The organism is Streptomyces sp. NPDC054783 (assembly GCF_053611725.1).
Window position 1 is genome coordinate 1 of the sequence record NZ_JBSHAY010000043.1, and the last position, 57,671, is coordinate 57,671.

Below are 57,671 nucleotides of genomic sequence, written 5' to 3' on the forward strand. Positions count from 1 at the left end.
CCGCTGGACCATGCGGTGGAAGACCGCGCTGAACGCCTTCGACATCACCTTCGACGGCCGACTCTCAGCGGCCCGTCAGTAACCCAACCACCCTGGTTACACCGTTCGTTTGGCCCTGTCGCATATCCGGTGGTGACGGATCGTGAGCATCGGCTGCCGCCAGTCGCAGAGAGTGCGGTTGGTGCTCTGGCCTCTATGTTTCGTGCGCGGTCGGTGCTGCAGTGGGGATACGGCCGCCGGCACACCGGGCTCACATCGGCGACCGCTGCGCAGGCCTGCCGATTCCATAGAGCGACCGCTCCAACGTACGGACCTGCGACTCCTTGACTGGTGGGTCTACCCCATCGCCATCATCACCGTCCGTCACCACCGTATATGCGACAGAGCCGTTCGTTTGACAGACCCCCACCTGGAGCGACAACAGCCACCAGGACAAGCTGCAATACCTCGACCACGCCGCGACCGACCAGGAGGGCACCCTGGTGGTCGTCGAGGAGAGCTCGTGCGGCCCGAATCTGAGCGGCGCGATCGAGTCGAGAAGCGCTGCGCCTACGCCGAGGCCGACCTCCTCGTGTACCTGCCCACGACTGGCGACACGTGCGGGGGCGTCGTCCACCCCGCCGGTCGGCGTCACGCTGGACACTGAGCCGCTCAAGGACTGGGTGCACTGACGCTCATGTGTCCTTTGTCCGCGCCGCGAGCGGCCGTCACGGCTCGATAGCATTGTGCCGTACAGCTTGTGGATGCGCGATGACAAGGCGTGACGGTGTCGCTCGCTTCAGCGCATACCCGCACCCCGGCTCGAAGGGCATACGATCATGGCGCGTATCCTCCAGGTCGTCGAAGTGGATGGGCCTGCCGAGCAGAGGAAGCCGGGAGCGGTTGCGCCGGCTGCCTCAGCCGCGCTCAGCGCATGCGAAGCCGTCTTCCTGCCCGGAGATCCGGCCAGGGAAGGCCGTGTGGCGTTCTGGCGGGCGGATGGCGGCAAGGTGCCCGACTGCGATGTGGAGCCGGGGGAGCTCACCGTCGTGCGGCCGCACGGGAACGGGATCCGGCGGCGGAGGGTGAGCGCGGTGCTGCTGCCGGTCGCGCAGGCGGTGCCCGTACTCACCCGCGCTCGTGTCATGGTGCCAAGCGGCAACGCCTCCGTTTCCGCCGCGTGGTGGGGAGCAGGGGCCCTGATCGCGCTTCAGCTTGCCGCGCGGGGGCGGCTGCTGCCGGGGCTGAGCCCCACCGGGTTCGACGCCTGGCGGCTCGGTCCGCTGGACGGCGACGACGTGCGCCGGATACGCGACCTCGCGGCGGCGATGCCGCCGCAGGCGCGCGCGGTCCCACTGCCGGGCTCGTCGCCCGTAGCACTGCCCGCCGCCGAGCCGCTGCTGCGGGCCTTTGTGGACGCGGTCGCGGACGGGCTGCCGCGCTCCCCGGCAGCGCGCCACCTGATGGCCGGTCCGGCCTTCGCCGTTCGGATGCCGGTGTCTATCCCCGAACAGCGTGAGTGGGCGGCCGAGGTGGCCGCCGGGATGGACGCGGGCGTGCGCGTCTCCCTGCGTCTGGAGGCGGACAGCGACGCATCGGACGGCGCAGACTTCGGCGACAGCGGCGGCGCCGGGCCAAAGTTCCGGGCCGTGGTGCAGCTGCACAGCCTCGCCGACCCCACCCTGGTGGCAGATGCAGCCGAGCTGTGGGCCGGATCTGCAGCCGCTCAGGAGCAGTTCGGCGCCCGTACCCGTATCGACGCGCTGCTGGCGCTGCGCCGCGGCGCGAAGGCATGGCCGCCGCTGTCACGCCTGCTCTTGGCCGCCACGCCCGATGTGCTGCAGCTCGCCGACGACGAGCTGCTGGAACTGCTCGGCGAGGCTGCGGAGCGGCTGGCCGCCGCCGGAATCCAGGTCCACCTGCCAAGGGGCCTGACGAAGGAGCTGACCGCGACCGGCCTGCTGGAGCCGCCCCGGCGCAAAAAGACGCCCTCGGACCTGGGGACCTTCCTCTCCTCCGGTCAGTTCCTTGAATTCCGCTGGCGGTTGGCGCTGGGCGGGGAGCCGCTGACCGAGGAGGAGATGGACCGCCTCATCGAGGCGCACCGCCCGGTGGTGCGGCTGCGCGACCAGTGGGTGGTGGTCGACCAGCAGCTGGTCCGCAAGGTCCGCAAGCAGCGCGGCGGGGAGCTCACCGCGATCGACGCCCTGGGCGCGGCGCTGACCGGCGAGGTAGAGATCGACGGCACGTCCGTACCGGTCACCGCGGGCGGCGCCCTGGAGCGGTTGCGTGCGCGGATCGCCGAGCCGGAGGCGGGCCAGGACGCCGCGTCGGCCACCACTGGCCAGCCCGCCATGCTCGCAGCCACCCTGCGCGACTACCAGCTGCGGGGACTTGCCTGGCTGGATCGGATGATCTGCCTCGGCTTGGGCTGCTGTCTTGCCGATGACATGGGCCTCGGCAAAACGATCACCCTGATCTCCCTCCACTTGCGCCATCACGAGCGATCGGCCCACGGCCCCACCCTGGTGGTCTGTCCGACGTCCCTGCTCGGCAACTGGGAGCGCGAGGTGCAGCGCTTCGCACCCGGCATCCCCGTACGCCGCTTCCACGGCCCGGGCCGCACCCTGGACGGCCTCACACCGAACGCCTTCGTCCTCACCACGTACGGCACCCTCCGCCGCGACGCGGCGCTCCTGGCCGACACCGCTGTGCCGTGGGGCCTGCTCGTCGCGGACGAGGCGCAGCATGTCAAGAACCCGTACTCCGACACCGCGCGGGCGCTGCGCACCGTCCCCGCCGGCGGGCGCATCGCGCTGACCGGCACCCCGGTTGAGAACAACCTCTCCGAGCTATGGGCCCTGCTCGACTGGACGACACCCGGCCTGCTCGGCACGCTCACCGCCTTCCGCGACCGCTACGCCCGCGCGGTCGAGGCCGACGGCGACCAGGAGAGTGCTCACCGCCTCGCCCGCCTGGTCCGTCCCTTCCTCCTGCGCCGCCGCAAGTCCGACCCTGGCATTGCCCCCGAGCTACCGCCCAAGACCGAGACCGACCAGCCTGTCTCGCTGACGACGGAGCAGGCGTCCCTGTACGAGGCGCTGGTGCGCGAGTCGCTGGCGGCGATCGGCGAGGCGGACGGAATGGCTCGGCGCGGCCTGGTGATGAAGCTGCTCACCGGCCTCAAGCAGGTCTGCAACCACCCGGCGCAGTACCTGAAGGAGAAGAACACCAAGCTCGCCGGCCGCTCCGGCAAACTGGAACTGCTGGACGAGTTGCTGGATGCGATCGTGGCCGAGGACGGCTCGGTGCTCGTCTTCACCCAGTACGTCGAGATGGGCCGGCTGCTTCAGCAGCATCTGGCTGCTCGTGGCATCGCGGCGCAGTTCCTGCACGGCGGGACGCCGGTGAAGCAGCGCGAGGAGATGGTCGACCGCTTCCAGCGCGGCGAGCGGCAGGTCTTCCTGCTCTCCCTCAAGGCCGCCGGCACCGGCCTCAACCTGACCCGCGCCGGCCACGTCATCCACTTCGACCGCTGGTGGAACCCGGCGGTCGAAGACCAGGCCACCGACCGCGCGAACCGCATCGGCCAGACCCAGCCGGTGCAGGTGCACCGCCTGATCGCGGAGGGGACGGTCGAGGACCGGATCGCGCAGATGCTCAAGCAGAAGAAGGGGCTCGCGGACGCAGTGCTGAGCCATGGCGAGGCGACACTCACCGAACTCTCCGACGCCGAACTGGCCGAACTGGTAACGATGCGCCACAACACCACGCCTTGGAGCACAGACCGTCCGAGCACCACGAAGGGCAGCCGCACGTGAGCCCGCGCCCGACGAATCCCAAGCAGCGGGGCAAGGATCAGCTCGCCCGCACTTTCCCTCCCTTCCCTCCGGCTCCCGGCCGCCGGGGCGGTTTCGCCTCAACCTGGTGGGGCCAGGCGTGGGTGTCGGCGCTGGAGGAGTGCTCACTCGATTCCGGCCGGCTCACCCGCGGTCGCACCTACGCGCGGCGCGGATCCGTGGGCGAGATGACCGTGCTCCCGGGCCGGATCAGCGCCCCGGTGCAGGGCAGCATGCCGCGGCCCTACCGGGTGTCCATGGCGATCCCCGTCCTCAGCGACGCAGCATGGGACCGGCTCCTGGACGCGGTGGCGGCGCGCGCAGGGCACATCGCCGCACTGCTGGACCGCGACATGCCCACCGAGCTGGTCAAGGACACGCTTGAGGCTGGCGTACGGCTGCTACCGGCCGCCAACGACCTTCAGCCGTCCTGCTCCTGTCCCGACTGGGGCTACCCGTGCAAGCACGGCGCCGCGCTGTGCTACCAGGTCGCACGCCTGCTGGACGAAGACCCCTTCGTACTGCTGTTGATGCGCGGCCGCGGCGAACAGCAGCTGCTGGACGAGCTCGCCCGCCGCAACGCCGCCCGCGCGGCATCGCAGACGGCAGCCTCGGCCTCGGCTTCAGCGTCGGTTCCGTCCCCACGAACTCCCGCCCCGCCCACAGGTACACCGGCCCGGGAAGCCTTCGCGGCGCGCGCCGACCTGCCACCGCTGCCCGGATTGCCGCCCCTGCCCGAACGCGCCGGGCACCCGCCCGTCTTCGAGGCGTCCCGGCCCGCCGAACCAGGCATCGACCCCGACGCGCTTCAAACCCTGGCCGCCGACGCAGCCGAGCGCGCCCGTCGCCAACTCGCCGCCGCGCTGGCAGGCGGCACACCACCGCATCCACCTGACCTGACGCAGTGGCAGGACGCTGTGCGCATCGCCGCCGAGCACCCACAGACAGAGATCTTCGCCCGGATCGCCAAGAGCACCGGCCGCCCGCCGATCGAGCTCGCCCAGGCAGTACGGGCCTGGAGTTACGGCGGCACGGCCGCACTCGCTGTCCTGGAGGACCCCTGGACCCCGGACCCATCCGTACTCACCCGCGCCCGAGCCTCGCTCGCCGAGGACTGGGCGGACGGACGGCCTCCCCAACTGCGCGCGTGGCGCAACCGCTTCACCGTCGTCGGCCGCGACCGCCAACTACGCTACGGCCGCGACGGCCGCTGGTATCCGTACCGCAAAGAGGACGGCGCCTGGTGGCCCATCGGCCGACCCGACCCTGACCCCGCCACGGCCCTGGCAACGCTGCTCGAACTCCAAGACCACCGCTCGTGACCACAACGCCACCCCAAGGGGCTCCGATCTTCGTCATACTCCCCGACGCCCAAGAAATCCGCGGACGGCTGCACGCCCGCCGACAGGTGAAGGACGACGGCTCTACCAGGTAGGAATCCTGGTATGGCAGAACGGCACAAACGGCCCCGCCGAACCCGCCGAGCAGCGAGTCTGGGTGCGTCCCGCACACGCACGGCCGGTACCCGGTGTCTCCTACGAACACGTCCCGACCTACCTTCTGTCCGCAACCGACACCCCCTCCCACAAACACCCGCCCGCATGGACACTCCAGTACCTCCCCCACCGCCCCGGACACCCGGGCACCACACTCCTCCACGTCATCGGCTGCACCCCCAGCGACCGGACACTCACCCGGGAAGAGGCCCTCGCCGCGCTCCGCCAACCCCGCTCAGCCGCCTGAGTGCGACGCCGCCCGATCCCTCCCCCCCCCAAAAAAACAGCAGCCAACCGACCACAACCACCAGACCCAACAACAGCGCGACGACGAACCCCGACAGGACACGAACCCCAGCGACACGCCATAACCACCCAGCCCGAAAGAGCGGCGCGACAAGACGCAGAGAACGGGGCTCTGGCGCTGATCTTGTGACGCTGTTGGGACCTGCGCCGCCACGCAGGTCCCAACAGGGCGGCCAGCAGCGCGGGTTCGGCCCCATTCGTGCGGCATCATGGCCGGTCAGCGATGGCGTACCGGCTTAGCAGGAAGATCGCTGGGTATAGTGCAGGCGTTTCGGGGAACCGGCGACCTGGAGTCGGTCGACCTCACGCGCCACCTCGTGTTCATCGACATCCGGGGCCCTGGCGGAGCCCCGATGACCCCATCGCTGAGGAGGCCGTCCCATGGAACCCGTCACGCTGATCACCGGTGGCTCGACCGGAATCGGCGCCGCCACCGCCCGCGCCCTGCTCAAGCAGGGCCACCGCGTGGCCGTCACCGGACGGGACCCGGACAAGCTGGCCGCCTTCGCTGCTTCGGCCGCAGCGAGCGAGCGGCTGCTGACGATCACCGGCGACACCAGCGACGCGCACGACGTCGCCTCCGCCGTGCGCCGCGTGGTGGAGGCGTGGGGCCGACTGGACAACGTCATCGCCAATGCCGGATTCTCACTGCCCGGCAACCTGGAGAGCCACGCCCCCGAGGACATGCGCACCATGGTCCTCACCAACGTCCTGGGCCCGGCCCTGCTGGTGCGGGAGACCCTGCCACACCTGCGGGAGTCCAAGGGCCGGATCGTGATCATCGGTTCGGTCGCCGGGGTGCGCAACACGCCTGGCAACCTGTACTCGGTCACCAAGTGGGCCGCGCACGCACTGGCCGAGAACACCCGGCTGCTGGTCGGCAAGGACGGGGTCGGCGTGACGGTCGTCGCCCCCGGGGTGGTGGACACCCCGTTCTGGGACGAGCGCGGCGGCACCCCCGAGGCGGCGCCGGTGATGACCGCCGAGCAGGTCGCGGACACGATCGTCTTCGCCGTCAATCAGCCCGCGGGCGTGGACATCAACCACATCACCATGCGGCCGACCGGACAGGCCGGCTGACGCCGCGCTCCCAACGACCGTACGACAAGGCGCCTTCGACCCCGCCGCGTACCACACGGTGCAGGCCGAAGGCGGGTGAGCACGCCCTTAAATGCCAGGGGCAGGGAGGTCACTTCGCACAGCCAGGCGAGGTCCTCCCGGGTGATCGAGGCGTCGAACTGCTTCTTGGATTGCCGGGCGATGGCCGGCTCCCCGTCCCGGCTGCCGTGCGAGGCGGCCATCACGTCGTGCGCCACGTTGACCGCCCGGATGCCCGGCGCACCGCGAACCCGTTGGCGGCGTCCTGCGGACGGAACGCCACCCTGGGCGCGTCGACGGTGAGGACCAGTGCGCGGAAACCGGCGGCCTCGGCCCGGCAGATCAGGTCACGGCGCTTGAGCCAATACAACTGCATCCACAGCGGGCCGGTGGCCGCGGCGGCGATGCCCACTGACACCTACCGCGTCACAAGATCAGCGCCAGAGCCGAGAACGGCACAGCACCGACGACAGTCGAACACCGCCAGCGCGGACCCGCGCCGACAGCCCACCGCTGGTCAGGCCGCCGGTCCAAACCCCAGGGCCCGGCGGGTCCCGCAGACGACTGAAGTGTGGACTTCTTCTGACGTTGGTGAAGGAAGCAGCAGGCTTCGTGGGCATCCGGGCGGACTGCGAACCGGCCACGGGCGGCAGTGGGTTGAGCTTGGTGTCGTAGCTCGCCCGTTCACTCAGAACAGCGCCAGGCCCTCACCGCTGGTGTCCGCGATGACTGGCCGGAACCGGGCGGGGAGGCCGTCCAGGCGGTCAGGTCCGGCCGCGGCGGCCACGTCAGGGGCGGTCTCGGCCAGCCAGGTGCTAAACCGCTTGGCGGCTTCGCGGTAGGCGATTTGCGCCAAGACACGGTGCTCGCCGGAAGGGCAGAAGTCGACGGCGACAGTGAGCAAGCAGGAACGGGGCGCGTTGTGACTGCCCGTCCAGGACACGCGCAGCACACCACAGGGTTTGCGCGTGCGAGAGCCGCGGGCATCGCGATGGGTCGGGCGCAGCGATCGGCACGCTACATGGGCCGTCCAAGCGGCGAGGTGCGGAAGCGGCAGCGTGGTGCGGGCGCGGCAGCCGGGGCAGCGGTGCCAGTGGCGGAGCCAGTCGGCGGCGTGGGTGTCGAAGAGGCGTGTGTAGTGGTTGGCCACGCGGATGTCGTTGCTGTACAGGTGGTCGGGGCGTTCTTGTGTGTTACAGGAGTTGCAGACGGGGGCGCGGACGTAGCCGTGTTCGTGGCAGTGGTCGAGCACGGCGGCGGGTGCGGTACGGCAGAGGGCGCACGCCCACCCAGCCACCTTGCGGGAGGTGCCGGGTTTCCGCGTGAGTGCCGAGTACAGGTGGCCTTGCAGTTCCCCGTTGTACGGGCGCAGCGGGGCGGTTGAGCAGTCGGAGCCTGTCGTCTGCCGGCCGTCGGCGGCTCGGGCCTGCCCGTGGGCGGCCGGCTCGGCGACGGCTGTGTTCTCCTGGCAGGTTCCCGCGGCTTGCAGCCACTGTTTTTCGGTGTTCTCGGCTGCATCCAGCAGCCTGACCACGGCGCGCGGCAGCCACCACGTCCGCGCCGACCGGTCGCGAGTTCGCTCCACGAGTATCCGCCGCCAGTCGATCCCCGCCAGATGGGACAGCCGACCGCCTTCTCGTCGTGCTGCCCGCTCGGGCTCGCCCAGCTCCTGCAGTTCCCGGGTGATGCGCTGGCGCCAGCGCAGCAGCGTCGTCTCGTTGCACTCCTTCTTCGGCGCGCCACCAAACGGACCGATGCGGACCAGGTCCTGGCAGTCCATCTCAACCGCGTTCAGTTCCGCTGCCGCCCGGCGCACCTCACTCTCCAAAACACTCCACTGGCCGCCGCTTGCCTTCACCGTCGCCACCACACGGCCGCCGAGCAGGACATACCCCACCCGGGCATCGGCAGAAGAACAGGTGAACGCCGCAGAAGCCGTCGGCACAGCGCTCTCTGTCGTCAAGCCGACCCACAGAACGTCCGCAGCACCCAAAGGGATCAGGCCGCCGCTGCCCCCCGGAATGACACGCTCAGGCATACCGACAGGCTAACGGCCCACCCCGACATGCTCACAGGGGCCGCCTTTGCGTGCACAACGTGCTGGTATCGGGCGGTCCAGGAAGACAAAGCGGACAAGCAACGTGCCGGTCTCAGGACCATCGGCGGTGCCCAACAGCCGCCTGCCGCGACCACGCACGAACAGCCGCCCCACCACCGCCCTGACGCGGCGCCATCAGACGTCAGAACCGCCCGGCGGCCGAGATCGGACAGATGAACGAGACCGACACCGACACGCCCCAGGACACCTGAACGTGAAGCGGACTCGCCCCAACCGCCGCTGCATCGCCGAACTCGCAGCCCGTGTCCCACCCAGGCGGCTTGTAGACGGCGCGCTACCGAACGAGGGTCCAGGCTTCCGCCGCAGGGTCATCGCCGTCGTACACCGCGTCGGCGATCCTGATCAGCTCTGCCGGGAAAAGTTTCGCCATCACCGGCAGTGGAGTCAGCCACGATCCCAGCACGAATGCTCTGCCCAGCAGACGCCCGGCGTGCGGGGTTCCGACGACTTCGGCCGCATTGACCAGCGCCTGTGCCTGCTTCTGTGGGTCGGTGATGGCTCGGGCGAGCCGTTCGGCCTGCAGGTACTCGCCACGGGTGGCCACTACCCAGGACACGTCAGTCAGCGCTCTCTCGCGTGAGTACTGATCGGTATTGGTGCGGGCGAGCTGTTCGGCGTGCTGGCGCTGACCAGCGACGGCCATGGCCCGGGCCACCGCCGCTAGCGCCCAGTGCTTGCGCACCTCGTCCTCGACGGTTTGGGCGACCCGCTCGGTGTCAGCGGCCAGCTGGCTGGCTCGCAACTGCTCGCCGAGAGCGGCCATCGCCCCGACCACCGAGCCCAGCGCCCACACCTGGACCAGCGGGTCCTTGCACTTTCGCGCGGCCCGCTCGGCCTCGTCGGCCAGCCGACGCGCCAGTTGCGCCTGGTCGGCGCCCACCGCTTCGGCGACATTCGCCAACGCGCGCACCCGCTGTTCACGGTCGTGGATGGTTCGCGCGACCCGTTCGGCCCGTTCGTGGTCTCCGGCAGTTGCCACTGTTGCGGCCAGCCCAGCCAGAGCATGAGCCCGGTTCACTGGGTTGGTGATGGTTCGCGCGACCCGTTCAGCCCGCCCATATTTGCCGGCAGTCGCCGCTGCACGGGCCACCTTCGCCAACGCCCGGGACTGCTCGTTCGCATCTGTCAGGGCTAGGGCAAGCTGTTCGGCTTCGGCGACCAGTTGACCCGCCAGCTGAAGCTCTCCGGCAGCGGCCGCCATGCCGGCCACACTGGCCAGAGCGTCCACCTGCTCACCCCGGTAGACGAGGCCTCGGGCGACCTCGATTGCCCGAGGGTAGTTGCCAGCTGCGGCTTCCGCCTCGACCACCTCGGCCAGCGCCCGCACGCGGTGGATCGAGTTCACCACGGTTCGGGCAATGTCCTCGGCGCCGTTGGCCAGCCGCCACGCCCGCTGCTGCTCTCCCGCCCGGGCCACCGCCTGCGCCACCTGCGCGAGCGCCCCCGCCTGCCAGCGCGGATCGGTGATGGTTCGCGCGGCCCGCTCCGCCTCGTCGGCCAGCCGACGCGCCCGCTGGTTCGTGCCGCAGGTCACCGCCGCGGCAGCCACCTCGGCGAGCGCCAGGACCTGCTGAGTCAAGTCGGTGATCGTTCGCGCGGTCCGCTCGGCCTTGATGGTCAGTCGGAGCGCCCGCTCGTGGTCGTCGGTGGTCTTTGCCGCGGCAGCCACGTCGGCCAGCGCGCAGACCTGTTCGACTGGGGCGGTGACGGCTCGGGCGATCTGCTCGGCCTCTGCAAGCAGGCTGCCCGCCTGCTGGTGGCCGCCGGCGGCGGCCACCGCCCCGGCCACCCTGCACAGAGCCCTCACCTGCCATCTCGACGGCGTGCCGATGCGGGCGACCTGCTCGGCCTCCACCGCCAGCCTGCTCGCCCGCTGATGCTCACCGGCAGCGGCCCGTACGCCCGCCGCCCTGGCCAGTGCCCAAGCGGCCCGGTGCGGGTACTCACTGACTTGCGCGATCCCTTCCACGATGGCAGCCAACTTGCCCGCCTGCTCATGGTCACCGGCAGCGGCCATCGCCTGAGCCACCTCGGTCAGCGCCCATGCCCGCTGGTCTGCTTGGGCGATCGTTCGGGCGATCTTTTCGGCCCTATCACGCTCCCCTGCGGCAGCCAGCGCCTGCACCACTACGGTCAGCGCCGATGAGCGCCAGCCCCTTTTGCTGATGTCCCGGGCAATCCGCTCGGCCTGCTCTGGTGTTCCCGCAGCGGCCATCGCCCGGGCCGCCTCCACCAGCGCCTCCTCCCTGTCGTGCGGGATGAGTATCGCCCGGGACAGCCGTTCGGCTTCCGCTGCCAGCACGCCGGCCCGGCCACGCTCGCCGGATTCGGCCGCCACCGCGGCCACGCCAGCCAGCGCCCGCACCTGCTGGAACGGATCGGTAATGGCCCGGGCCAGCGCTTCAGCGCGCTGGGGGTGGCCGAGACAGGCCCACACGGCAGGAAGGCCAGCGGGCACACCGACGTTCCGCGACTCGAGCAGGCCACGGTGATGCGACAGCCTCGCAAGCAGGTACAGGTCCGGCGTCGGACAGTCCAGGATCAGCTTCTGACTCGTGCCGATCTCGGCAAGGGCGGCGGTGTCTCCGACGAGCAAGTCGAGCATTCGGTCGTGGCGGACGGAGTCGAGGGCCAGCGCGGCCAGGCGTGCGGTGTCGCCGGCTCCGGCCAGCATGCGCGGGTAGCCAAGCAGCAGGTATTCGGGGGTCTGCCGCGGCCACGGCGGACGGCCGCGACGGGCGCGGGTGCGGTAGCTGTCGGCCCACGCGTGTATCCGCTTCCTGTACCGGGCCAGGCGGGCGTCACCGATGTAGTAGCTCGCGGCGTTGTGGAGCTCCTCGTGCCCGAGCAGGTACACCTGCGGGCGTCCGTCGCCCCGGGCAGGCCTGGTGGTGAAGGTACGCCCGGCCACCGTGTGCAGAACTTCCTCGACGGTCACCAGATCCGCGTGGGTGAGCTCACGTAGGTCGGGACCGGACAGACCACCCCGGGCAGCAGTCAGCAGGCCCAGCAGGTCCTGCTCGACGGGACGACCCCTAAGAAGGCGCTTGAGCTCGGACTGGCCCAGGCGCTGCAAACCCCTCGCATACGAAGAGTCACCAAGCAGGCGGACAATGCCCGGCGAACGCAGCGGATGCCAGTCCGGCACATCATCCGGGATCGGCGGGTTCGGCCGACTGGCGACAATGACCCGCATTCCAGCCGGAGGCCGGCCGGGCAACAGCCCGGCAATGCTGTGCGCCCACGCTCCCGTGGTCACGCCGCGGTCCTCGTCCAGGCCATCGACGACCAGCACCAGGCGCCCGCCCGCCGCACGGCACGCGGCCGCAGCCTGAGCGAGCAAGTCGAGAAGGGCCGCCTCCCCGGCAGCCTCATCCCCGCCGACGGGGAGGTCCGCGCCGAGCAGCGCGCACAACTGCTCCGTCAGCGAGGCCGTGAACGCGTCGCGTGTGTCCTGCGCGGCCAGCCGGGCGGTAATGAAGAACGACACCAGCCACACGCGACCGGCAGAGAGCAAGGCGGGCGCATGGAGCACGAAGGTGGACAGCAGCGCGGACTTGCCGGCCCACGGGCCGGCCCGCCACCACACGTACGGACCGCGGTGCTCGCTGAGGCAGAAGTCGGCCAGTTCGGCCATCTCGGCATCCCGGCCCAGCAACTCGGGTGGTGCGATCCGCTCCACCTGCCGCAGGTACGCCGACCGCCCCTGACGCCGTGCGTGCGACGCACGGTCGAGGAAGACCGACACCGTCACGTTTCCGGTGACGTGCCCGAAAGCGGCCCCGCCGCCCTGCCCGTCGACGTGCAAGGACACCGAGCCGGCTGATGCGGCCGACGGACTCGGTACCGCAGCCCCGTCCAGGCCGTCCGGCGCGCCCGGTGCGGTCAGCGGCGCGACCGGCCCGGCCCGAAAGGGTCCAAGCCACCGCCATCCGCACCACGGTCGACGTGCACGTCCCCACCGACCTGCCCGAAAGCGACCCCGCCCCCGCTGGCCTCGGCGTGAGCGTCCCCGGTGAACACCGCGGACCCGGCACCAGCCACCACCGAGCCGCCACGATCCCGCTCAGCCGCACGCACCCGGGCCACCAGCCCAGTGACCGTCCGCCCGAACTCGTCGTCCTTAAGAGCCGCGGCCGTGACCGCCAACTCCACCTGCTGCCGGGTCAGCTCACTGATCTCCCCGTCACCAGCACCCACCTCCTCAGCCAGATCGTCCAGCACAGGATGAGCGCCGAGCTTGGCCGCCACCACCGCGTGCAGCTGCTCCAAGCCCGCATTGAGCACCGAATCAACCTCGGCATCCACACCCCCGGCCACCCGCCGAGCCTTACGCAACACCCACGCGATCACATACCCGGCCGCCACACCGGCCTCGACCACCATCGCGACAACGCCCCCTCCCACGCACCACTCAGCCCGCTACAGGCAGACCCCGACCAATCCCGCGGCCCATCAAAACCCGCCTACCAGCCCCTCAGTGACAGGTAATCACAACAGTGAGAGTGCAGAGGACGGGATGGTGAGGCCGACGAAACCCATCTACGGTGGAGCCGATCGGCAAGAGCGCGGCCTGTGGACGGGATGCGACAACAGGGGGTGGACGCCGGCAACCCCGCTCACCCGGTATGCCCGCCCTGTACGTCGTGCAACGAGGGGGCGTAGGAGATCCCGACGATCAAGCCGTCCGCCGTGAGAAGTCTGGCCACCGTCTGGCCCCACGGCTCGGTGCGGGCCTCGTGTACCAGCTCAAAGCCCGCGCGCTGAAGCTCGGCACCGGCGGCTGTGACGGCTTCCGTGTTCGCCACCTCGAAGTCCAACCGGTCGTGTCGAGCAGCAGGCCCTCCAGCTACGGGCCGTGTCGGTCGGCCGGAAGCGATAACCGATCGAGCACGAGACTCCCCTACGGCAGTTCCGGGGAGCTCAGTCGAACGGCAGCAGTTCGCCCCTCGCCGTATGGGTCTTCTGCGGGCGCCGGAGCTGCGGCTTGAGCATCAGCAGGTCCATGAACCGCTTCGGTGGCGGGTAGCCGCCTGACTTACGACCTGGGGAGCGATATCAGCTCCCGGATCTGCCTGGCGGCCTGGGGCTCTGCGCGATCAGGACGTCGCTGAGGAGGAGTGACGGCGGTCAGGCGGATGGAGGTCGCCGCAGTCTTGACCGGCGCGTCTTGGTCAGGGAGTGGACCTCAGCGGCGGTGCCTGCCACGTCATCCCGGGCGGCTGGAGTAGGGGCGAGGGCTCGGGTCCGGGGTCATCGGTGTCGACGACTCCGGCGGCCGTGTGGTCGAAGTCGGCGGGCCAGCGGGTGTGCTCACTGGCCAGGGCGCCGGTCAGGCGTGCTTCGACAAGGTTGGCGGTGCTCAAGTCGGTGCCGCGCAAGTCGGCCATGCGGAGGTCGGCGCGGTGGAAGATCGCGCCGTGGGCGTCGGCCTTACGCAGGTTTGCCTCGCGCAGGTCGGTCTCGGTGAAGTCGGCGTCACGCAAGTCGGTTTCGACCAGCTTCGCGGCCCGTAGGTCGGCCAGAATGCAGCGAGTCCGGCGGAGAATCGCAGTCGTGAGGTCGGCGTGCCGCAGGTTGACCGAGACCAGGGACGCCTGGGTCAGATTTGCGTGGTACAGGCCCGCCGCCTCCATGCAAGCGCGGTCGAAGTTGACCTCGGGGAACCACAGTCCGTCGCAGTCGGCCCGGCGTAAGTCGGTGATGCTGAGATTGACCCAGGACTGCTCCCGGTGCTGGCACAGCACGCCGAGCGCGGTCAGCGCCACCTGGGCGTCGGCGGCGCGGGTCTCCAGGGGTGCGATGTCGTTGATGGGCACGTCTGCCGCCGGTGATTCCGGCCCGGCGGGTGGCCAGGGCAGGTGTGTACGCAGGTACGCGGCCTGGATGGAGATGATGGCCTCCCGGTCGCGGGCGGACTGCTCCGCGATCCGCCACAGCGCGTGCAACCCGCCGATGCGCACATCCAGCTTGTCGCTGCCGAGCTGGTCGACGGCCCGGCTGAATCGGTCGGTGACGTAGCCCTCCTGGGTGGCGCGCAATCCGTCCTGGCTCACCCGCAGTTGCCGCCAGGTGGCGTACGCGCCGAAGAGCACGACCAGGCCGCCGACCACCTGCAGAAGCGTCGTACGGACATCGTTCACCGCCTTCAGCCGATCCTGCGGGGCGATGCTCGCCCCGGCGAGATCGTGGTCGACCACCACCCCCGGCAGTACGACGAACACCGTGCCCAGAATGACCAGCCCCGCCCCGGCCAGCAGACCTGCGGCCACCCGGCGCCTGACCAGCCCGTCGTGCCGTGCCCGCCGCCCGCGGTCTGGGTCCCCCATCTCCATGGGCATGGGAGCCTAGGCGCCGCTCAGAAGACGATCAAGAGTGCTGTGCCACTGGCCCGTGACATGAGAACGGCCGTACGGGTGGGGTGAGTTGTGAGGCTTACCTGGGCCCGTGCGGCCTGTTCCCATCCTGCCCTGTCCGGCATCTCGCGCGCACACTTCGGCGAGTTGCTCGAAGAACTCGCGCCCCGGTGGCAGGCCGCGCGGGAGTCGGCGCTGCACGAGCGGCGTGGCGGAGACCGGAGGCGGGCGGCCGGCGCCGGGCCCAAGCAGTGCCTGGTCTTCGTTGACCGGCTCCTGGGTCACGCTGGTCCACTTGCGGTCGGGATCCCGCACGCCGCGCTGGCTGAACTGTACGGAGTGGACCGCTCCACCGTATCCGGAGCGATCCGCGAGGTCCGGCCGCTGCTGGCGACCCGCGGTTTCGCCGTCCCCGACCGGCCGGGGGTGCGGCTGCGGACACTGGAGGACCTGTTCTCCTACGCCAGCGCGCAGGGCGTTGACCTGCGCATCGACGGCACCGAAGTGCAGGTCCGCCGCCCCCGCGCCCACCGCCCCGGCCGCAAGGCGTTCGCCTCCGGCAAGAAGAAGCAGAACACCATCAAGACCACCACCTTCAGTGACCCGAAGGGCCGCGCCCTGTTCAGTGGCGCGGTCCGGCCGGGCCGCGCGTTGCCCCCCACCATGTCGGGGCCCGAGCGGCGGTTCGCCGCCGCGCAGGCCCGCTCCGGTCTGGGCGGCAAGAGGCCAGTGATCGTCTTCACGGCTGCTCGCCCGCCGGGGCCTGACTGTCCAACACCTCGTAGTGGCGGCACAGGGCGTTGAGAGAGCGGGCGAGCTTGCGCGCCACGGCCCCGCGCACGGCCGGCGTGCATCCGTCACCGACCCGCAGCTTCCTGTTCGCCTCCTCGACGCAGGCGAGCGCGCAATACCGGCGAACGCTGTCCCTGGGCAGCCTCCCGGCCTTCGCCTCGACCTCGGGGATGAGGAGCGCCAGGTGGCCGCGCAGCATCGCGGTGAGAGCGTCCAGCTCCGCAGCAGCGGGCGGCAGTGCGTCGAGGCCGTCGTCCGGACCGAGCAGCAGGGCCGCAGTCTCGCGCATCGTCTCGATGTCAACCAGGCTCGTGTCGTTGCCCTGCCTCACCGCGGTACTCACCGGCTCGCCGTCTGCCCGGCCCGGCAGCGCGGGCACGCACACGGCGGGAACGCGGTCTCGATCCCCACCGGCAGCGGCCGGTTGCCGAACGCCACAGTGACCGTACCGCGGTCCTGGGTGATCGAGCCGTAGCGGTTCACGGTGTACACGCGCATCGTCATCCCGTGCGCCCGTGCGCCCGTGCTTCGGGCTGGGGTCGAGCGGTACCGTTGGTCATGTCGACGCTCCCTCGTTGGTTTGAGCGTTGGCCACTCCCGGGGCCGGTCGGTCGCGCGGTCGCCGGGCCTTGCGTGGCACCTCCTGCGGGCTGAGCCTTCCGTGGCGCCCCGCGTCGGCAGCCGCAACTGCGGATCTGCCAGACGCCGGTAGCGCCGCGGACGACTACTTCGCCCGCCACGTGCAGGGGCTTGTTCACGGCTCCGCAGTCGAAGCACGCCTCACCGTCAAGGCAGACGGTGCTCACCTGGCGGTCGACGACCGTGGGAGTGAGCGAGCGTGCTTCGTGCATCCCCGTGCCCATCTGTGTGCCTGCGCGTGCACAAATGGTGAGGGTGAGGGAACGTCAGAAGTACCCCATCGAGGGGTACCTGGGGCTCGTCAGGTGGCGGAGCACCACTCCGCGAATGCGGTCAACGTCTCGGAGTCCGCTCGCCGCAGCCGCCGCAGGGTCGATGCGTCCTCACGAACCCACGGATGGTCTCGGGTGTGCTGAGGCGCGATCTTCCTGGCAACCTTCAGCGACTCGAACGCGCCGTCGGGCATGCCTGCCCACAGTTGCGCCCGTGCCAGCTCGATATAGAAACCGGACCGTCGTTCCGCTGGCAGGCTGGTGGGGGGCTTCCACTCATTGGTGACGTCAAGGGCGTCGCCCACGTGATCGCCACCCAGGCTGACCGCAACGGACACCCGGTGAATACGGACCGAGTCGGGGCCGAACGCCGTGCCGTAGTAAATGTCCTCCTGCACGTTGTCGGCGAGTTGCGCCGCCTCCCCGATGTGCGCGGTTGCCGCATCCGCGTCCTGGGCCCGTCCGGCGATGACGGCTGCCCTCATGTGAAGCGACCCGCGCGCGGCGCGTTCAGCGGCGGTCGACGGCGCGAGTGCCGCGTCGATGGCGAGCTGGAGAGCCCGCAGGCCTGCCGCATGAGCGCGCGGCGAAGAAGGTCTCGGTGCGGACATAGGCCACGGACGCGGACAGCAATGGGTCGCCAGCCTCTACCGTGGCCCATCGCATGAGTTCCACCAGCCGGGCCGACAGGTCGTGTGCGCTCAGCTTGTATGCGGCTGCGTCGGCCGAGCGGTAGGCGCTGACCAGGAGCCGGGCCAGATCCATTCGTTCAGCGCCTGCGGCTCCGTGGAAGGCGCGGGCCAACTCGGTGAGGAGGCTCGGAAGGTCACGGACGATGCGCGTGTACTGCGCCCCGAACCTCCAGCGTTCTGCAGTGTCCACTGCCGACCGCAGCTCGGCCACCGGACGGACCGGTCACCGGACGATGTCCACCAGATCCATGAGGCTGTCGATGCGCCAGTCAGCCGCTGCAACGATCTGCGGGTCGTCGGCCCACAGATGCCCCAGGGGCCGCGCCGCAGGTGTGCGGTCCGCAGCCCGGCAGCCTTGGCCGGGTGCACGTCGTTGGCAGGATGGTCGCCCACGTAGAGGATTCGGTCGGCTGGTGCCTCGGCAACCTCGATCACCCGCTGGAAGAACTCAGGCTGGGGCTTGGCTACACCCCACTCGCCCGATGTGACGATCAGGTCTGCGGGCAGATCGAGCGCGCGCAACAACTGCGCAGCACGAGCGGTCTGATTGCCCGCAACGACTACCCGGACGCCCGCCTCACGCAGGGCGCTCAGAGCCGGACGGACGTCGTCGTACAGGTCGTCCTCGCAGAGGTCCTCGCGGCGGCCGGCCTCTTCCCGGGCGCGGTATTCAGCCGCGACATCAATGCCGGGGCGCACGAGCCTCAGGGCCTCCGCGTTGTCGCGGCCTTGAGCGACGACGGCGCCTACCAATGCGGACAGGGTATGGCGAGGGACGCCTAGCCAATCGGCCCACAGCGCCCAGTAGCGGTCGTCTCGGGTGATCGTCTCGCCGACGTCGAACACGATGGTCTCAATCACCCCGCGAGCCTACGAGGCCCTCAGGATGCGAGAAAAATCGAACACATGATTAAATCCGGCCCTGAGCCCGATTCCCGACGACCTCACCCACGCACAACAGGAGTGGCGCGCTACCTACCGGCAGCTCGCCGTACGCCCGCACGCTGCACTGCGTCAGCGGCTGATCCGCCTGTCTGCCGAGGTTCTGTTCCATCCGTATTGGCAGGGCCGGCGGTCCGCGGGCTGGGCGGCGCTGCACGGTGCACGCCATGTCCGCCCTGCCCCCTGACCCGCCCCGGCTTCGGGCGATCCTGGCGCACCTCGACAAGCAGCTCGCCGAGAACGAGACCGTCGGCATCTACCTGCGCCTCCAGCGACAGGCCGTCCTCGCCGCACTCGAACACGCCGAACGGCCTCCCCGGCCTCATCGGCCGGCACGGAAGGTGAAGGGCGGTGGCCCACTGCCCAGCTTCGCTCCCCCGCCGGTGAAGACCGGCTACGTCGTCCAGCAGAAGCGCACCCCGCACGGCCACGAGCCCGCCGTCATCCACCTGGCTGACTGCACGATGATCGAGGGCACACCCCACGGGATCCGGCCAGACGAGGCGCGCGCGGCGCTCACCGACCCCACCATCGAACCGTGCCAGTTCTGCCGGCCGGACACCGAGCTCTCACGAGCAACAAACACCGGCTGCAGCACCCGGACCAGCTCTACATCTACGCCCGCAACCAGACGCTGGTCTTCCGGGAGCACAACCAGGGCGCCCGCTCCTGGGGGGCGCTACTCAAGGATCTCGACCAGGCTGATCCGGGGGTTCACGTGCTGGCGCACCTGGCCGACCGGCAGGCACCGTGGCGGGAGCCGTGGATGGACCGCCTGTCATGGATGGCCGTCGAGATAGTGCTGGCCGCATCCCTGCACGCACCGCAGCACCTGAGCGACTTCCTGTACGAACCCGACCCCGAATACGCGCAGATCGGCGAAGAGAGCTGCGGGCGGCTGCCCTTCCCGGCCTATCCGACCAATGGTTTCGAGGGCAGCCGCTGGCTCCTCGGTGCGGACGTGCTGCTGCGGGACGAGGAGGGCTGCGCGCCCGTGAGGGCTCGGACCGAGGAAGCCACTGGACGCAGTCCCGGCCCTGCTCCAGGGAGACTCGGGTCACGAATGAGTGACTCCTACACGGATTCTCCACACAGACATCACATCTACCGCTATTTTCTTACCCTCAACTCACCCTGGGGGGACGCATGAGCTATCCGTATATGCCACCACCGCCTCCACAGCCGCCCGTGCGCACGGCACCGAAGTGGGCGCGGAAGCGGTACGTGCTGCCCGCGATCGGCTTCGCCTTCTTCCTCGGTATCGGCGCCGGTGCCAGCGGCCAGAACAACGGGACGGATGCCAAGCCCGCGGCCGACAAGGTGAAGCCGGCGGTGACTGTCACCGCGACTGCCACGGCGACTAAGACCGCGCAGCCGAAGCCTGCGCCGACGGTGACGGCGACGAAGACGGTCAAGGTGAAGGTGACCGTGACCGCGCACGCGGCCGCCGCTGACTCGGGTAGCGGCGGGAGTTCGTCCGGCGGGTCGTCCGGGAGCGGTGGCGGCTCCAGCTCGTCGGGGGGCTCCGTCGGTTCCGGGAACGGTGCCACGGCGCTGTGCAACGACGGCACGTACTCGTACGCTGCGCATCATCAGGGCGCCTGCTCGCATCACGGCGGCGTGGCCGTCTTCTACAGGTAGGCGGGCCCATGTCTGACATCACCGAACCCCCTGCTACGCCACCGTTGTCTGAGAAGGCGCCTGCGTCTGGGAGACGTTGGGCTCATCCTGTCGTCACCGGCATAGCCGGCCTCGTCGTCGGGGCAGCCGGCGTCGGGCTGGTGTGGGGCCTGTCTGCTGGCGCAACGAGCGCTGTGAAGACGTCCACGTTGAAGGGCGCGCTCACGCTGACGGGCGATAACGTGCCCTCTGGGGACACCAGCGAGGACTGCACCGGCTACGAGGGCTACGACGACATCGGTGCCGGAGCCGCCGTCACGGTGTACGACAACGCGGGCAAGGTCATCGCCCAGGGGGCGCTTGGCGTGGGCAAGCCGCACGACGCGGCATGCGTGTTCCACGTGGCTGTGCCTGGTGTGCCGAACGGGCCGAAGTTCTACCAGGTGGAGGTCAGCCACCGAGGAAAACTCACCGTGTCCTCGGCAGAAGCGAAGGCCGGCGGGTTCGCTGCCTCCCTCGGCTGAAGCGGCTACGAGACGGGATCTCAGTCGTCGCCCCATCGAGTGGGTCTCTGCGGCGAACTGTCTGGACAACTCAAGCCAGCTGCCAGCCGGACAGAGGGCCGCCATCGCCCACGTCGGCCGTCAGCCGTGCGCCGGGCAAGTCGCTGAGGGGGGACGCCGACCGCCGCGGCGATCTCGGTGGCTGGGTAGCATCGGGCTCGGCGCGCTCCTCCGGCGTCGGCGGCGACGATCTCGGCCTGGTCGCCAAAGAGCAGCCGGACGCGGACGGTGACGCGCTCGATGGGCATGCCCGTGCTCACTTCCCCTGGTTTGCACAGAGTCGGGTTTCAGGAAGCAGTCAAGCGGCTTGTCATGAGCGGCCAGGACGCCAGCAATCTGTGGCGACCGATTCACCGCCGAGGTCACGACGGCGGGGAGGCCGCGGTAAGCGCTGCAAGTGCGCCGGACAGTGAAACGGCCGCGCTCTCGACATCGAGGGCGGACAGGGCGGTCAGGGGGGCGTGCACGGCGGTGAGGGGACGCGGCAGGCGGTGTCGGCTCCTCAGGGCAGCGCCGCGCGGTGGGTCAGGTCAAGGATCAGGACTCCTTGAGGGGCAGGTAGCGGGAGTAGGGGGCGAAGGCGCTCGGCTCGGTGGCGGTCAGGTAGATGATGTCGCTGTCGGCTTCGGCCGTCGCCCATCCCTTGCGCATCACGCTCTCCAGCGTAAGCAGCACGGAGTCGGCGGCCGTGCATGGCATTCCGGCGCTCATGGCTGATCTTCAAACCATCGGATCTCGTGCCGGTAGCAGCCGGCCAGGGGCGGGTGCCAGGCGAACCCGCCGTCGTCGAGGCAAAGCCCACGGAGATCCGCACGCCGAGCCGGCAGCACCGGTCAGCGCGCGAGCTCCTTCAGAATGGTTTCATTGGAGTTTCTGAAATTACCAGTTAATCGTCGGTCCCTCCTGGTTGGATCGTTGCTTCACCGATGGGCTGCGTGTTGGTGTTCGTCAGTTTGTCGCTTCCGGTGAGGAAGGCCTCGATCGCTGCGACGGAGTCCTTGGGAGTGCCGTGCGTGCTTTTGAGGTCGAGGACCTTGGTGCCGTCGGTGCCGACTTTCAGGGTGAGGCGGATGCGTCCTCGCCTCCTGTGGAGCCAGGCCACCAAGACACTGGTCAACGCGGGGAATGCTTCTGGTGCGATTTGGACTAGGAGACCGGTCAGTTCTCCGCCGAGAGCGCCTTCCTCAAGGGGCGGCAGGACCTCTTCGATGTGCTCCGCTGTGGAACCCTGGCTGAGTGCGTTGCGAAGATCTCGCAGTTCGTCGGTCTCGTCGTCGAGATGTTCGATCAGAATTTCCAAGGTGATTCTCCGTTGTCGTTTCTCATTGCGAGTCGCTGGTCACTTGTCTTTGCACGCGGCCCGTGCGGAGCCGTTGGTGAAATCTCTCCATTCAGCGGCAACGTGTGGTGTCAGAGGAGTTGAGCAGACCTGGTGCACCAGGGCGGCGGGAGAGACGGAGGAGAGGCGAGTCATGCCGTCTGCCGACGACACGAGGAGCAGGCCGCTGGGTCCGATGGCAATGCCGGTGATGGCCCCGGTCCGCACGGGGAAGGTGACGCTTGCGACGGGCACTGTGTGGGCTTCGAGTTGCACAAGGGTGAGGCTGCCTCGTTCGTCGCCAATGGCGAGGATGGTGGCGTTCGCGTCGAGCGCCAGCGCTGTGACGAGGGCACCTGGGTAGGGGGTAGTGGATGCCTTGACGGGGTGGTCCTCGGGACCGCTGGTGAGGGTGACGGTTCCGCCATCGCTGGTTGCGGTTGTGGCGCCGTGGGGATACGTGGCCGATGGCAAGCGGGGATCGGGCGGCGGGGTGGGGATGGGCGCTGGTGCAGGGGGACGTGTTGCCACGTCCCACGCCCTGGTGGTGGCATTGGTGTAGGTAACGGTAAGCCGCTCTGTGCCGGGGATGAATCCGAGGCTAGACACGCTTCCGCCCCGTAGGGGAGCCGCAATAGTCGCGCGGGGCTTTGGCGTGTGGGGCCGCCGTAGATCCCAGACGGACACGGCCCCGCTGTCGCCAGCGACCGCGGCGTAGGTGCCAGAGGTGTCGAGGGTGGCGAGCCCGGGACTGCCAACGCTGCCGGGGAGTTCCGCCAGTAGGCCCGGCTGTCTCAGGCTGGAGAGGTCCCAGAGGCGGGGCGGACTGCTGTAGTCGCCCATCAGGCGGCCGGCGGGACTGAACCGCCCACCGGTTGATGGCGTCTCCATGACCGTTGCAAGAGATGCCCGGTAGCGCGCGTCGAGACACCAGATCTGCGTCGTGGGACCGTAGATGGCGAGCATCCCGCCATCGTCCGCGAGAGCGCAGGAAGCGCCCTGGACGCCGAGGTCGTCCACCGACCGTGTGCTACGCCCGGTCAACGCCCACAGCCGAGTTCTGTCGCCGGTCTCTGCCAGGACGCTGCCGTGTCGGCCGAAGCAGACGGACGACGCCGGGGCCCCTCGTCGCACCGGCAGCGGTGTGTTCTCGTTAGGCAGCGAGCTGGAACTGTCCGGGGGTTGCAGCGTCCAGCGGCCTTGCCGGTCGCGGACGGCCAGCGTGCTGCCCTGCCCGGTGAATTCGGCAAACGATCCAGGAAGGGGCAAGAGGCGTGTTGGAGTTCCGGCGGTGGGAATGCGCCAGACCTCGCTTCCGTTGGGAGCGCCATTGTTGCCAACTGCGCTGTTGTCGGCGGCGATTGATAGGAGCGAGCCGTCCTGGCTGAAGGTGATGGTGTAGGACGTGTCCGAGTCCAGGGTGCCCAGGTCTGTCGGAACCAGGGGACGGGGGCGGGAGCCCGGCGTTGTCGTGTCCCAGATCCGGAGGACTCCTTGCTGGTTCACGCCGGCCAGCAGACGGGCACCGTGGGTGAACATCAAGGCCGCCGCGAAACCTTGGCTGTCCGGCAGGACGGCGATTTGCTTTCCGTTGGCAACGGCGTCCAGGGCAATTTGCCCCTTCGGTGTCACGGCGGCGATCTGCTGGTCGCCAACGCCGATGCGAGTGCCGGACAGACGGCTGTAGACCGCGCTGGAAGCCGACGTGGGCAAGACCTGAGCCGAACTGTTCAACAAGGCGGCCCATGCCTGCGGCGTGGGTGAGGACTGGTAGGCGGCGACAGCAAGCCTCGCGGCAAGGTCCGGGTAGCTCGCCCGAGCCGAGGCGGCCGCTGCGGCTAATGCAACTGAGTTGCGTTCGGCACTGTGCCGCTGAGCGACGTCACTTTCATGGACTCCGTACACAAGGGCAGCCACACACGCCAGTACGGCGACAACGGCTGTAACAGCAGTGGCGAAGTGCAGTAGCTTGATGCGACGACGGCGGCGGCTTTGTTGGTTCCACCAGTCCATTGCAGCATCGAGATATTCCCAGTCCTCTGTCGCCAGACCGCTTCGTCCCTTGCGTCTGGCGGCTTCGGCAAAATCGTCGGGCAGAAGCCTGTGCGACGAGAAGTCCCGCCGGCCTGCGTTAATGCCGTGCTTTTTCTGCGCTTCCGCCTGAATACGCTGCCGGACGATCTGCCACTCCTGGTCCTTGCGGAGCCAGCGTGTCAGACGCGGCCAGGAACCGATCAGGGCCAAGTGCACCAAGCAAACGCCGGAGGGCCGGTCTACAACGAGCCGATGCTGTCTTAGGGCGGTCAGGGTCTGCCGTGCCAGCTCTTGGTCCGGCGGGTTGACCGCTTGGGCCGCATTGCGGATCAGTATGTCCTCGGGGACAGTTCTGAGCCCATACGGCTGCTGCTCTTCATGGTCGACGAGGTCGAGCAGGAGTGTTCGGGTGATGTCTTGGGCAGGCCCGCTGAGCTGTTGGAAGCACTTCTCAGCAGTCGCTTCGATGGATCCGGTCAAGGAGCCGCTGTCCTCGTACGCCCGCAGGGTCAGACATGTGCCTCCCGTCTGGTGCCATGTCCTGTAGAGAGCCTGGGCCAAGTGGGGCAGCAGCGGCTGACGCTCGCCGGGGGCGTCGCCATACGGGGAGTGCGCTGCGGCGCGGAAGTCGGCGCAGATCTGGGCCACGAAGTCGTCGTCTGGGGTGAGTCCTTCCATGGCGGCCGGTTCGACGACAGCACGCCGTACGTCGGAATCATCGAGCGCCGGCAGGATGTGCTGGGTCATGGTCAAGGCGCGGCGGAGCCTGTCGTCGGATTCCATGAGGGCAGAGTCGAATTGTGATTCGATCGCCAGCAGGACACGTACCCGTATCGCGTCATTGTGGGAGTCGATGGTGGAGCGCCGTGGCGCCGGAATGTCCGTCTCTGCGAGAGCGCATAGTGCGTCGATTAAGGCGGCGCGCTCTTTCGGATCGATGTCGGCGGCGTACACTCTTTCGAACTGGTCGACCACGAGAAGGAATTCGGGCAGGGGTCGATCGGGCGAGCAGTGGGTGGCCATCACCTGTCGTGCGACGGATGCGGTGCCCGCTTGGCCATTGCGGAGCCGCTGAGCCACTTCTTCGGGTTCGGCGATGTCCGCCAGGGCAGCTATGTGCTGCGCGAGCTCCTTCAGCGGTGTGGGTGTCTCTGGCTCGAAGACGCTTGTGACACGCACGTCGGCCATGTTTTCGGTTGGCTGGCCGGCCAGCCGGGGCAGTAGCGCGGCTCGCAGGAACGATGTCTTGCCGGTCCCCGAGGGCCCGCGTAGAAGCAGGGGCAGGCGGGGGGCGTCGGTGGCCGTGAGGTGGAATACGATCTCGTCCGCGTAGTCCTCGCGTCCTCGAAACCAGGCCTGTTCGGCTTCTGTGAAAGCGGCGAGTCCCGGATAGGGGCACTTTCCGCTGGGCACGGCGCTGCTTCCCGTCGGCCGTGACTCGTGCTCCAGCGCATCGGGGTGCGGGTTGGGTGCCAGCACCAGGTGTCCGGCCGGTCCACTGGCCTTCGGAATCGGAACACCTGGCGGAGTCGTCTTGCGTAGCACGTCGGCGAAGTGATCCAGCCTCATCACCGGGCCAAACTCGGGGATGCCCTGTTCCAGAAGGTCAAGGACACGGCCGCCGAAGCTCGTCTGCTGCTGACCGGGGGGAGCTAGAGCCCGTTCGTCCTTCATCGCGGCGGCAAGAAGGAAGTATTCGGAGTCGAACTGGGCCATGTCCGAGGCTCCGCGGTCGGCGGCGCAGCAGTCCAAGATCGCCACGAATGCGTTCGGACGCTCCGCCTTGGCGCCGCTCATGACGGTCTTAACCACATCGCGAAAGCTCGCCTGGGAGTAGTGTGCCAAGGTATCCAAGGCATAGGGCGAATTGGAGTGCCTTGTCATCAGTCTCAGCCGACCGGCGCCGTCGGGCGCGGCGTGTCCTACGAAGTACAGCAACAGGGCGCCGCCGGCGGCTCGGCGGGCGGCCTCATCCACGGCGACCAGCAATTCCTGCGGGTCTCCGGGGTCGTGGAGTTCGGTGATGGACGCGTGCGGCATGTCGCAGTGTTCGTGCAGTGCGGTACGCAGGCGCCGCAGCATGGGTCTGGCTGCCTTGACCGTTGGCCAGTGCCCCTTGTCGTACTCTCCGCAGCCGATCAGCAGAGCCTGTGCCCGGCCGGAAGCAAAGACACTCACCGGTGCGGTCATCTATGGGTCCGTCCTGATGGTGTGTGCTCGGTGTCCCTCGCTCCCGCGGCGATCCCGACGCCTGCCCGCAGCTGCCGGCGCACACGCATGGGGCGGGGGGCCCGGATAACACGGCGGCAACGCTCGGCGATTTCGGCTTCCAGTTGCCAAGCCCGGTCGGCATCGGCATCGGTCAACCGCGGCCAATCGGGATGAGCACGCGCTTCCTCCGCATCCGGCTCACCGTAGCGGGCCTGCAAGGCGAGCACTCCCAGGGCTTCAAGCGGGGTCCTCAAAGCTTGCTGGGCCCGCGGCTGCAGAGCTGCTCGTACATCTTCGAATGTGCCCAGTGACGCGCGGCCCAGGAACCGGTACCTGGCCAGCCGGTGGACGGACACCTCCCAGGCACCGATGACACGTCCGGCGGCCGTGGTACGCCGCCTGGCTCTGCGCCGCCGTAGCCGTGGGCTGGCCAGCACCATCCAGGCTGCGGCTGCGAGGCACAGTGATCCGGCCGTCGTCAGTACAACCAGCCACGGCACCGACGCGTGTCCGCCACCGCCCCCGGAGCCGACTGCAACCGGGGGCGGCGGGCTCGGCAGCGCTGAGAGGGACGTTCTCGGGCGAGGGGTCGGGATGGCGCTGGGGGTTGCCGTGGTGCGGGGAGCACCTGCGGTGGGTAGGTCTACGGCTCTGTCAGTCCTCGAGGAGGGGTGAGGGAGTACGTCGAAACGGAGCCAGCCGACCCCGACGAACCGGATCTCCCCCCAGACTTTGACGTCCCGCCCGGTAACCGTCCGCGAACCGTCCCTGTTGCGGGTACCGGCCGAAAATCCCACAGCCACCCGCGCTGGCAGGCCCATTTCCCGGGCGGCCAGCGCGAATACCGTGACGAAGGAGGCCGCCGACCCCTGCCTTGTGGTGAGCAATCGTTCGGCTCCGCCGAGTGTCTCGTCCTCGGCGGCGGCCGGCAGATAGGCATAGTGGAGGGTCAGCCACCGGGCCAGCGCAGAGGCCCGCTGCAGGGACGTGGCGGAAGGAGGAAGTGCGGCGGTCACCCTGGTGATCAGGGGAGTCAAGGCGCTCGGTACGGAGTCGGGGACGGTGAGTGCTGCCTCGTCGGAACGGTCCGGAACCAGCGTGTCGTCCATGGAGGCATCGGCAGCGGACCGGGGAAAGGCAGTAGTCCGGTAGGAGGTGCCGGGACGGAGCGCATGCTGGGCCAGGACGGTGCTGTCGTGTCTGCTGACCGATACCGGCAGTCTGGCAACGGAGACGGCCTGCGCGGGGTGCGGCAGGAACGGACCGGTCAACGCTTCCGTGCGTACGGTCGCGACGGTCAATGCGGACGCAACAGGCCGCTCGCTGGACAAGTAGGCCACCGAAGCGGTGGACACAAAGAGGCCCGAGGGCTGCCACACCGTTCCGTCGTAGTCGTCCAAGTCGGCCAGCACCCAGGCGGACGGAGCTGCGCCTGTCGTACGGAACAACGTCTCATGCGGGTTCGACGCCCAGGCGTTTGCCTGTGCCAGCGGATCGAGGGCGCCTGGCCTGCTCACCGCGGCACCGCGATGGAAGTCGTAGGGCATCCGTTCATCCAGCCATGGCCAACCGATCGCGGCCAGCAATGCCAAGGTCGCACATCCGGCTGCCAGCGGCAGTACCACCCACCGCGGCCGCTGCCCGAACACGGTGCCGCTGTCTTGTGACGCTGCCAGGTCCGTCCCGACGGCCGCGGCGAAGACGGCGGCCGGAAGAGTGCCGCCGACTGTCTGTGGGGCGCACAGCAGCACGGCCACGACCAGTACGCCCGTTGGCGGCAGCAGTGCCATCGCGGCCGCCCCTGCCCGCACACGCAGTTCCACGGCGGAGGCGCTAGCCGCCCAAGTGAGTAGAAACGGCGCGGCCAAGGCATCCGGGCGGCCGGACGCCGGCACTGTCACGCCCAACCGGGACCATACCTGTGACGCCGCGGCGGCGGCTTCACACACTGCGGGCCACACCCCATGCGCCGACCAGGCATTACGGAAGAGCAAGGCGGTTGCCGCCGGCAGCGCCAGGGCCAGGACGACCGGCAGAACTGCGGCCGACCCCCAGGTAGGTCTCACACGCCGCAGGAGTGCTACTGCACAAGCGGGCAGGGTGGCAGCAACAAGCACTGGCGCCGCCAGCACTCGGTATCCGAAGGCAGGGGCGAAGACAAAGCCTGCCGATGCCGCGGCTGCGACAGGTCCCAGCAGCTCTCGCCGTACTGTGCGGCTCATAGCGCGGCCTGGGTCAGCATCGACCATCGGACTGCGGCTCCGCGTGCATCAGCGGAATCGATCACCGCGGTGCCGCGGGGCTGAGCCCACCGCATGACTACATCCGATGGGCGGCTCGGCCCTAGGCATACCAGGATGAGCCGCATGGGAAAGACCGAGTCCTCAAGAGCTTGCAGCAACTGCGCCGACGGCTCTCCCGTGACCACCGTGCACGTCGCAGACCTCATCAGCGCTCGCCGAACCGACGTCCGCAACGCCGCTGTCCCCACGGGGGCGGATGCACGCCTAGGCTCGGCGGGCTGGATGGAGGCGAAGACTCGTGCGATGTCGTCGGGAGTGCAGCGCTCACCGCCCGACCAGGACCAGACTCCTTCGCTGGTGGTGGTAGCGAGCCGCAGTGCGTGTCCCAGCCTCGTGACGGCCGTGACCACCGAGGCGGAGAAGTCCACGGCCTCCTCGAAGTCGTCGGGGGATGCATGGGCGGCAGGAGCCGTGTCGTGCAGGATGACGAACTCCCGCGTGGGTGAGGCGACTTGTCGACGAACCAGGATCTGCCCGGTGCGGGCGCTGTTGGGCCAGTGGATCAGCCGGTGGTCATCTCCCGGTTCGTACGCACGCAGGGCGTCGTAGTCCCCGCCGTCACCGGGTGTTCCCCGGCCGCCTGCGCTGGAGCGTATCCGGCTGGTCTTCAACAGCCTGCCAACGGCCACCATACGGGGGCGGACCAGCAGGCGCCGGCCGTCCCCGGACGTGGTAGTACGACGGCAAAGCCCGAACGGGTCGGTCTGTCCGAGCGTGGGCGGCCCCACGATCACTTCCCCATGGCGGTGTGTCCGTAGCGCGATGGCCAGGTGGGATCTGATGTCGTCGGTTGGCATTTGGATGGGTTCCGCTGTCAGGCCGGTGTCCGCCACGCCGAGGTCAATGTCCGTACGCAGCAGCGGCCGGGTGAGATTGCACTCCACGCTGACGGTCACGATGCCGTGTCGTTCTGCGCGTGGCGTGTCCAGGCGGATGGACGCTGATGGCCGGGGCGCGAGGGCCACGAGCAGCAGTGCGCCAGCGAAAGCAAGCACACCGCTGGCGGCGACGACCGCTAGAGCGGTGGAGGCGAGCAGCACGGCACAACAGGCGAGGACGGCGGATGTGGCAAGGACCCCGGCACCCCTGCGGGTCGGCCTCATCTTGCGGGCCTAGCGCTGAGCAGCGCCTTCTTGACGACGTCGGTGGGGGTCAGCTTGTGGAATTCCGCGCCGCTGTCCAGGACCAGGCGGTGGGCCAGCACAGGAGCGGCCAGGACGTTCACATCTTCCGGTGTGACGTAGTGACGTTCCTGACTTGCCGCCCGTACACGGGCGGCACGGACCAATGCGATACCGGCGCGCGGGCTCGCCCCCAACCGCACCCATTCATGCGTCCGCGTCGCGGTGAGGATGCGGACGACGAAGCTGTGGATGGCGTCGTCGACGCGGACACTCTGTGCCGTGGCGATCATCTCCTTGAGCTGGGCTTCCACGAGAACGTGTCCGGTGGTGTCGGCGAGTCTACCTTCGCTTCCCAGCTTCAGGATTTCACGCTCCGTCTCCGCGTCCGGATAGCCAATTTCCATGCAGATCATGAACCGATCCAGCTGGGACTCGGGGAGCGGAAAGGTACCGGCGAAGTCGATCGGGTTCTGTGTGGCCACCACCATGAACGGGTGGGGCACATACTCGGGACCACCGTCGACCGTGACCTGCCGCTCCTCCATCACCTCCAAGAGGGCCGACTGCGCTTTGGGTGAAGCCCTGTTGATTTCGTCGCACAGCACGACGTTCGCGAAGACCGGGCCCCGCCGGAACGTGAATTCGTTCCCGCTGCCGGTGAGGACCAGTGTTCCGGTGATGTCTGAGGGGAGGATGTCCGGGGTGAACTGAATCCGCCGGAACACTCCCTTCACCGCGCGTGCGATGGCCTGAGCCAGTGAGGTCTTGCCCAGTCCTGGGAAGTCGTCGATGAGTAGATGGCCCTCGGCCAACATCGCTGTGAGAGCGAGTTCCACCTGTTGGCGTTTGCCCAGAACAACCCGCTCGACATGATCGACGAGCGCAGTGAATCCGGTCGCGAACTGGGCGTAGCGGTCCGAGTAGCGACCGTTGGGATAGGTCATGGAACTCCCTTGGGCTCAGTTCGGCTTCCACAGCTGCACGGTGCTGCCGTCGGCTACGGCCAGTAGCCCGGATCGAGGGTCGAAAGACAGCTGTGTGATCTCGGATTCCCGTGTGGTCAGGGGTCCCAGCATCGTGGGGTTTTGGCCGGCCCCTACCTTCCACAGCTTGACGGTCCCATTCTCCTCGCCCGTGGCGAGCAGTGAACCATTCGCGCTGAAGGCGGCGGCGGTGACCTGGCTGCGGGTGGGCAGTGCCGCCGCCAACGTCGGGGCCGCCCGGTCGCGTACGTCCCACAATGCTGCTGACGTGTCGACTCCGGGAGCGAGGAGAAGTTGCCCACCTGGGTTGAAAACTAGGGGCGCGGAGATCGAACCGATGTCGTGCTGTGAGGTGATGGGTATGTGTTGCAGGTTGGAGGCGTCGAGGAAGTAGAGAATCTGCCGGTCGCTGTGAGTGGCGTCCTTTGTCAACGCCAACGTCCTGCCATCCGGGCTGAAGGCAACGTCTCCTGCGGCGTCACCCAAGTCGAACGGACTGCCGTCGGGGCTGGAGAGCGGTTCCGGCGCCGACGGGTTTGCGCTCGTCCAAATAGTTATATGGCTTGCCGCGTCACCGCCGTCGTCCACTGCGAATGCCCGGCCGTCGGATCTGATGGCGAGAATGTCGCGAAGGCCCCGGTTCTGAGTGGCTGGGATGGTCGTGCTGAAGAGCGGGCTCGGCGCCCCTGTTGAGGGCACGGCATAGATGGTGAAGTCCTGGTAGTGGGTGGTGGGCTGTCGTCCCGAGACGAAGAGCAGGGTGCCCTGGGCGGCGAAGGTCAGCCCCCTGGTGGCTCCTCCCTCGCTGTCCGTCACTGGATACTGGCGTCTTGGGCGGCGTGGGTCGGAGACGTCCCACATCTGACCGGTGCCGGCACCGTGCGCTGTCACCAAGCGTGCCGCCGCGGGGTCCCAGGCCACGGATGACCACTGGAGATCGGTGTCCGAAGCGAGGCTGATCGTCTTGAGCAGGGTGGGGCCGTGTTGCGACGGCGAGCCACTCGGCTCCGGGCCCGGCTTCGGCCCTGCGGACGGCGGCGGGCTGCCACCTGGTGAAGCGGAGGGAGAAGGCTGTAGTCGGGTTGGATCTACCGCTGGTGAGGACAGTCCCGGGCTCGGGGAGGGACTAGCTGTAGTAGAGGGGCTGGGGCGGACTGAGGGACCAGGACTCTCGGTCCGCTCGCCTGTCGATCTGCGGTACTTGGTGAACACGCGCGTCGTCTCGTGCCAGACCACCATCGCCTTGGAGCCCGTCTCGTTGTTGCCCCACACAAGCCCATGGCGCACGAACATCGTTATCTTCGCCCTGCTGCCGGGATCCGCCAGGCCAACCGACCGGCGCACACGGCCGGAAACAGCGTCGACAACCAGCACCGATCCCGACGTGTCGTCAGGTACATACACGAGCCCCGCGGCTGCCAACGGCTGTCCTAGAACGTCTCTTTGTGGGAGAGGCAATCGAACCGTCCGCAGCTCACCCGTGACGGTATCCGTGGTCACCAGGGTCTGACTCGGACTAAGCACCAGCGGCACCAGCGAGGAAGCCGCTGAGGGAACACCGAGTGCGACGCCCGAAGCGGCCTGCGGACGATCGCCGGTGGAAAACGTCCGTAGGGAACCGTGCGGTCCAAGCACGGTAAGTCGCAGGCTTTGGCCGTCTAGAGCGACCGCCTCGGCGTGGGCTGCCGACGTCAACCACAAAGCTCCCTGGGCGCCGGGGATCCGAGCGCGTGCGACTACCCGTTTACCCTCAATGCGCACGAGGGTGCCTGACGGTGCCGACGCCACCCAGAGGGAGCCGCCGCTTCCGGCGACCGCAGAAGTCACCGATCCTTGCAGATGCACAGACGTCCCGTCCCCCACTGTCACCGCCGAGACGCTCTGCGATACGACAGTGGAAGTGATCCGCCTGCCGTCAGCGCCGTTGCTCCGCGCATCCTGTCTTATGCCGTAGACCTGCGAGCCGGACACGACGACAGAGTCGACTTCAGAAAGCACAGACTGCCCGCCATAGGCTTCATCGGCATCGTCGACCCGCCACGCATCCCCCGATTCCAGGACCACGACGCCTCGGTCGCGCTGGTCCACCGACGTCCGGCTCGACCTGCCATCCTCGGGAAGCGCTAGTTGGGCCATCGGCTGGGCTGTCGCACCATTGACCTTGGTCAGCAGCCCCACCGACGTAGACAGCAGCCATGCGGTGCCAGTGTCGAACTGCGGCCTGGTGGGGGCATTTGAGTGGATACCGCCGAGCAGCACAGGCCCCGCAACGCACAGAAGCCCAAGGCTTCCAGCGACCGCGGTGTGGCATGCGCGCCCCCCGTGCGGCAGGCGCCATCGCATAAGCCACCCCCTCCCCTGAACACCCAACGAGGCCATGCCACTTGGCCGCGCCCGAAAGGGACTGCAACCGTGCTTCGCCCCAACTCCCCCTGGCTCAAACCATGCTAATCGGAATTTGTTGATCGTCGTGGCCGAAAGGAACAAGTCAGTCGAGTCTCCCCCGGACCGTGGCATGCGGTAAAACGGGCGGCTCCGAGCTCCGAAGGGGTCACCAGCCGGGCCGGCTGCGCATGACGCGGCATGCGTCCGTTGCGGACGAGATGGTGGGCACAGGTACCGGCGTCGGTGGAGTGGTGGGTCACTGCGAAGTGCAGCCGCGACAAAGGTCGGCCCAGAAGCGGGCCGACCGACCTGCAGGCCGAGCAGGTCGCACCTAGATGTATTGATCATGAGCGTTGTTACTGACAGTGAGAATGTGACTGGTGGTTCTACTGGTGAGCCTGACTCACTTACTGACTGACGTCATCGACTGTCCTGTTTAAGATTTGTCGGCTCATCGGCAGGGCCGCCGCGCACGCGGCCGGACGGGCGTTTGTGACTTTATAGGAGCTTGGTCCAGAAGCCCCGTCACTGTCTTGTCCACCCGCCCGACCGGCGCGTGCCGCCCTCGGAACGGACACGCCACAAGGACGGACATGACCAGCATGACGCACGATGGCCCGCAGATCACCGGCGGAGTCGACGCCCACGGCCTCACCCACCATGCCGCAGTGATCGACACAGTCGGTCGGCACCTGGCCGACCGGGAGTTTCCGGCCACCATCCGCGGCTACCGGGATCTGCTGGAGTGGATGCGCTCACACGGCGCGCTCGTCGCGGTGGGAGTGGAGGGCACCGGCGCCTACGGAGCCGAACTCGCCCGGGTGCTGACGGCAGCCGGCGTTGCCGTCGTCGACGTGGACCGCCCCGACCGCAAGACACGGCGGACGAAGGGCAAGTCCGACCCGATCGATGCCTATGCGGCCGCGACGGCCGTACTGTCCGGGCGCGCTACCGCATCCCCAAAAGCCGGGACGGCGTCGTCGAAGCGGTCCGCGTGTTGAGGGTCGCCCGCCGCAGCGCGGTCAAGGCCCGTACCCAGGCGATGAACCAGATCCGAGCCCTACTGGTCTCGGCGCCCGCGTTGCTGCGCGAGCAGGTCGCTGTACTGAACCGGGCCATGTTGATACGCACCCTCGCCCGGCTGCGGTCCGGCGACGATCTGTCCCGCCCGCTGGCGGCGACCAGGGCCTCGCTGCGGCGGCTCGCCCGACGCCACCAGACACTCGACGCGGAGATCGCCGAGCTGGACGCCGAGATCGGCCCGCTGGTCAGGCAGGCCGCTCCCGCGCTGCTTGAGCTGTTCGGCGTCGGCCCGGAGACCGCCGGTCAACTGCTGGCCTCGTCCGGGGACAACCCCGAACGCATGCGTTCCGAGGGGGCGTTCGCGCACCTGGCCGGGGTCGCCCCGATCCCGGCATCCTCCGGCCGCACCCACCGCCACCGCCTCAACCGCGGCGGCGACCGGGCCGCGAACAACGCACTGCACACCATCGTGCTCACCCGCATGCGCTTCGACGCACGCACCCGCGACTACGTCGACCGCCGAACCAAGGAAGGGCTGAACAAGAAGGACATCATGCGCTGCCTCAAGCGATTCGTCGCCCGCGAGGTCTACCGCGCTCTGACCAGGACACCGACTGGGTGAATCCCCCAAACCAACCTGGCCACAGTGGCTTGACAGTCATAGGAGCATCTTCGGCTCGTCGGGGTGAACTTCCGCGATGTGCCTGAGGGCTCGTGGTCCCGCCAACGACCCGCTTGAGATCAGCTGAACGAATCGCCGGATGCGGGCCCGCATGTCCGGTGGTGTGGGGGCGGGCCGGGAAAACCGGCCCGCCTACCCGATAGTGAAAACCTCCGCCTGCGCCACAAACGCAGAAGGCCCCGGTCACGAAGATCGAGGCCTTCTGCATGTTCACGCTGCGAGCTGTTCCAGAACCCAGGTGACCGCCAGTGACGCCAGCCCTTGGGCGTCGTCCTCGCCGAACTCCTCGGGAAGGGGCTCGCGCTCGTCGGTGACGTCGCCGATCTCGAACGAGATCTCCCAGCGTCGGCCGGCCGCCAGAAAACGGACCCGGATCGGCCAGCAGGTTCCGTCCGCCTCGACGCCGGTGATGGTGAAGGCTCCCCACACCGGGTCTTCGACCCGGCGCCCTTCGAGAGCTTCGGCAGTACTCCGCGCGGCGGCCGTGCTGGAGAACGTCATGGCAGCAGGGTACGACTCAGCAGCGCTTGGCGACACCGGGAAGGGCTTCGTGGTAGGCGGTGATGATGCCCATGCGTCCGGTCGAGCCGTAGGGCTTGGACGAGGCAACGACGCGGTACTGGCCCGACTCGCACGGCGGGAGGTCTTTCAGGACGAAGACCTGCGTCGTGGCGTCCTGCGCCCACGTAGCCGTGTAGTTGGAGAGGGTGCTGGCGATTTCCTCGTCCACGAAGGGGTCCCAGTGCTTGTAGACGATCTTCTTGAAGCCGAACCCCCGGCCTCGGGCGTCGACCTGACCGCAGCGCAGCGGAATCGGCGCGAAAGGAACGTGAGGCGCGTACCACTTGACGATGTAGCCCTTATCTTTGCCGTCACAGGTGTGGGGGCTCAGAGCGGCCGGACGCGCCGGGACGTGACGGGCGCCGGCGTCGGCCGACGCCGTGGCAGCCGGCGTCAGCAGTGCCGCCGTGGCGAGAAGCGGGAACAGAACACGTGCCTTCACTTTTCCTCCTGAGGAAAAATCGAACATGTGTTTCATCACTGCTAACCCTCAGGGAACCCACAGGCGTCACGCAAGATCCGTGGCGCGATCTTTTCCGTATTTGTCCGGATTGCGGCCAAGGAATGCGCTTCACCATCACCTACGCGGTGACGTCACACAGGCCGGGGCCCAGATCGCGATCCAGTACGCGGGTGCCGAAGAGTGGTACACACTCACCGGCAGCCCCGCTTCCCTCCCCTCCGGTGGGTTGAACGCTCTGCATCAGGATGTGCTCGAGCGTGTCCGTCACGGCGGTGGCGCCGAAGCCCCGAGCTAACAGCGGGCAGGTTCCCAGTCCAGAATCCGCAGGGGCTCGGTGACGTTGGCCCAGTGCACGTCGCCGTGGGCGGTGGTCCAGCAGGTAACCGCGGGCGGCATCCAGGGCGCCGTCCCACAGCTTCCCCGACGCCTTGTCCTCCGGTGCGGACACCAGCCGCAGCCACGCCGGTTGCCCGGCGGCGGTGCGGGCCGGGGCACCCAGGGTGCGCCCGGCCCACCCCCAGAACTCCCCGCCCAGGACTTCTGTTTCGCCGGTGCCTCCTGAGCGCCGCCCTCCTTGCGGGAGTTGCGTGCGGCTATGTCGGTGGCGTACGCCATCCAGTCGCCGCCGCTGGCCTGCTGCCACTGGACGGCCACTGCGCGGTGAAGTCCAAGGACCTTGGCGAGGATCGCGGCCGGGATCTGTGGGGCCAGGGTGAACAGGGCAGTGCTCCGGCTCTGCCTGGCCTTGACGCCGATCGCATGGAGTCACCGGTTCATCTGGCTTTCGTGGAGGGGCTGTCCGACCTGCCGTCCGGGGAAGAGCCAGGTGCTGTGTGAGGCCAGCAGGGCGGTGATGCGGCGGCTGGCCACCAGTTCTTCCACGGGGGCGTCCAGCGGCTCGGGCAGCGTGATGGGCTTGCTGCCGAGGTGGAGCCGGACCTGGCCGTCGTCCCGGGTGACGTGAGCGGTGGTGAGTTGGCAGATGGAGCTGACTTTCTGGGCGTACAGCAGGATCAGCAGGCCGGCGACGCAGTCGGCGACCGGCAGGGTGTCATAGTGCAGGAGTCGCCGCGCGTCGTCCCATCGCTGGTCCTGGGCCGGCGGGGCCCGGCCAGCGGACGGCCGCGGCGCTCAGGGCCGTGGGCGTAGCGGTGGGCGATGGCCCAACGGATGAAGCCCGCGCACTCCTGCGCATGGCTCGGTTTGGTGGCCGCCCATTCCTCCACTTGCGGCTGTGTGCGGTGGCTAGCTAGGTGTACTGACCACAAGCGTTGTTAACAGTGGGCGGTGAAGTGGTGGTCAAGGTTAGCGGCGCATTGTGGATAGGGGGATGTCAGCCGGAGCCGTGTGGTCACCCACGGCCCCATCTCGGCGGACGCCGCTTGGTGAATGATCTCTGCTCGCGACCCTCGACCTGCACGAGGTCGGCTGCCGGAGGATCAGCCTTGCGGTATGCCACCGTCTGCCGCCAGGCGGGTGAGCCACTCGCGCAGCAGGCGCTGCTCGGCGTCGCTTAGGACGTCGGCGTCGTCGGGGAGGGCGGCGCGCAGTGCGCGGGCCGCTGGGGCGGGGCCGGACTCCGCGGCGGGGACCGTTGGTTCGGCGCGGGTGACGGCGGCGACCATGGACTCGCGAAGGACGGTCAGCAGCGCCGGATTGCGGCGTTCTGCGGGGGTGGAGTGCCAGGTGGCGACCCCGCCTTGGCCGGTGGCCTGGATGATCTGGACGGCTAGTTCCTCGTCGACCCGCAGCCATCCCGCGGCCGCCAGCCGACGCACCCGGCCGCGGAGGATCTCCAGGCCCGCGCGGTGCGCCGCGTCCGACGCCGAGCCGGTGGCCCTGTTCATCACGGCGAACAGTTCGGGGCGCGAGACCCCGAACTCCACCACCATGTCCCAGCCGCGGCGCAGCTCCTCCACCGGGTCCTCCGGCGCGGGGTCAAGCTGCGCGCGCTTACTCTCCAGGAACTGCGCATAGCCGTGCTCGGCGACCGCCTCCAGCAGCCCGTCCTTGTCGCCGAAGTGGCGGTAGATGGCCGGCGGCTGCATCCCGGCCGCGGCGGCGACCGCGCGGGTGCTCACCGCGTCGGGGCCGCCGCTCTCCAGCAGTTCGATGGCCGCCTCGATGATGCGCCGGCGGGGTCTGTCGGTGGTGTCGCGGATAGGCACGTATCGATGATATCAAGAGCTTGCTTCCAGCGTTAGTTTCAATGTTATCGTTGAAGTGATTCCACTGGAAACAATGCTGGGAGAACCCCGTGATCATCGTGACCGGAGCCACCGGAAACCTCGGCCGCCGCATCGTCGAGCGCCTCCTGGAGCGCCTTTCCGCCGACCGCGTCGGCGTCAGCGTCCGCGACCCCCGCAAGGCCCAGGACCTGACCGATCGCGGCGTCCGTGTCCGGCAGGGCAGCTTCGATGACCCCGCCTCACTCGTCCACGCCTTCGAGGGCGCCGAGCAACTGCTGCTCGTCTCTCTGGACCGCACGGGCGAGGAGTGCGTCACCGGCCACCGCGCCGCGATCGACGCCGCCGTGAAGGTGGGCGTCGGCCGCATCCTGTACACCAGCCAGATGGGCGCCACCCACGACTCCCGCTTCCAGGCATGCCGTGACCACGCCCAGACCGAGGACCTACTGCGCGCCACCGGCCTGCCCTGGACCGCGCTGCGCAACGGCTTCTACGCCGCCAGCGCCCTGCAGTTCCTGGAGTCCGCACGCCACACTGGCGACATCGCCCTCCCTGCCGACGGCCCCGTCGCCTGGACCGGCCACGACGATCTCGCCGAGGCCACCGCGGCGATCCTTACCCACGAGGGTCGCTTCGAGGGGCCCACCCCGCCGCTCACTGGTCCGGCGGCGCTCGACTTCGACGCCGTCGCCGAGATAGCGGCCCAGGCCACCGGGCGGCCCTTCACCCGTACCGTCGTCCCCGACAACGCCTTCCGCGAGCAGGCCCTGGCGCACGGCGCCCCCGCCCCGACCGCCGACCTGATGCTGAGCATCTTCGCGGCGGCGCGCAATAGTGAGTTCACCGCCATCGACCCGACCCTGGCCGAATTGATCGGTCGAGAGCCCGCCACCTTCCGCACCCTGCTGGAACACACCTGGGCCGAATAGACCCAGTGGGGAACGCACCCGCCGCCATCTGCGCCATCCTCGGACCCCGTAGCCAGCACGCCTGCCTGCTCGACCGGGGGCAGATCAGATCGACGGCACCTCGCCCCGGCCCCTGAAGAAACCTCAGTCCCCCACGCCCCGGCCCTCCCGCCGACGCGGGGCGTTGCGGCGGACCTCACAGGGAACACGGCGGAGGTCTCCTCCTCCCTGCCGACGCGGGGGTGTCCCGGAAGGAGGTCCCGGCCTCAAACTCGAAGAGCTGTCCCCCCGCCGACGCGGCGGCCTTCGCCGCCACCGGGCACGACGTAGGGCGGCGGCAGCGACAGCCACTGACCCAGCCGGATGACTTTTCGACAGTTTCACGTCCGAGTACCGCAGGTCAGCGCCTCGGATGGGGATCATCTGGCTTAGATTCTGACGGTCCGGCACTCACGGTGCATTCGCCATCCACCACAGTCCGAAGCAGTGATCTGGACGCTTTCCTGGCTGACGCATCCCCTCCAGCTGGCTAACCGCTCAGCCGCCGCCGAAGGGCACGGCACGGCGGTGGCCTGAGGCACCGGAGGCCCGGAAGGGCCAGATGCGGGAGCGGTGGGGTAAGCCGGACGACTGGCCCCCGCCTGACGACGGGCTCGACCCCACCGAACACCGCTGAACGACGAGACGCCGGCCCCGCCCGCCGCGCACAGGGGGCTACCGCTGGTCGGGCCATGCGTCCAGGACGACGCCGCTGTCCTCGTCCGACAGGGTGACCCGGGCGCCGGGCATGCTGCCCCCGTACAGGCCTACCCAGTCGCGGAACTTGTCGCGGGCGCGTCCAGCGGCGCTGCGCCAGCGACGATCCCGACCGCCTTGGAAGTGGGTGCCCTGTCCGCACGGGGCGTGCGCGTCACGGAGGCGGTGGGTGGGCGCCGAGCGGCGCGAGGAAGGCCACGGGACTGTAGTCCGAGAAGTCGTGGCTGAAGGCGCACTGCGGCCCCGACGGCCGTCAAAGCAGCCGCGGCCCGGTCCGAACGGGCAAGCCCGACAACCTCATGACCGGCATCGAGGAGTTCGCGGACGACGGCGGATCCGATGTATCCCGTCGCACCAGTAACGAAAACACGCATCGTCAATTTCCTTTGGCTGCTTCGAGTTGATGGCTTTAGTCGGTACGGCCGCAGAAGGCGGCCGAGGGATGGTCCGCCGGCTCGTGCGCATCGTGACGCCACGCGTCCGTGCTTCCCGTCTCCCGGCTCGGGGGACGGCCTGGCGTCGGTCGTCGGTGGATTGCCCGTCCAGTCAATCCGGCCCTGCAGCGGACCTGTAGGACCGATCCGGTCCACGTTGATACCCTGCAGGTATGAATGATCTGGAGGTGCGGCAGCTCCGGTACTTCGTGGCGGTTGCCGAGGAGCTGCACTTCGGGCGTGCGGCCGAGCGGCTGGGCATGGCACAGCCCCCGCTCTCGCGGGCGATCCGGCAGTTGGAGCGCCAGCTCGGAGTACGGCTCTTGGAGCGCACCACACGTCAGGTCAGGCTTACCCCGGCCGGGGAGGTCTTCCTGCGCGACGCCCGGACCGCGCTCGACGCGGTCGCGGCGGCCGGCAGGCGGGCCCGGCACGCAGGCCAGCCCGTGCCGCGGCTGCGGCTCGCGCTCAGGGCCGACTACGACGCCGGGCTGCTGCCGCAGATCCTCACCGCGTACCAGGGCGAGGCCGCGGCGACGCCGGTGGAGCTGGTGATGAGTGGCAAGGAGCAGGCGCAGGCGCTACGCCACGGCCGTGCCGATGTCACATTGCTGTATGCCCCGTTCGACGACCGCGGTCTGGACGTCGAAGTGGTACTGACGGAGCCCGGCGTGGTGGTCCTGGCGGCTGCCGACCCCTTGGCCTCCCGCTCGTGTCTGCGTCTTGCCGATCTGGCCGAGCGAAGTCTTCCCGACGGGACTCCCGCCGACCAGATCGCCGGGCTGCGCTCGCTCGGTATGGTCGCCCGGGACGGCCAGGACCAGACGCAGACGGAGCAGCGCGGGCTCGTGGCCCAAGCCCCGCCGGCCGTCGTGAATCTGGCGCAGATCTTCAAGCTGATCGAAGTGGGCAGTGTCGTCTTCTTCCTCCCCGACTCGGTGGCGCGTCGCTACTCGCGGCCGGGGGTGGCCTATCGGCCCGTCAGCGATCTTCCGGCGGCCACGCTGGCCGTGGCCTGGCCCCAGGAGTCGCACTCTCCGGCCGTCGCGGCTTTCGTCCGGGTGGCCACTGCCGTCGCCGCGGCTGCTCAGGCCGAAGCGGGAACCCCGCAGAGTGATGGCCGGGTGTCCCCGGCATAGCTCGGGTGTGCGGTGGTCGCGCGATGGCGGCGGGGCTCGGGGCCGGTTACTGCGCGCCGGCAGCCGTGTGCTCCCGGACAACGGCTCGGGTGAGAGTCGTTGCCGTGTGTACGACGCTCGCGATCGCGTCCTCGGGGTCCAGCCCGTACAGGTCGGTCAGGTTGAAGAGTGCTTCGGCGCTGACGACGATCGCGAGGTCGCGGGTGAGCTGCTCCATCGCGGCAGTGTCCGCGCCGAGGGTGTCGACCAGCGGGGCGAGCGCGTGTTCTATCAGGCCGAAGCGCAGGCCGGGGCGGGCGTCCGCCTGGCCGGGCTGGGTGACGGTCGCAGCGATCATGGCACGGACCACGCCCTGCCGGGTCAGGACGTGGCGCAGCAGGAACTCGGCCGCCGCGGCGACGCGTTCCACCGGATCGTCGCAGTCGGCGACCGGGGCGAGCGCCTCGGCGGGAGCGGGCAACTGGTCGGCGATCGCCTCGCGCAGCAGGCTGGCCAGGTCCGGGAAGTAGCGGTAGGCCGTGGCCTCGGAGACCAGGGCCGCCTTGGCGATCTCGGGCATGGTCACCTCGCGGCCGCTGCGGCTGAGTTCGGCGGCGGCCTGCACGATCGCGTTGCGGGTGCGCAGCTTCTGGTTGGCGCGGCTGGTCGTGTCGGGCGATGTCATCGATCCACCTTTCGTGCTGCGACCAGTGTAGCGAGGTGACTCCAATGATGAGAGTGTGCTCGCACCAGCCCGGGAAGGAGTCGACCATGACCGACGTCTCGATCGTCGCCCCCGAAGGCGGTGAGGTCATAGCGTTGGGCCCGGCCCGGATGCGCATCCTCGAGGACGGCGCCACCACCGCGCACCGCCTCGGGATCGGCGAGATCACGCTCGCCCCGCACAGTCCGGGCCCGCCCCAACACCGGCACGCCCAGCACGACGAGGGGTTCTACGTCGTCTCCGGCACCGCCCGGTTCACGGTCGGGACGAGCGATCACGACGCGCCGGCCGGCACCCTGGTGATGGTCCCGCCCGGTGTCCCGCACACCTTCGCCAATCCCGGCGACCAGCCGCTCGTCATGGTCAACACCTTCACCCCGGACCTGTACGTGCAGTACTTCCGCGACCTGCGCGACATGCTTGCCGACGGCGGAGAGCTAACCCCGCGGGCCACGGCCGAGGTGATGAGCCGCTACGCCACCACCCCCGTCACCGACTCGGACTGAGTGGCGGTTCGGACAAGGCCAGGACCTGAACCCGAGCGGCCTGTCGCGGTTCGGCCGACAAGCGGGCGGCGACTCGCGCGGCGTTCACGACGGCCCGAAAGGTGCTGGTGAGGATTGCAAGGGCCGCGATGAGAGCCCCGCATCCACGCAGCAGACGGACAGGGCGAGCGTGCTGTCTCGGCGAATGGTGGCGCCGAGTATGTCTTCTGCCGAGACGCCCTCCCGGCATCGGAGATTACGCGCGGGTCCTGGGCGAGCCTCGAACCGGTGCTCGTGGCTGGGCTTGCAGTGGGTCGCAGGGTGCCGGGCCTTACGGCGGCTCCGGCACCCTGGGAGAGCGCAGGCGGAGATCAGGCTTCGCCAGGCTTCACGACGGTGTCGACGAAGTTGCTGATGGCGCCGAGCGTGGCCCCCATCTGCTCGATGTGCGGGAAGTGGCCGGCGTCGGCCACCGGCGCGAATTGGCCGCTCGGGAGCGCGGCGGCCCAGTCGCGGCCGTAGCCGGCCGGGGCGATTCCGTCCTGCTCGCCCCAGACGACCAGCACCGGCCCGGTGATGCGGTGCAGACGGCGCCGCAGCTTCGGGTCGTGCGTGAATGCCTCGCCCGCGTACGTCGCCAGAGCCTTCTGGTTGGCGGCCATTCCGGTCCGCTGCTCGTCGGTGAAGGAGGAGAAGTCGGGGCGGAAAGCCTCGTTGGCGAAAGACAGCTTGCTGATCTCCCCGGGTGCCATGCCGCGTACATCGAGCACCTGCTCCGCCCCCTTCGCCCGGATGCCCACCGCGTTGAGCAGGACCAGACAGCCGATCCGGCCGTGGGTGTCGCGCAGCGCCATCTCGGCGGCGATCCAACCGCCGATGGAACTGCCCATCACCATGACCCCGTCAGGTCGAGTTCGTCGAGGAGGTCCAGGTACGCCTCGGCGAGGTCGGCGACGGTGTCGAACCGCTCCGGCCGCGGCGTGCCATCGAAGCCCGGGTGGGTCGGGACGATGCCGTGGACGTGCTCGGACAGCGCGGTGGCGATGCCGACCATTGTGCGGGGCCCGGCGCCGCCGTGCAGGTACAGCACGGCGCTGCCCTCGGTGTTGTCACCGAACTCCTGAATGGCGATGGACATCCCGGTGGTGATGGCGACGGTGCGAGTGGTGCTGGTGGAAGTTGTGGCGCTCACGATGTGGGTCCTCGTAGACACATTGGCGAGAGTTGCCTCTCATGACAATAGTTAGGTCGCACAGTTCATGCAAGTGAACTCTCATTGCGAGATTAAGCTTGCAGGGAGCCGGAGTGTGCCTGAGGTCGGCCGGGTTGGCCGGGTTGGCCGGCAGGCCAACGCGCAGGCATCCCGCCAGGCCGGCCCCGATGTCTATGCCGATTGATGGTCGGGGAGTGGCCAAGCCCGGCCGAGACGCAGTTGAGGAGCGATCTCGCGTCGTCGTCAGTGCCAAGAACTCTTCGCCCTCACCGACCTGCTCGGCACCGCCCCCGACGCTGCCGTCGTCAGCGCCGTCCGCAGCACGACCGCCTTGACCCAAGCCGTCGTGAAAGCGAACGTCGCTGCCCGCCCGCCGAAGTCACTTGACGCCCTCCGCAACCAGCGCGTGTCGGCCTTCAGGCATGGCCGATACGCGTGTGGGTCATGCAGACAGGGAACGGTGTCCGATGAGGTGCTCGCCGGCTGAGGCGGAGGACCGGACGGCCTCATACCCGTAGGCGCGCATCGCGCTCTCGTAGTCGCCGATCGCGGACAGCAAGGGCTTCACGCCGACGGCATCGGCGACGAGTTCGGCCCCCAGCACCTGGGCGTCGCGCAGCGCGGTGTTGGCACCCAGTCCCAGAGCCGGGCTCATGGCGTGGACCGCGGCGCCGATGACCGTAACGTGCGTCGGCTCCCATGTCGCTGCGGGGAGGTGGCTGCGCAGGGTCAGCGGTTGCACGGTGTCGACGTCCCACAGGCGGACGAGTGCGATCAGGTCGGGATGCCAGGACGCCACCCGCTCCAGGGCGTAGCGCTTCAGATCTGGGGGGTAGGACGTGTACAGCTGGGTGTCGTCAGGCATCCGGGTGGCCTTGGCGCTGAAGATGCCCAGCGCGAAGTCGTGGCTGACCTCGTCCCGGAATGCCGGGTCAGCCTCGAGGACCAGCGGTGTGTGCGGGTTGCTGCGTTCCAGGGGCGCGAAGCTGACAACGTCGTGGTGCGGGCCGTTGACCAGTGTGAAGGCGGAGTACAGCTGCAGGGGAATGCGGCTTCTGGTGTCCTCGGTGAGCGGGATCTTCGCCGCGATGTGGCGGGCCTCCAGATCGACGGTGCTGTGGTTCGGCAGGCGTTGTGCGCGCACGGCGGAGTTGATGCCGTCGGCGCCGACCAGCACGTCGGCTTCCGCGGTACGACCACTGGCGAGGTGCACGGTGACAGTGGCGTCGGGATGGCTTCGGTAACCGGCGACCCGCGCACCGAAGCGGACCGTCTCCTCCAAGCCGGTGTACAGGATCCTGCGCAGGGTCGAGCGGTCGACCACCAGGTGTTCGGGGACGTCGGCATGCGGGTTCCCGGTGCCGCGGGAGGCCGTGAGCTCACGGACCGGGCCGGGATTGAGCTGCTCGTCGAAGAGGAGCGCGTCCTGGCGTGGGATGCCGGCCGTGGCCACGAACAGTTCGCGTGTGCGGGGGTCCAGAACATCATTGATCGCCGTGGTTCCCGTGGAGTTGATGTGCAGTCGGTAGCCCGGGTTGCGGGTGATCAGGTCGGGGTCGCGTTCGAAGACCGTCACATCCAGGCCGTTGTGGTGCAGTCGGCGGGCCAGGGTGAGACCGGCGAGGCCGGCACCGGCGATGGCGACACGGAGAGCGGGCATGAGTTCTCCAGTTCAAGCGCTGGGACATGCGGAAATGCCGGGAACCGACCCGCATCCCAACCGGCGTGACGGCGGGCGGGAGGCCGGTGCGGCAAGGGCCTGGTAGCGCCCACGGTGGGTGGGTAGTCCCGGCGCTGTCCGGGCTGCTGTCGGGCCGGAGGGGGCCCGACAGCAGCCCGAGGGGGCCCGGCACCGGCTGGGGCTGGGCCTGGGCGGGCCGGTCAGTGCTACTGGTGGGCGTTGCTCGTCCGCGGCAACTGCGGTGCGGGCAGCCGGTCCTGGCCGACGAGGCGGTGACCACGCTCGGCCGATTCGCGGACGGCGTCGAAGCCGTAGTCACGCATCTCGTCCTCGTAGGCCCGCAGGGCGTCGGTGAGCGGTCGCCCGGCGGTGACCTCGACGAGGCGGGACGTGAGAATGCGGGCGTCGCGCAGCGCGGTGTTCGCGCCCACGCCGATGGCGGGGCTCATGACGTGGATGGCGTCGCCGAGGAGCGTGACCGCGTTCGTTTCCCAGGTGGTGACGGGCACGCTGGTGCGGACGGAGACCGGGAAGATCGAGGCCGGGTCCTGGTGGGAGACGATCTCGGCCAGCCTGGGGTGCCAGCCGTCCAGCAGCGACAGGGTCATCGCCTGGAGCGCGGCGCCGTTCATGGCGAACAACTCCTCATCGGTGCAGGGTAGTTGCTCGCGGCGGGCGCCGAAGATGCAGGCGAGGTAGTCGCTGTCGTCGCTGAGTTCGATTCCGGGAGCCAGCCTCGCGGTCACCTCGTGCTGCGGCTCGCGGTACTGCACCGGTGCGAGCCCGAGGAAGCGCCGCTGCGGGCCGATCACGGTGGTCCACAGGCCCAACAGCTCGGAGGGGACCAGCTCCCGGGCCGCTTCGCCGGCGAGCGGGACCTTGCCGTACAGCAGCCGCAGACCCGCGTCGACGACCTGGGCCTCGGGCAGACGCTGCCTTCGGGTTGCGGAGTTGACCCCGTCGGCACCGATCAGGACGTCCCCGGTGGCGCTGGTCCCGTCCGCAAAGTGCGCGGTCACCGTGCCCGAACGGTGCGTCTCGTAGCGGGTCAGCGCGGAGCTGTAGTGCACGGACTTCTCCAGTCCGGCCAGCAGGATCTGGCGCAGAGTCCTGCGGTTGACCGCCAGGTGGCCGCCGCCCGGCAGGTCCTCCACCCCCGGCAGCTCCTGCGCGTGCAGCAGGCTCAGCCGGTGGTCGAAGGAGTCCATCCGCATCCCGGGGGTTCCGGCGGTGGCGGCGAACACCTCGAACGCCTGCGGCATCAGCAGCGCCTTGAGTGCGGTGATGCCGTCCGGATTGATGCGGATGCGATAGCCCTGGTTGCGGAAGTCGGGGCCGCCGTCCTTCTCGTGGACGGCGACGCTGATCCCCGCCCAATGGAGCCCCTGTGCGAGAGCAAGGCCGCCCAAGCCGCCCCCGGCGATGATGACATGCAGATCCGACACAGTTGTGTCCCTTCTCGATCATGAAACGAAAAGGGACGCACCGGACGTGCCCCAACGGGCACCGTACGAGCGAGTGATCGCCATCCGGACTACCTACCGGACCGTGACTTTCGTACGTCCGTCAATGACCGTAACAGACAAGCCGGCCCCGTCAACCCCCGAACCGAGGCGATACCTGTTGCCCCGATGCCGCCTCCATGTGCCTGTCCGCGGGGGCCGCGGCACATGGAGGGAGAGCACGGAACTCAGGACCGGCCTGGCCTCACGGAGGCGTCGACGAAGGTGCCGACGAGGCCCGTCTGGGCGAGGACGAGGCCGTGCTCCGAAAGCGCAGTCGGGAGTCGTCACACCAGGCCGAGCCACGGAGCAGCAGCCGATGATGAAAGGTCCCGGTCTATAGGCCGATGCCGAACAAGGATGCAGCGTTGCCGGACGAGAACTGTTGGCGCTCTGTCTCGGAGGAGAAGTGACCCAAGAACGAACCGATTTCCTCTTTGGTCGGCCGTTGGAAGGGGTAGTCGGTTGCGAACATCAAACGGTCGACCGAGGTCACCGACAGGGCATGATACAGGTGAGCAGGGTTGAGCATGCCAGAGGCGGTGATGTGGAAATTCGATCGGATGCAGTCGGATACGGATCGCTGCAGGCCGGCGATCCGGGAGATGCTGTCGGCCCGATCGAACCAGAAAAGCAACGTCTCTCCCCAGTGGCCGAGCACGATTTGAAGGTCGGGATGACGGTCGAAAGTACCTCGGAGGATCAGCCGCAATGCCGCTGTTGCGGCGTCCAGGTGCCATCCCCAGCCGAAAGTGGCCAGGGCGAGTTCCGTCATGGGGTCGAATCCCCGGTATGAGGCATCACGGACAGCTCTCGACGGCAGTTGGGGATGAATGAACACGGGCTGACCGAGTTCCGAGGCCACGCCGAAAAAATCGTCGTAGACGGGATCGTCGAGAAACAGGTCCCCTGACCGGCCATACACCATGGTCCCCACGTGCCCCATACTCGCGGCTCGTTCAAGCTCGGCCGGAACGTCCTTCGGCGAGGACATGGGCAGGGTGGACATCGAGCGAAAACGGGCAGGATTTCGGGCGACGGCCGCCGCGGCCACGTCGTTCGCGGCGCGACTCAGCGCCAGGGCTTCCTCGGGTGGCAGCGACTGGGTTCCCGGCGGTGTCAGGCCGAGGATCGAGACGTCGATGCCTTGCGCGTCCATCGCCGCGATGCGGCCCGCTTCCAGGTCCTCCAAGCGCTCCTGGTTGTCATCCATTTCCCCGAAAGCGAGACTTTCGTCCGGGTGCGGCAGGGCGTGGAGGGCAGCCGTCAGATCCGGCATGCTCCAGTGTTCTTCGATGGCGATGATCGGCACGATCTCCTCCTTGAGGCCGCTCCAAGCCGGCCGGTGGCGAGCGGTGAGTGCTGGGGCGGGCCACAGGGGCTACCAGGGGACGGTCTGGCCGAAGCGGTCCAGATACGCCAGGCCGGGCGTGCCCAGTCGGGAGAGCAGGACGTCGACCAGCAAGGGGACGGTCTCCTCGATGGTGTACGGCGCATTCGGACCACCCAGGGCGGTGCGTATCCAGCCGGGCGCCATGAGCACGAAGGCGCGCTGCGTCTCACCTTGCCGGGCCGCGAAGCTCCGCAGGAACATGTTCAGGGCTGCTTTGCTCCCCCGGTAGACCTCGCGGCCTCCCGTCGTGTTGTTCATGATGCTGCCCTGTCCGGAGGACATCGCCCCGATGAGTCCCGTCGGAGACACCAGGTCTTCGAGGGCTTCGATCACGCGCATGGGGCTGAGCGCGTTGGTGACCATCACGTCGATGAAGTCGGCCGTCGCAACCGCGCCGATGGGCGTCTGCTCATTGTTAGTGGTGCCCGCATTGACGAAGAGCACGTCGAGTCGGCGGTGCGCCAGACGTTGGCGCAGCGGGGGCAGGTGGCCGGGGTCGTTGATGTCGAGATGCTCGATGGTCACCCGCCCGTCAGAATGGTCCGCGAGATCATGCAGCGACGTTCGGGCAGTTGTGCCGCGCACGGTGCCGACGACGTTCCAGCCCCGGTCGAGCAACTCCGCCGCCATCGCGTGACCGAGACCGCGCGAGGCCCCGACGATGAGAGCGGTCGGTGGGTGTTGTTCAGTGGAGGTCGATGACATCCAGCGTCATCTCCGTTCTTCGAGCGTTGGACTCCGTTCGGGCATCAGTCGAGGCCACGGGATCGGCACACGGCGGTGCCCGCTGCCGCGGCCCTTCAACCCGTGCGGTCAAGTGTTTCGTCCGCACCGCATCCCAGGCGAGTTCCGAGGGCTCGTTTGTAGGATTGGCGACATGGCACGGGCGCTCATGACGGAATCCGCTTCGATCCAGCCCGACGATGTGCGAATCATTCGGGCGCTGCAGATCGCTCCGCGGGCTTCGTTCGCCGCCATCGCGACCGCCCTCGGCCTGACCGAGGGCGCCGTCAACCGCCGGTACCGCCGCCTGCGCGCCGATGGCGTCATCCGCGTGGCCGGCGTGGTCAACCCAGGTGCCCTGGGGCAGAGCAGGTGGCTGGTGCGACTACGCTGCCGCCCCGGCAGCGTCGCGGCGATCGCCGACGCGCTCGCCAAGCGTGACGACATCAACTGGGTCGCCCTGGGCGCAGCGGGCTGCGAGATCACCTGCGCCACGCAATCCCGGACGCGGGAACAGCGCGAGGACCTCCTGGGGCAGCGGCTTCCCCGCACCGCGGCGGTGATCGACATCAACGCCTTCGCCATGCTCCGCCAGTTCCTCGGAGGCCGCGGCCACTACTGGTCCGCCCTGCGAGGCACACTGTCCCCGCAGGAGGAGGAAGCACTGGGGAGCGACGGGCCCCCTTTCACCGAGTCTCCGGTCGTCACGCGCGAGCCACTGCGCCTCACCCCCCAGGACGAGAAGTTGCTCGATGCGCTCGCCGCGGACGGCCGCGCCAGTCTCGTCGATCTCGCCACGGCCGCCGACCTCACGCCGGGCCGCGCCTCGCGACGCCTTGATGCCCTGCTCCAGCACCGCGTCGTCCACATCGACGTCGAGATCGCCGCAGCAGCCCTGGGCTATCACGCTCGCGCGCACCTGTGGCTTCGCGTGCACCCGTCGGCGGTGAAGAGCGCGGGCCGCACACTCGCGCAGGAACCCGAGATCGCCTTCGCCGCAGCCATCTCCGGGCCATGGAACATCCACGCCGTCGCACACTGCCGGGACCTCGACGAACTGTTCGAGTTCACCTCGGAGCGCATCGGGTCCCTGACCGGACTGCATAGCATGGAGGTCTCACCCGTGCTGAAGTACGTCAAACAGGCCGGCACCCGCCTCTCCGACGATCGCCTCGTCGAGCCATCCAGCGCTCGCACGCGACGCTGAGAGGCTGTGCCGCGACCAGCCGCTCGGCGGGTGCCGAACCTGCGGAGGCGCCTTCCACCGCGAGAAGGAAGAGGCGCGCCGCGGCTCAAGGGCGGCCACGGCCTCGGCGCTCATCTCGTGCCGCGACCGCGGACTAGCGATGGCTTCGTGCAGCTGGGAGCACAGCGCATACCCCCCTCAACCCCGCCACAGGCACGACCACTGAGCCGATAGGCTCGACGGCATCTCTTCACATCCCGGGCGAGACGGTGGGGTCTGATGCAGGTTCGGGTGACAGAGTTGACCTGCCCCACGGTTTGGGTTCCAGCTGCGGTGGCTTTTAACCCTATTTACGTGACCTTCGACGACCCCGGAACTCCAAGGGAGAGTCAGTCCTGCAGTGACGGCGTCGAGGTCCTGGCGGAGGAAGCCGGCGAAGCCCTTCATCGGCTTCGGTGCGTCCTGTTCGGCCTGCCGGATCCAATCCAGCAACAGGTATCCGCGCTGGTGGCGGACCAGTTCGGCGAAGGCTCGGGCGAGGTCGCAGGCCCGGGTGATGTCCGGGCAGGCGAGCCGGACCTGAAGCAGCCGCGCGTCCTGGCTCTCGGTGAGTGTCTCGCGGGGTCGCATGATCCAGGAGGTGATCTTGCGGGGGCTGGGGATGTCGGCCCGGACCGGTTCGGCTGTGCCCGCCCGGAGGGCGGCGAGGTGTTTGCGGACGACCTGGCGGCTGCCCCGGCAGCCGCGGGCCTGGACCTCCAGGAACAGCCGGGTGCCGCTGACCTGGCCGTGTGCCTCGGTGAAGCGGGTGTTCAGGTATGCCTTGAACGGCTCTAGGACGCTGTTGGGGCGGCGTTCGCGGGCGGAGGCGAGCAGTTGGTCGAGGTCGGTGTCGCGGAAGCGGCGGACGGTCTTGCGGTCGAGGTTCAGCCGACGGGCGATCGCGCTGATCGTCCAGCGTTTCTCCAGCAGGCGGTGGATGTCCTCGTAGCGGTGGCGGGTGCGCTCGATGATCTGGGTGCGGGGCAGTTCCGCGGGCGGTAACAGCATCGGGGTCACCTCGGGCACCTCGGTCACCGTCTCCTCCTCGGCACGTTTGCGCAGGCAGTCGCGGCGCTGGTGGCAGGTCTTCTCCACCGCGGCGGACAGGTTCTGCAGCAGGTGCCAGCGATCAGCAATTTCGAGGGCGTCGGGGGCGGCTTCCCTGACCGCCTTGGTGTAGACGCTGGCCCGGTCACGGCAGATGATCTCCGCGCCGGGATGCTCGGTGAGCCAGGCCGCGAACGTCTCGGAGGTGCGGTCGGGCAGCACGTCCACGACTCGGCCTGCCTCGACGTCGACCAGCACGGTGCCGTAGGTGCAGCCCTTGCGGAAGGCAAACTTGTCCACCGGGTGGTTCACGCGGGCCTTGCAGTAGGTCGCGTCCAAATACACGTAAGGGAAGCGGGTATGGTCCAGCGGCCGGGTGCGGAAGGCGGTGAGTTCGGCGTCCAGGGCGGCACAGAGCCGGGAGACCTGGCTCTTGGAGATCCCGCTGTCCGCTCCCAGGGCCCTGACCAGGTCGTCCACGCTGCGGGTGGACACCCCGTGGACGTATGCCTCGACGATGACTGCATACAGGGCCCGGTCGATCCGGCGGCGGCGTTCGAGCAGGCTCGGGAAGAAACTTCCGGTGCGGACCTTGGGGATCGCCAGGTCGAGATCCCCCGGCCTGCGTGGTCAGCGTCTTTCCACGGTGGCCGTTGCGCAGGTTGGTCCGGGTCTCGGTGTGCTCGCCGGGCTCGGCCCCGATGAACGAGGTGGCCTCGGCCTCGATCAGCTCCTGCAGGATCCGCTGGGCCAGGACCCGGACCAACTCGATTCCGTCCGCCGTACGCAGTGACTCCATCAGCCGGAGTAAGTCATGCTGGGACAAGGCCATCGCGTCACCTCTCTCAACGAGCCTCTCTACTCGGAGAGTTGCGCGATGGCCGCCTCATGACCAGGGGCTATGCGGAGATCGCTGCTACACCACTTGGCGGGACACCATCGGGCCTGTCCGGCGAGGGGATGCCTTCACGTCTCGGCGCGGCGGAACTTACGGTTTGTGGGTTACCCAGAGCAGTTCCGCCGGCCAGCGGTGTGCCCAGTCGGGTGGGTCGGTTTCGTTGTAGCCGTTGGGTGTTCCGAGTTCGGGCCGCGGCTCGATGAGGTCGTCGATGATGAGACCCGCGCCGCGCAGGACCTTGACCCAGCCGCCGTAGGTGAGCTGATAGCTGGTCGCGCCGTCGTCTTCGGCGATGGTGTTCAGCCCGAAGTAGTCCTGCTGCAGCGTCGTGGTCACGCGGCTGGCGGCTTCGTCGTAGCAAGCTTCGAACCATGGGCTGGCGACGTTGAACACCAGGCGCCCGCCTCGGCCCAAGACGCGTGCGGCCTGCGGGACGGCCAGGTGCGGGGGCGCCCAGCTGAGCCCACCGAAGTCGCAGAACACCAGGTCGAAGCTGTCGGCGGCGAAGGGAAGTTGTTCGGCGGCGCCTTGCACCAGCGAGTAGCGGGCCGCTCCCATCGCGCGGGCCGCTGCGACGAGTTGGGCTTCGGACAGGTCGAGCCCGACCACGGTGGCGCCCTCGGCGGCGAGCGCCCTGGACCACTGGCCGGCGCCGCAGCCGAGCTCGAGGACGCGCTTGCCGGTCACGTCGCCCAGGGCGTGCAGGTGCGCGTCGGGGATGGAGTACATGCCCCACAGCCGGGGTGTGGCGCCGATTCGCGGATCGTGCTCGTGCTGGTAGGCGCTGCTGATCTGGTTCCAGAGCCGCCGGTTGGCGGAGATGCTGTCCACGTGCCGACTGCAGCACTGCCTGCCGGAGGCGGTCAACACGATCAGGGCACTGGCCGGCCCTCGCCTCGGTCCGGCCCTGCCTCGGCCCATGATCCGCCGGACGAGCCCTAATAGTGCTGCAGCCACCACACACAGCCAGCCACTGCCGCGCTGCCCGCCGCCATGGCGGCGCCGCGGATCATCGCAAACAGAGCCGTGAACGCAAGCCGCTGGGTCATCCTCTTCGTCCACATGGTCTCTTGCCCTCCCGCCTACTGCCCGGGCCCTCCGAGCACGGCTTCGAGCATCCCTGCGGACGTGGATGAGTCGGACGAGTACGGACCAGCCCTGAACATCTGCGGATACCGCCATCCGGGTTCGGCTGAGATGCCATGCTGTTGGACAGTTTCGGACAGTCTTGGACGGAGGCGGGGCATGGGCAGGCCAGGGAGATTCCGAAAGCCGGATCTGGAGGATCCCGAGCACCGCGAGTTCAACGACGCTCTGCACCGCCTGCATCTGCTGGCGGGTCTCCCTAGCCTTTCGGCGATGGCCCGTGAGCTGCGGGAGGCTGGGGTGTCTCGGAGTTCGATTCACGACGCCTTCAGTAGCACTCGCCTTCCCCAGTGGCATGTGGTGGATGCACTCATCGAGATCCTCGCGTCCAAGGCGCCGGGGCTCACGGTCGAGCAGCAACTTGGACCTGTGCATGCTCTTTGGCTACGCGCAGCCGAGGCTGAGCAGCGCCCAGTCGCGCGGCCGACCCAGAACACGACAGTCGCCGAGAACAGAACGATCCTGCTGTTCGACATCGAGCACTTCAGCGACCGCGACGATGTCGAGCAGGCCTATCTACGCCGCGCGCTATACGACATCGCCGATCGCATGCTCGCCGCCGCCGGAATCGACGAGACCCGGAGGCAACGCGAGGACCGTGGCGACTCGGTCATGGAGATCATCGATCCAAGCGCATCCGCCTTGATGCTGCTGCAGGTGCTCCTCAGCGAGATGCCGCATCAGCTGCGCGCTATCAACCGGATGGCGTCCAGCAGCGCGCAGTTCAAGCTCCGCGGAGTACTCGCCACGGGCCACGTTGCCCTCAACGAACACAACGGCTGGGTGGGCTCTGACCTCAACCACGCCTGCCGTCTGCTGGACGCCCAGTTCCTGCGGGATGCACTACGCGAACCCGACAACGACTTCGCCCTTTGCCTTTCCGACTCCATGTACCAAGGGACCGTGCGACACGGACACCTGGGCATCCCGCCTGCGAGCTTTCACCGGGTGGCCGTCAACGGCAAGGACGGACAGGTGACCGCTTGGCTCACCACTCCGGTATAGACCAGGACGGTCGCGCGGTCACGAAGGCCGGCGACTCCCACGCGCCCGTTGCGGCCAATGTTGTGGTGACGTTTTGTCGTCCCGCTTCTCGCTGGCGGGGCTCTGCTGGTGCCGGCTGCCACGGCGTCAGCTGCGGCAGCTCCGAGCGGCAGCACGGGAAGGGCCGTCGCGAAGAGCCCTACTGACGTGGCCGTGTGGTGCACGTTCCAGGGTGAGAAGCCGTTCCAGGTCACCCATAACGGCCCGCTGTTCGCCCAGGGCCACTACACGGGCGCTCGACTCCGCCGCCGGACAAGTGCCGGGCTCAGGTCGATCTTCAGCGGCTCGAAGCCTACGACGGGCACTGGCACGCGGTGAAGCACAAGGACAGCGGTTGGACGAAGTGCAGCGGGCGCCTCACCACCCCGGGGCTCAAGTGCGTGCATGATGGCCACAAAGAGACGTACAACACTCAGGTGACCCTTCAGGTCGAGTACCACGGACGCTTCAGCGAACCCGGTATCGCGGACTCGCACAACACCGTAATCGACTGCTGAAGTCCGTTCACCCGTAACGGCCTGCCGGATTGATTCGGTAGGCCGTTTTCGGTTTCGGTCGCACAGATGAAAGTGAGACAGCAGCATGCAGGTTCATTTTGAAGCCGTAGACCCGGAGAAAATGATCAGGTTCTGGGGCAGTATTCCGGGTTTCGGTGCGTACAGTGTCGGCGAAGCGGAATCTCCGGCTGTGCTGCCGGTCGTCACCGTCCTTGCCGGAACGATCGCCGAGCAGGTTCAGACGCTGATCGCCAAAGGTGCCTCTCTGGTGGAACTCCACGATCCCATGGAGGCCCTGATGACGGATCCGGAAGGCAACAGGTTCAGGGTGGCGCTCGACCCCGATCACGAAGCATGACGTTCTCCAGCGTGGACGCGGCCTCGGCGTACGGCACTCGCCCTTCAAGCGTGCAGGGTGCACGATCCAGTGTGGGGCTCCTTCACCATCACCGACGTCGAGGCCGACGAAACCAGCTGGAACACCAGCGAACACGGCGTCACCAAAGTGACGAACCTCGGCAGCCCACACCACCCACAACCAACCTGCCTGCAGACGCCAAATCCCCCGAGCTCGACGCGATCGGCAACTAGTGCAGCGCCGCGTTGATCCTTCGGGGGTTCATGCGGCTTTGAGTGGGCGGCCGTCGTAGGTCCAGCGGTGGCGTCGTGTTCGTCGTAGGCCAAGACGAAGGTGGCGCTCGACGATGGCGGCGAAGGGAACCCCGCGCCGCACGACATAGTCCCTGCGGATGACTCCGGTACCTCGCGGGGGCTACGAACGACACCAATCTATGGGCTGATTCGATACGGAGCTGCGGAACCTAGCGTCGATCCCATGAAACGCAATCGCCGTATCAGCGCTGTCGCGGTGCTGGCGCTCGCCACCCTCGTCACCGGAACCGGCGCCGGGTTCGCCGCCACGACCACACCGTCGGCCACACCGGTGTCCACGCACGCGTTCGACGCCGCACCGGCCACGGCCACCGCGCCCACGCCGTCCTTCCAAGGCACGCTCCCCGCGCCGACCGGCCCCTACGCCGCCGGCGAGGACGTCATCCACCTCACTGACGCGAGTCGTCCCGACCCGTGGGTGCCGTCATCCGGCCCCCGCCAACTGACCATCACGATGGTCTACCCGGCCGTCCCCGGGACCGGGACTCCGGCCCCTTATATGACCCTCGCCGAGGCAGCCGGAGCCATCCAGCACCGGAAGTTACCGGCGAGCTCCGGCGTCACCCCGCAGAACCTTTCCAGCGTCACCACTCACGCCTTCGACGGCGCGCGGCCGCAACGCGGCAAGTATCCGCTGGTGGTCCTCTCACCCGCGTACGAGGACCCGCGCATGACGCTCACCTCGCTCGCGACCGACCTGGCCAGTCACGGCTACGTCGTCGCGCTCGTCGGCCACACCTACGAGGACAGCGGCGAGACGCTGGCGAACGGCCAGACGCCGCCGTGCGCGATCTGCGATGACCCGGCGCGGCTCGACCTCGACTCCGTCGCCGCCAGCCGCGCGCTGGACGTGTCCTTCGTGATCGACCGGTTGACGCATGGCAATACCGCGTGGCGCCTGGCACACCTCATCGACAAGCACGAGATCGGCATGGCCGGACACTCCCTCGGCGGAGCGGCGGCCGCCACCACGATGATCGCCGACCCGCGAGTACGGGCCGGAGTGAACATGGACGGCACCTTCCACCCGGCCCCGATGCCCGGCCAGATCAACCGGCCGTTCCTCATGCTGGGTGCGGCCGTCAACCACGCGCCCGGGGGCGACGACTACACCGTGTGGGAGCAGAGCTGGGCCGCCCTCGGCGGCTACAAGAAGTGGCTGACGGTCGCCGGCGCCGACCACTTCAGCTTCAGCGACCTGGACCTGCTTCTGGAGGAGGCCGGGTTCCCGACGCCGCCCCTCTCCCCGGAACGCGGGGTGGTGATCACCCGCGAGTACGTGACAGCGTTCTTCGACCGGACGCTGAAGGGGATCCACAGTCCGCTGCTGGACGGCCCCTCACCGAACAATCCGGAAGTAGCCTTCCAGTCCTAGTGCAGCGCCGGGTTGATCCTTCGGGGGTTCATGCGGCTTTGAGCGGGCTGCCGTCGTAGGTCCAGCGGTAGGGCTTGGCGTCGTGTTCGTCGTAGGCCAAGACGAAGGTGTCGATGGCCGCGGCCAGTTCGTCGCGGGAGGCGAACTGGCCGCGGCGTAGTAGACGTCGGTTCAGGGCGGAGAAGAACAGCTCGACTTGGTTGAGCCAGCTGGCGTGTTCGGGGGTGTGGTGGATGTTGAAGCGGGGACGGGTGGCCGGCCAGGTCTTCGTCTTCTTCGCGACGTGGGATGAGCCGTTGTCCATGACCAGGCGGATGCCGGTGCCGGCGGGGATGGACTCGTTGAGTTGGCGTAGGAAGCCGATGAAGGTGTCGGCGTTGTTGCGGTCGATGCGCTCGGTGAGGACTTGGCCGGTGTGGACGTTCAGGGCGGCGATGATTGAGACGGTGCCGTGGCGGATGTACTCGAACTCCCGGCGGGTGCGTTGCCCGGGGCTGCCGGGCTGGTCGGGGTGTTTGCGGGAGCCTGCGGTGATCCCGGTCTTCTCATCCACGCTGATCACCACCGCGTTCGCAGGGCAGGTACGGTAGAGCGCGCACACGTCAGCGGCACGGGTGAAGAACTCCGGGTCGGCTGGTCGGGTCAGCCAGCCGCGCACCAGGTGCGGCTTGAGATCGACGCAGGCCAGGATCCGTCCGACCTGGGAGGCGGAGACCGCCAGGCCGGAACGGCGCAGGTGATCGGATAGCAGTCGGTGGGTCCACACGGTGTCGGCGGTCGGCGGTTGGGCGGTCGCGGTGGTGATGACCTGCAGCTTGTCCTCGGCGGACAACCGGGG

42 protein-coding genes and 6 pseudogenes (1 of these 48 running past the window's edge) are annotated in these 57,671 nt (G+C 68.6%); 16 read left to right on the forward strand and 32 right to left on the reverse strand.

The features are described from left to right. Window positions 1–818: 818 nt before the first annotated feature. The 3 genes from ACWGJ5_RS41055 (at window position 819) to ACWGJ5_RS41065 (ending at window position 6,700) form a co-directional block, all read left to right on the forward strand. Window positions 819–3,800 (forward strand): SNF2-related protein, encoded by a 2,982-nt coding sequence (locus tag ACWGJ5_RS41055; RefSeq protein WP_453314719.1) that lies wholly within the window; start codon window positions 819–821, stop codon window positions 3,798–3,800. A gap of 206 nt (window positions 3,801–4,006) precedes the next feature. After that, window positions 4,007–5,140, forward strand: a complete 1,134-nt coding sequence (locus tag ACWGJ5_RS41060; RefSeq protein WP_453314720.1) for an SWIM zinc finger family protein — start codon at window positions 4,007–4,009, stop codon at window positions 5,138–5,140. Window positions 5,141–6,001: 861 nt separating this feature from the next. Beyond that, window positions 6,002–6,700 carry an SDR family oxidoreductase gene (locus tag ACWGJ5_RS41065; RefSeq protein WP_453314721.1) on the forward strand — a complete coding sequence of 233 codons (699 nt, stop codon included), beginning with the start codon at window positions 6,002–6,004 and terminating at the stop codon, window positions 6,698–6,700. Between the two features lie 220 nt (window positions 6,701–6,920). Here ACWGJ5_RS41065 and ACWGJ5_RS41070 read toward each other — a convergent pair whose 3' ends face one another. From ACWGJ5_RS41070 to ACWGJ5_RS41095, 6 genes are all read right to left on the reverse strand, one after another. Then, entirely contained in the window at window positions 6,921–7,130 is a 210-nt protein-coding gene (locus ACWGJ5_RS41070; protein WP_453314722.1) for an alpha-hydroxy-acid oxidizing protein, read from the reverse strand. A gap of 276 nt (window positions 7,131–7,406) precedes the next feature. Next, window positions 7,407–8,756: an endonuclease domain-containing protein gene (locus ACWGJ5_RS41075; protein WP_453314723.1), complete on the reverse strand. Its 1,350-nt coding sequence runs from the start codon at window positions 8,754–8,756 to the stop codon at window positions 7,407–7,409. Window positions 8,757–9,111: 355 nt separating this feature from the next. Then, complete coding sequence (locus ACWGJ5_RS41080; RefSeq protein ID WP_453314724.1) at window positions 9,112–12,651, reverse strand: hypothetical protein; 3,540 nt, start codon at window positions 12,649–12,651, stop codon at window positions 9,112–9,114. A 71-nt stretch (window positions 12,652–12,722) separates the two neighbouring features. Then, window positions 12,723–13,223 (reverse strand): hypothetical protein, encoded by a 501-nt coding sequence (locus tag ACWGJ5_RS41085; protein WP_453314725.1) that lies wholly within the window; start codon window positions 13,221–13,223, stop codon window positions 12,723–12,725. A gap of 233 nt (window positions 13,224–13,456) precedes the next feature. Beyond that, a complete protein-coding gene (locus ACWGJ5_RS41090) occupies window positions 13,457–13,645 on the reverse strand; it encodes a hypothetical protein (RefSeq protein ID WP_453314726.1) in 189 nt (62 codons plus the stop codon). Window positions 13,646–14,011: 366 nt separating this feature from the next. Continuing rightward, entirely contained in the window at window positions 14,012–15,166 is a 1,155-nt protein-coding gene (locus ACWGJ5_RS41095; RefSeq protein ID WP_453314727.1) for a pentapeptide repeat-containing protein, read from the reverse strand. A gap of 174 nt (window positions 15,167–15,340) precedes the next feature. Here ACWGJ5_RS41095 and ACWGJ5_RS41100 point away from each other — a divergent pair, with 174 nt between their 5' ends. After that, entirely contained in the window at window positions 15,341–15,997 is a 657-nt protein-coding gene (locus ACWGJ5_RS41100) for a transposase family protein (protein WP_453314728.1), read from the forward strand. Here the strand turns inward: ACWGJ5_RS41100 and ACWGJ5_RS41105 are convergent. The 5 genes and pseudogenes from ACWGJ5_RS41105 to ACWGJ5_RS41125 form a co-directional block, all read right to left on the reverse strand. Next, complete coding sequence (locus tag ACWGJ5_RS41105) at window positions 15,933–16,328, reverse strand: DUF6415 family natural product biosynthesis protein (RefSeq protein WP_453314729.1); 396 nt, start codon at window positions 16,326–16,328, stop codon at window positions 15,933–15,935. The genes ACWGJ5_RS41100 and ACWGJ5_RS41105 overlap by 65 nt on opposite strands. Then, window positions 16,325–16,489 carry a hypothetical protein gene (locus ACWGJ5_RS41110; RefSeq protein WP_453314730.1) on the reverse strand — a complete coding sequence of 55 codons (165 nt, stop codon included), beginning with the start codon at window positions 16,487–16,489 and terminating at the stop codon, window positions 16,325–16,327. The genes ACWGJ5_RS41105 and ACWGJ5_RS41110 overlap by 4 nt, the downstream gene beginning before the upstream one ends. Window positions 16,490–16,925: 436 nt before the next feature. Continuing rightward, complete coding sequence (locus tag ACWGJ5_RS41115) at window positions 16,926–17,381, reverse strand: hypothetical protein (RefSeq protein ID WP_453314731.1); 456 nt, start codon at window positions 17,379–17,381, stop codon at window positions 16,926–16,928. Window positions 17,382–17,406: 25 nt separating this feature from the next. Next, on the reverse strand, window positions 17,407–17,799 hold the full coding sequence (locus ACWGJ5_RS41120; protein WP_453314732.1) for a hypothetical protein: 393 nt from the start codon (window positions 17,797–17,799) through the stop codon (window positions 17,407–17,409). Between the two features lie 12 nt (window positions 17,800–17,811). Next, window positions 17,812–18,449, reverse strand: a pseudogene (locus tag ACWGJ5_RS41125) (HAD family hydrolase). A 248-nt stretch (window positions 18,450–18,697) separates the two neighbouring features. Between ACWGJ5_RS41125 and ACWGJ5_RS41130 the strand changes: the two are divergent. The 4 genes and pseudogenes from ACWGJ5_RS41130 to ACWGJ5_RS41145 form a co-directional block, all read left to right on the forward strand. Beyond that, window positions 18,698–19,039 (forward strand): annotated as a pseudogene (locus ACWGJ5_RS41130) (DUF6233 domain-containing protein); the annotation flags it as partial. A gap of 29 nt (window positions 19,040–19,068) precedes the next feature. After that, window positions 19,069–19,680, forward strand: a complete 612-nt coding sequence (locus ACWGJ5_RS41135) for a hypothetical protein (protein ID WP_453314761.1) — start codon at window positions 19,069–19,071, stop codon at window positions 19,678–19,680. Next, window positions 19,677–20,171, forward strand: a complete 495-nt coding sequence (locus tag ACWGJ5_RS41140; RefSeq protein ID WP_453314733.1) for a DUF3761 domain-containing protein — start codon at window positions 19,677–19,679, stop codon at window positions 20,169–20,171. The genes ACWGJ5_RS41135 and ACWGJ5_RS41140 overlap by 4 nt, the downstream gene beginning before the upstream one ends. 8 nt (window positions 20,172–20,179) lie before the next feature. Further along, a complete protein-coding gene (locus ACWGJ5_RS41145) occupies window positions 20,180–20,674 on the forward strand; it encodes a hypothetical protein (protein ID WP_453314734.1) in 495 nt (164 codons plus the stop codon). A gap of 576 nt (window positions 20,675–21,250) precedes the next feature. On the opposite strand, the gene ACWGJ5_RS41150 is transcribed toward ACWGJ5_RS41145, so the two are convergent. The 7 genes from ACWGJ5_RS41150 to ACWGJ5_RS41180 form a co-directional block, all read right to left on the reverse strand. Next, window positions 21,251–21,424, reverse strand: coding sequence for a hypothetical protein (locus tag ACWGJ5_RS41150; RefSeq protein WP_453314735.1), 174 nt, complete (start codon window positions 21,422–21,424; stop codon window positions 21,251–21,253). Window positions 21,425–21,599: 175 nt separating this feature from the next. Further along, complete coding sequence (locus ACWGJ5_RS41155) at window positions 21,600–22,013, reverse strand: effector-associated constant component EACC1 (protein WP_453314736.1); 414 nt, start codon at window positions 22,011–22,013, stop codon at window positions 21,600–21,602. A 39-nt stretch (window positions 22,014–22,052) separates the two neighbouring features. Continuing rightward, window positions 22,053–26,255: an nSTAND1 domain-containing NTPase gene (locus ACWGJ5_RS41160; RefSeq protein WP_453314737.1), complete on the reverse strand. Its 4,203-nt coding sequence runs from the start codon at window positions 26,253–26,255 to the stop codon at window positions 22,053–22,055. Next, window positions 26,252–28,525 carry a transglutaminaseTgpA domain-containing protein gene (locus tag ACWGJ5_RS41165; RefSeq protein WP_453314738.1) on the reverse strand — a complete coding sequence of 758 codons (2,274 nt, stop codon included), beginning with the start codon at window positions 28,523–28,525 and terminating at the stop codon, window positions 26,252–26,254. The genes ACWGJ5_RS41160 and ACWGJ5_RS41165 overlap by 4 nt, the downstream gene beginning before the upstream one ends. After that, a complete protein-coding gene (locus ACWGJ5_RS41170) occupies window positions 28,495–29,619 on the reverse strand; it encodes a DUF58 domain-containing protein (protein ID WP_453314739.1) in 1,125 nt (374 codons plus the stop codon). The genes ACWGJ5_RS41165 and ACWGJ5_RS41170 overlap by 31 nt, the downstream gene beginning before the upstream one ends. A 59-nt stretch (window positions 29,620–29,678) precedes the next feature. Continuing rightward, complete coding sequence (locus ACWGJ5_RS41175; protein WP_453314740.1) at window positions 29,679–30,647, reverse strand: AAA family ATPase; 969 nt, start codon at window positions 30,645–30,647, stop codon at window positions 29,679–29,681. A gap of 15 nt (window positions 30,648–30,662) precedes the next feature. After that, window positions 30,663–31,502: a WD40 repeat domain-containing protein gene (locus tag ACWGJ5_RS41180; RefSeq protein ID WP_453314741.1), complete on the reverse strand. Its 840-nt coding sequence runs from the start codon at window positions 31,500–31,502 to the stop codon at window positions 30,663–30,665. 2,171 nt (window positions 31,503–33,673) lie between these two features. Between ACWGJ5_RS41180 and ACWGJ5_RS41185 the strand changes: the two are divergent. Further along, a pseudogene (locus ACWGJ5_RS41185) lies at window positions 33,674–34,716 on the forward strand (IS110 family transposase). Between the two features lie 270 nt (window positions 34,717–34,986). Here ACWGJ5_RS41185 and ACWGJ5_RS41190 read toward each other — a convergent pair. From ACWGJ5_RS41190 to ACWGJ5_RS41200, 3 genes are all read right to left on the reverse strand, one after another. Further along, a complete protein-coding gene (locus tag ACWGJ5_RS41190; protein ID WP_453314742.1) occupies window positions 34,987–35,277 on the reverse strand; it encodes a hypothetical protein in 291 nt (96 codons plus the stop codon). Window positions 35,278–35,293: 16 nt separating this feature from the next. Then, window positions 35,294–35,815, reverse strand: coding sequence for a hypothetical protein (locus tag ACWGJ5_RS41195; protein WP_453314743.1), 522 nt, complete (start codon window positions 35,813–35,815; stop codon window positions 35,294–35,296). Window positions 35,816–37,239: 1,424 nt separating this feature from the next. Beyond that, a complete protein-coding gene (locus tag ACWGJ5_RS41200) occupies window positions 37,240–37,968 on the reverse strand; it encodes a TetR/AcrR family transcriptional regulator (protein WP_453314744.1) in 729 nt (242 codons plus the stop codon). A gap of 89 nt (window positions 37,969–38,057) precedes the next feature. Between ACWGJ5_RS41200 and ACWGJ5_RS41205 the strand changes: the two genes are divergently transcribed. Further along, window positions 38,058–38,918, forward strand: coding sequence for an SDR family oxidoreductase (locus ACWGJ5_RS41205; protein WP_453314745.1), 861 nt, complete (start codon window positions 38,058–38,060; stop codon window positions 38,916–38,918). 968 nt (window positions 38,919–39,886) lie between these two features. On the opposite strand, the pseudogene ACWGJ5_RS41210 reads toward ACWGJ5_RS41205, so the two are convergent. Beyond that, window positions 39,887–40,027, reverse strand: a pseudogene (locus ACWGJ5_RS41210) (NAD-dependent epimerase/dehydratase family protein); the annotation flags it as partial. A gap of 233 nt (window positions 40,028–40,260) precedes the next feature. Here ACWGJ5_RS41210 and ACWGJ5_RS41215 point away from each other — a divergent pair. Next, window positions 40,261–41,226: a LysR family transcriptional regulator gene (locus tag ACWGJ5_RS41215; protein WP_453314746.1), complete on the forward strand. Its 966-nt coding sequence runs from the start codon at window positions 40,261–40,263 to the stop codon at window positions 41,224–41,226. A gap of 46 nt (window positions 41,227–41,272) precedes the next feature. On the opposite strand, the gene ACWGJ5_RS41220 is transcribed toward ACWGJ5_RS41215, so the two are convergent. Beyond that, entirely contained in the window at window positions 41,273–41,890 is a 618-nt protein-coding gene (locus ACWGJ5_RS41220; protein ID WP_453314747.1) for a TetR/AcrR family transcriptional regulator, read from the reverse strand. An 86-nt stretch (window positions 41,891–41,976) separates the two neighbouring features. Between ACWGJ5_RS41220 and ACWGJ5_RS41225 the strand changes: the two genes are divergently transcribed. Further along, window positions 41,977–42,435 (forward strand): cupin domain-containing protein, encoded by a 459-nt coding sequence (locus ACWGJ5_RS41225; protein WP_453314748.1) that lies wholly within the window; start codon window positions 41,977–41,979, stop codon window positions 42,433–42,435. Window positions 42,436–42,785: 350 nt separating this feature from the next. Here the strand turns inward: ACWGJ5_RS41225 and ACWGJ5_RS41230 are convergent. The 6 genes and pseudogenes from ACWGJ5_RS41230 to ACWGJ5_RS41255 all read right to left on the reverse strand — a co-directional run. After that, window positions 42,786–43,376: pseudogene (locus tag ACWGJ5_RS41230) on the reverse strand (alpha/beta fold hydrolase); the annotation flags it as partial. Continuing rightward, a complete protein-coding gene (locus ACWGJ5_RS41235; RefSeq protein ID WP_453314749.1) occupies window positions 43,304–43,606 on the reverse strand; it encodes an alpha/beta fold hydrolase in 303 nt (100 codons plus the stop codon). The pseudogene ACWGJ5_RS41230 and the gene ACWGJ5_RS41235, both read right to left, overlap by 73 nt. A gap of 463 nt (window positions 43,607–44,069) precedes the next feature. Then, a complete protein-coding gene (locus ACWGJ5_RS41240; protein WP_453314750.1) occupies window positions 44,070–45,287 on the reverse strand; it encodes an FAD-dependent oxidoreductase in 1,218 nt (405 codons plus the stop codon). A gap of 227 nt (window positions 45,288–45,514) precedes the next feature. Next, on the reverse strand, window positions 45,515–46,753 hold the full coding sequence (locus ACWGJ5_RS41245; protein WP_453314751.1) for an FAD-dependent oxidoreductase: 1,239 nt from the start codon (window positions 46,751–46,753) through the stop codon (window positions 45,515–45,517). A gap of 394 nt (window positions 46,754–47,147) precedes the next feature. After that, window positions 47,148–48,122: an amidohydrolase family protein gene (locus tag ACWGJ5_RS41250; protein WP_453314752.1), complete on the reverse strand. Its 975-nt coding sequence runs from the start codon at window positions 48,120–48,122 to the stop codon at window positions 47,148–47,150. Between the two features lie 69 nt (window positions 48,123–48,191). Continuing rightward, window positions 48,192–48,908 carry an SDR family NAD(P)-dependent oxidoreductase gene (locus tag ACWGJ5_RS41255; protein ID WP_453314753.1) on the reverse strand — a complete coding sequence of 239 codons (717 nt, stop codon included), beginning with the start codon at window positions 48,906–48,908 and terminating at the stop codon, window positions 48,192–48,194. Here ACWGJ5_RS41255 and ACWGJ5_RS41260 point away from each other — a divergent pair. Next, window positions 48,892–50,133: an Lrp/AsnC family transcriptional regulator gene (locus ACWGJ5_RS41260; RefSeq protein ID WP_453314754.1), complete on the forward strand. Its 1,242-nt coding sequence runs from the start codon at window positions 48,892–48,894 to the stop codon at window positions 50,131–50,133. The genes ACWGJ5_RS41255 and ACWGJ5_RS41260 overlap by 17 nt on opposite strands. A 177-nt stretch (window positions 50,134–50,310) precedes the next feature. Here ACWGJ5_RS41260 and ACWGJ5_RS41265 read toward each other — a convergent pair. Both ACWGJ5_RS41265 and ACWGJ5_RS41270 read right to left on the reverse strand, forming a co-directional pair. Continuing rightward, window positions 50,311–52,033, reverse strand: a pseudogene (locus ACWGJ5_RS41265) (ISL3 family transposase). Between the two features lie 156 nt (window positions 52,034–52,189). Beyond that, complete coding sequence (locus tag ACWGJ5_RS41270; protein ID WP_453314755.1) at window positions 52,190–52,930, reverse strand: class I SAM-dependent methyltransferase; 741 nt, start codon at window positions 52,928–52,930, stop codon at window positions 52,190–52,192. A 528-nt stretch (window positions 52,931–53,458) separates the two neighbouring features. Here ACWGJ5_RS41270 and ACWGJ5_RS41275 point away from each other — a divergent pair. The 3 genes from ACWGJ5_RS41275 (at window position 53,459) to ACWGJ5_RS41285 (ending at window position 56,833) form a co-directional block, all read left to right on the forward strand. Continuing rightward, complete coding sequence (locus tag ACWGJ5_RS41275) at window positions 53,459–54,250, forward strand: hypothetical protein (protein WP_453314756.1); 792 nt, start codon at window positions 53,459–53,461, stop codon at window positions 54,248–54,250. Between the two features lie 621 nt (window positions 54,251–54,871). Beyond that, window positions 54,872–55,144: a VOC family protein gene (locus ACWGJ5_RS41280; protein ID WP_453314757.1), complete on the forward strand. Its 273-nt coding sequence runs from the start codon at window positions 54,872–54,874 to the stop codon at window positions 55,142–55,144. Between the two features lie 477 nt (window positions 55,145–55,621). After that, window positions 55,622–56,833: an alpha/beta hydrolase family protein gene (locus tag ACWGJ5_RS41285; protein ID WP_453314758.1), complete on the forward strand. Its 1,212-nt coding sequence runs from the start codon at window positions 55,622–55,624 to the stop codon at window positions 56,831–56,833. A 28-nt stretch (window positions 56,834–56,861) separates the two neighbouring features. Here ACWGJ5_RS41285 and ACWGJ5_RS41290 read toward each other — a convergent pair whose 3' ends face one another. Further along, window positions 56,862–57,671 carry the 3' portion of an IS630 family transposase gene (locus ACWGJ5_RS41290; protein WP_453314759.1) on the reverse strand. It continues 258 nt past the right edge of the window, so the window shows 810 of its 1,068 coding nt (coding positions 259–1,068); its start codon lies off the right edge, out of view — the gene reads right to left on this strand; it ends in the stop codon at window positions 56,862–56,864.

What these genes read in the sequence shown, in the direction of transcription:
- ACWGJ5_RS41055 (WP_453314719.1), top strand. Translation starts at nt 819, where the DNA reads ATGGCGCGTATCCTCCAGGTCGTCGAAGTGGATGGGCCTGCCGAGCAG.
- ACWGJ5_RS41060 (WP_453314720.1), top strand. Translation starts at nt 4,007, where the DNA reads ATGACCGTGCTCCCGGGCCGGATCAGCGCCCCGGTGCAGGGCAGCATG.
- ACWGJ5_RS41065 (WP_453314721.1), top strand. Translation starts at nt 6,002, where the DNA reads ATGGAACCCGTCACGCTGATCACCGGTGGCTCGACCGGAATCGGCGCC.
- ACWGJ5_RS41075 (WP_453314723.1), bottom strand. Translation starts at nt 8,756, where the DNA reads ATGCCTGAGCGTGTCATTCCGGGGGGCAGCGGCGGCCTGATCCCTTTG.
- ACWGJ5_RS41085 (WP_453314725.1), bottom strand. Translation starts at nt 13,223, where the DNA reads ATGGTGGTCGAGGCCGGTGTGGCGGCCGGGTATGTGATCGCGTGGGTG.
- ACWGJ5_RS41095 (WP_453314727.1), bottom strand. Translation starts at nt 15,166, where the DNA reads ATGGGGGACCCAGACCGCGGGCGGCGGGCACGGCACGACGGGCTGGTC.
- ACWGJ5_RS41110 (WP_453314730.1), bottom strand. Translation starts at nt 16,489, where the DNA reads ATGACGATGCGCGTGTACACCGTGAACCGCTACGGCTCGATCACCCAG.
- ACWGJ5_RS41115 (WP_453314731.1), bottom strand. Translation starts at nt 17,381, where the DNA reads ATGAGGGCAGCCGTCATCGCCGGACGGGCCCAGGACGCGGATGCGGCA.
- ACWGJ5_RS41140 (WP_453314733.1), top strand. Translation starts at nt 19,677, where the DNA reads ATGAGCTATCCGTATATGCCACCACCGCCTCCACAGCCGCCCGTGCGC.
- ACWGJ5_RS41145 (WP_453314734.1), top strand. Translation starts at nt 20,180, where the DNA reads ATGTCTGACATCACCGAACCCCCTGCTACGCCACCGTTGTCTGAGAAG.
- ACWGJ5_RS41150 (WP_453314735.1), bottom strand. Translation starts at nt 21,424, where the DNA reads ATGAGCGCCGGAATGCCATGCACGGCCGCCGACTCCGTGCTGCTTACG.
- ACWGJ5_RS41160 (WP_453314737.1), bottom strand. Translation starts at nt 26,255, where the DNA reads ATGACCGCACCGGTGAGTGTCTTTGCTTCCGGCCGGGCACAGGCTCTG.
- ACWGJ5_RS41165 (WP_453314738.1), bottom strand. Translation starts at nt 28,525, where the DNA reads ATGGTCGATGCTGACCCAGGCCGCGCTATGAGCCGCACAGTACGGCGA.
- ACWGJ5_RS41175 (WP_453314740.1), bottom strand. Translation starts at nt 30,647, where the DNA reads ATGACCTATCCCAACGGTCGCTACTCGGACCGCTACGCCCAGTTCGCG.
- ACWGJ5_RS41190 (WP_453314742.1), bottom strand. Translation starts at nt 35,277, where the DNA reads ATGACGTTCTCCAGCACGGCCGCCGCGCGGAGTACTGCCGAAGCTCTC.
- ACWGJ5_RS41195 (WP_453314743.1), bottom strand. Translation starts at nt 35,815, where the DNA reads ATGAAACACATGTTCGATTTTTCCTCAGGAGGAAAAGTGAAGGCACGT.
- ACWGJ5_RS41215 (WP_453314746.1), top strand. Translation starts at nt 40,261, where the DNA reads ATGAATGATCTGGAGGTGCGGCAGCTCCGGTACTTCGTGGCGGTTGCC.
- ACWGJ5_RS41220 (WP_453314747.1), bottom strand. Translation starts at nt 41,890, where the DNA reads ATGACATCGCCCGACACGACCAGCCGCGCCAACCAGAAGCTGCGCACC.
- ACWGJ5_RS41225 (WP_453314748.1), top strand. Translation starts at nt 41,977, where the DNA reads ATGACCGACGTCTCGATCGTCGCCCCCGAAGGCGGTGAGGTCATAGCG.
- ACWGJ5_RS41240 (WP_453314750.1), bottom strand. Translation starts at nt 45,287, where the DNA reads ATGCCCGCTCTCCGTGTCGCCATCGCCGGTGCCGGCCTCGCCGGTCTC.
- ACWGJ5_RS41255 (WP_453314753.1), bottom strand. Translation starts at nt 48,908, where the DNA reads ATGTCATCGACCTCCACTGAACAACACCCACCGACCGCTCTCATCGTC.
- ACWGJ5_RS41275 (WP_453314756.1), top strand. Translation starts at nt 53,459, where the DNA reads ATGGCCCGTGAGCTGCGGGAGGCTGGGGTGTCTCGGAGTTCGATTCAC.
- ACWGJ5_RS41280 (WP_453314757.1), top strand. Translation starts at nt 54,872, where the DNA reads ATGCAGGTTCATTTTGAAGCCGTAGACCCGGAGAAAATGATCAGGTTC.
- ACWGJ5_RS41285 (WP_453314758.1), top strand. Translation starts at nt 55,622, where the DNA reads ATGAAACGCAATCGCCGTATCAGCGCTGTCGCGGTGCTGGCGCTCGCC.